This window comes from Streptomyces sp. MI02-7b (genome assembly GCF_033793585.1).
Lineage (GTDB): Bacteria > Actinomycetota > Actinomycetes > Streptomycetales > Streptomycetaceae > Actinacidiphila.
In genome coordinates, this window is the sequence record NZ_JARAWX010000013.1 from 1 (window position 1) to 56961 (window position 56961).

The 56961-nt window shown below is 73.5% G+C and carries 51 protein-coding genes and 1 rRNA gene; 40 read left to right on the top strand and 12 right to left on the bottom strand.

Annotated elements, in window-relative coordinates; all coding sequences use genetic code 11:
- The 3 genes from rrf to PV364_RS21760 form a co-directional block, all read left to right on the top strand.
- Positions 1-109 (top strand): 5S ribosomal RNA (gene rrf, locus PV364_RS21750); the annotation flags it as partial.
- 280 nt (positions 110-389) lie between these two features.
- Positions 390-1415, top strand: coding sequence for a hypothetical protein (locus PV364_RS21755; RefSeq protein WP_319661824.1), 1026 nt, complete (start codon positions 390-392; stop codon positions 1413-1415).
- Positions 1416-1438: 23 nt separating this feature from the next.
- Positions 1439-2320: a hypothetical protein gene (locus PV364_RS21760; RefSeq protein WP_319662044.1), complete on the top strand. Its 882-nt coding sequence runs from the start codon at positions 1439-1441 to the stop codon at positions 2318-2320.
- Positions 2321-2396: 76 nt separating this feature from the next.
- On the opposite strand, the gene PV364_RS21765 is transcribed toward PV364_RS21760, so the two are convergent.
- Complete coding sequence (locus PV364_RS21765; protein WP_319661825.1) at positions 2397-3683, bottom strand: DUF1015 domain-containing protein; 1287 nt, start codon at positions 3681-3683, stop codon at positions 2397-2399.
- Positions 3684-3755: 72 nt separating this feature from the next.
- Between PV364_RS21765 and PV364_RS21770 the strand changes: the two genes are divergently transcribed.
- Entirely contained in the window at positions 3756-4787 is a 1032-nt protein-coding gene (locus tag PV364_RS21770) for an HAD-IIA family hydrolase (RefSeq protein ID WP_319661826.1), read from the top strand.
- A 24-nt stretch (positions 4788-4811) separates the two neighbouring features.
- Here PV364_RS21770 and PV364_RS21775 read toward each other — a convergent pair whose 3' ends face one another.
- Positions 4812-5159: a sterol-binding protein gene (locus tag PV364_RS21775; RefSeq protein ID WP_319661827.1), complete on the bottom strand. Its 348-nt coding sequence runs from the start codon at positions 5157-5159 to the stop codon at positions 4812-4814.
- 148 nt (positions 5160-5307) lie between these two features.
- Between PV364_RS21775 and PV364_RS21780 the strand changes: the two genes are divergently transcribed.
- From PV364_RS21780 to PV364_RS21805, 6 genes are all read left to right on the top strand, one after another.
- On the top strand, positions 5308-6501 hold the full coding sequence (locus tag PV364_RS21780; protein WP_319661828.1) for a histone: 1194 nt from the start codon (positions 5308-5310) through the stop codon (positions 6499-6501).
- Positions 6494-6748 carry a hypothetical protein gene (locus PV364_RS21785; RefSeq protein WP_401976826.1) on the top strand — a complete coding sequence of 85 codons (255 nt, stop codon included), beginning with the start codon at positions 6494-6496 and terminating at the stop codon, positions 6746-6748. The genes PV364_RS21780 and PV364_RS21785 overlap by 8 nt, the downstream gene beginning before the upstream one ends.
- A gap of 7 nt (positions 6749-6755) precedes the next feature.
- Entirely contained in the window at positions 6756-7562 is an 807-nt protein-coding gene (locus PV364_RS21790) for a TlyA family RNA methyltransferase (protein WP_319661829.1), read from the top strand.
- Positions 7559-8479: an NAD kinase gene (locus PV364_RS21795; protein ID WP_319661830.1), complete on the top strand. Its 921-nt coding sequence runs from the start codon at positions 7559-7561 to the stop codon at positions 8477-8479. The genes PV364_RS21790 and PV364_RS21795 overlap by 4 nt, the downstream gene beginning before the upstream one ends.
- Positions 8480-8517: 38 nt before the next feature.
- Positions 8518-10260, top strand: a complete 1743-nt coding sequence (recN, locus tag PV364_RS21800) for a DNA repair protein RecN (RefSeq protein ID WP_319661831.1) — start codon at positions 8518-8520, stop codon at positions 10258-10260.
- Between the two features lie 822 nt (positions 10261-11082).
- Positions 11083-12219, top strand: coding sequence for a glycosyltransferase family 4 protein (locus PV364_RS21805; protein WP_319661832.1), 1137 nt, complete (start codon positions 11083-11085; stop codon positions 12217-12219).
- A gap of 27 nt (positions 12220-12246) precedes the next feature.
- Here PV364_RS21805 and PV364_RS21810 read toward each other — a convergent pair whose 3' ends face one another.
- The gene (locus PV364_RS21810; RefSeq protein ID WP_319661833.1) at positions 12247-14055 is read right to left on the bottom strand and encodes a glycoside hydrolase family 15 protein; all 1809 of its coding nucleotides are present in this window, start codon (positions 14053-14055) and stop codon (positions 12247-12249) included.
- 406 nt (positions 14056-14461) lie between these two features.
- Here PV364_RS21810 and PV364_RS21815 point away from each other — a divergent pair, with 406 nt between their 5' ends.
- From PV364_RS21815 to PV364_RS21865, 11 genes are all read left to right on the top strand, one after another.
- On the top strand, positions 14462-16108 hold the full coding sequence (locus PV364_RS21815; protein WP_319662046.1) for a CTP synthase: 1647 nt from the start codon (positions 14462-14464) through the stop codon (positions 16106-16108).
- A 66-nt stretch (positions 16109-16174) separates the two neighbouring features.
- The gene (locus PV364_RS21820) at positions 16175-16798 is read left to right on the top strand and encodes an NUDIX hydrolase (protein ID WP_319661834.1); all 624 of its coding nucleotides are present in this window, start codon (positions 16175-16177) and stop codon (positions 16796-16798) included.
- 204 nt (positions 16799-17002) lie between these two features.
- Complete coding sequence (locus PV364_RS21825; RefSeq protein WP_319661835.1) at positions 17003-19288, top strand: tetratricopeptide repeat protein; 2286 nt, start codon at positions 17003-17005, stop codon at positions 19286-19288.
- Positions 19289-19544: 256 nt separating this feature from the next.
- Entirely contained in the window at positions 19545-20660 is a 1116-nt protein-coding gene (gene ald, locus PV364_RS21830) for an alanine dehydrogenase (RefSeq protein ID WP_319662048.1), read from the top strand.
- A gap of 404 nt (positions 20661-21064) precedes the next feature.
- Positions 21065-22099, top strand: a complete 1035-nt coding sequence (locus PV364_RS21835; protein ID WP_401976820.1) for a ParA family protein — start codon at positions 21065-21067, stop codon at positions 22097-22099.
- Entirely contained in the window at positions 22084-22743 is a 660-nt protein-coding gene (locus tag PV364_RS21840) for a hypothetical protein (RefSeq protein WP_319661837.1), read from the top strand. The genes PV364_RS21835 and PV364_RS21840 overlap by 16 nt, the downstream gene beginning before the upstream one ends.
- 60 nt (positions 22744-22803) lie before the next feature.
- Entirely contained in the window at positions 22804-24027 is a 1224-nt protein-coding gene (locus tag PV364_RS21845) for a segregation and condensation protein A (protein WP_319661838.1), read from the top strand.
- Complete coding sequence (gene scpB / locus PV364_RS21850; RefSeq protein WP_319661839.1) at positions 24020-24679, top strand: SMC-Scp complex subunit ScpB; 660 nt, start codon at positions 24020-24022, stop codon at positions 24677-24679. The genes PV364_RS21845 and scpB overlap by 8 nt, the downstream gene beginning before the upstream one ends.
- Complete coding sequence (locus PV364_RS21855; protein ID WP_319661840.1) at positions 24679-25740, top strand: pseudouridine synthase; 1062 nt, start codon at positions 24679-24681, stop codon at positions 25738-25740. Before scpB ends, PV364_RS21855 begins: the two co-directional genes overlap by 1 nt.
- A gap of 100 nt (positions 25741-25840) precedes the next feature.
- Positions 25841-26623, top strand: coding sequence for a DNA polymerase beta superfamily protein (locus PV364_RS21860; RefSeq protein WP_319661841.1), 783 nt, complete (start codon positions 25841-25843; stop codon positions 26621-26623).
- 20 nt (positions 26624-26643) lie between these two features.
- Entirely contained in the window at positions 26644-27633 is a 990-nt protein-coding gene (locus PV364_RS21865) for an ADP-ribosylglycohydrolase family protein (RefSeq protein ID WP_319662049.1), read from the top strand.
- Here PV364_RS21865 and PV364_RS21870 read toward each other — a convergent pair.
- Both PV364_RS21870 and PV364_RS21880 read right to left on the bottom strand, forming a co-directional pair.
- Positions 27592-28302, bottom strand: coding sequence for a DNA polymerase beta superfamily protein (locus PV364_RS21870; protein WP_319662050.1), 711 nt, complete (start codon positions 28300-28302; stop codon positions 27592-27594). The genes PV364_RS21865 and PV364_RS21870 overlap by 42 nt on opposite strands.
- A 317-nt stretch (positions 28303-28619) precedes the next feature.
- Positions 28620-28982 carry a DUF952 domain-containing protein gene (locus PV364_RS21880; RefSeq protein WP_319661842.1) on the bottom strand — a complete coding sequence of 121 codons (363 nt, stop codon included), beginning with the start codon at positions 28980-28982 and terminating at the stop codon, positions 28620-28622.
- Between the two features lie 110 nt (positions 28983-29092).
- On the opposite strand from PV364_RS21880, the gene aroH reads away from it, so the two are divergent.
- The 5 genes from aroH to der all read left to right on the top strand — a co-directional run bounded on the left by aroH (position 29093) and on the right by der (position 33550).
- Entirely contained in the window at positions 29093-29455 is a 363-nt protein-coding gene (gene aroH / locus PV364_RS21885) for a chorismate mutase (RefSeq protein WP_319661843.1), read from the top strand.
- Positions 29452-30537 carry a prephenate dehydrogenase gene (locus PV364_RS21890; RefSeq protein ID WP_319661844.1) on the top strand — a complete coding sequence of 362 codons (1086 nt, stop codon included), beginning with the start codon at positions 29452-29454 and terminating at the stop codon, positions 30535-30537. Before aroH ends, PV364_RS21890 begins: the two co-directional genes overlap by 4 nt.
- Positions 30538-30671: 134 nt before the next feature.
- A complete protein-coding gene (gene cmk / locus PV364_RS21895; protein ID WP_319661845.1) occupies positions 30672-31361 on the top strand; it encodes a (d)CMP kinase in 690 nt (229 codons plus the stop codon).
- Positions 31358-32017 (top strand): lysophospholipid acyltransferase family protein, encoded by a 660-nt coding sequence (locus tag PV364_RS21900; protein ID WP_319661846.1) that lies wholly within the window; start codon positions 31358-31360, stop codon positions 32015-32017. The genes cmk and PV364_RS21900 overlap by 4 nt, the downstream gene beginning before the upstream one ends.
- Positions 32018-32092: 75 nt before the next feature.
- Positions 32093-33550 (top strand): ribosome biogenesis GTPase Der, encoded by a 1458-nt coding sequence (gene der, locus PV364_RS21905; RefSeq protein WP_319661847.1) that lies wholly within the window; start codon positions 32093-32095, stop codon positions 33548-33550.
- Between the two features lie 22 nt (positions 33551-33572).
- Here the strand turns inward: der and PV364_RS21910 are convergent, their stop codons facing one another.
- Positions 33573-33824, bottom strand: coding sequence for a hypothetical protein (locus PV364_RS21910; RefSeq protein ID WP_319661849.1), 252 nt, complete (start codon positions 33822-33824; stop codon positions 33573-33575).
- Positions 33825-34001: 177 nt separating this feature from the next.
- Positions 34002-34775, bottom strand: a complete 774-nt coding sequence (locus tag PV364_RS21915) for a hypothetical protein (protein WP_319661850.1) — start codon at positions 34773-34775, stop codon at positions 34002-34004.
- Positions 34776-35316: 541 nt separating this feature from the next.
- On the opposite strand from PV364_RS21915, the gene PV364_RS21920 reads away from it, so the two are divergent.
- The 3 genes from PV364_RS21920 (at position 35317) to PV364_RS21930 (ending at position 37219) form a co-directional block, all read left to right on the top strand.
- Complete coding sequence (locus tag PV364_RS21920; RefSeq protein WP_319661851.1) at positions 35317-35940, top strand: transglycosylase family protein; 624 nt, start codon at positions 35317-35319, stop codon at positions 35938-35940.
- Positions 35941-36054: 114 nt separating this feature from the next.
- Positions 36055-36594, top strand: coding sequence for a transglycosylase family protein (locus PV364_RS21925; protein WP_319661852.1), 540 nt, complete (start codon positions 36055-36057; stop codon positions 36592-36594).
- 88 nt (positions 36595-36682) lie between these two features.
- Positions 36683-37219 (top strand): glycosyltransferase, encoded by a 537-nt coding sequence (locus tag PV364_RS21930; RefSeq protein WP_415924587.1) that lies wholly within the window; start codon positions 36683-36685, stop codon positions 37217-37219.
- Here PV364_RS21930 and ctaD read toward each other — a convergent pair.
- Positions 37125-38792 (bottom strand): cytochrome c oxidase subunit I, encoded by a 1668-nt coding sequence (ctaD, locus tag PV364_RS21935; protein ID WP_319661854.1) that lies wholly within the window; start codon positions 38790-38792, stop codon positions 37125-37127. The two genes, PV364_RS21930 and ctaD, sit on opposite strands and share 95 nt — an antisense overlap.
- A gap of 229 nt (positions 38793-39021) precedes the next feature.
- Here ctaD and PV364_RS21940 point away from each other — a divergent pair, with 229 nt between their 5' ends.
- The 3 genes from PV364_RS21940 (at position 39022) to PV364_RS21950 (ending at position 40774) form a co-directional block, all read left to right on the top strand.
- On the top strand, positions 39022-39936 hold the full coding sequence (locus PV364_RS21940; RefSeq protein ID WP_319661855.1) for a bifunctional DNA primase/polymerase: 915 nt from the start codon (positions 39022-39024) through the stop codon (positions 39934-39936).
- A 4-nt stretch (positions 39937-39940) separates the two neighbouring features.
- Positions 39941-40330 carry a DUF779 domain-containing protein gene (locus PV364_RS21945; RefSeq protein ID WP_319661856.1) on the top strand — a complete coding sequence of 130 codons (390 nt, stop codon included), beginning with the start codon at positions 39941-39943 and terminating at the stop codon, positions 40328-40330.
- Between the two features lie 219 nt (positions 40331-40549).
- Complete coding sequence (locus PV364_RS21950; protein WP_319661857.1) at positions 40550-40774, top strand: I78 family peptidase inhibitor; 225 nt, start codon at positions 40550-40552, stop codon at positions 40772-40774.
- Between the two features lie 113 nt (positions 40775-40887).
- Here the strand turns inward: PV364_RS21950 and PV364_RS21955 are convergent, their stop codons facing one another.
- The gene (locus PV364_RS21955) at positions 40888-41892 is read right to left on the bottom strand and encodes a phosphatase PAP2 family protein (protein ID WP_401976806.1); all 1005 of its coding nucleotides are present in this window, start codon (positions 41890-41892) and stop codon (positions 40888-40890) included.
- 503 nt (positions 41893-42395) lie between these two features.
- On the opposite strand from PV364_RS21955, the gene PV364_RS21960 reads away from it, so the two are divergent.
- Together PV364_RS21960 and PV364_RS21965 are read left to right on the top strand one after the other, a co-directional pair.
- Entirely contained in the window at positions 42396-44027 is a 1632-nt protein-coding gene (locus tag PV364_RS21960) for an MFS transporter (RefSeq protein ID WP_319661860.1), read from the top strand.
- Between the two features lie 80 nt (positions 44028-44107).
- Positions 44108-45292: an acyl-CoA dehydrogenase family protein gene (locus tag PV364_RS21965; RefSeq protein WP_319661861.1), complete on the top strand. Its 1185-nt coding sequence runs from the start codon at positions 44108-44110 to the stop codon at positions 45290-45292.
- Positions 45293-45338: 46 nt separating this feature from the next.
- Here the strand turns inward: PV364_RS21965 and PV364_RS21970 are convergent, their stop codons facing one another.
- Positions 45339-45788: a cell division protein SepF gene (locus PV364_RS21970; protein WP_319661862.1), complete on the bottom strand. Its 450-nt coding sequence runs from the start codon at positions 45786-45788 to the stop codon at positions 45339-45341.
- Between the two features lie 294 nt (positions 45789-46082).
- On the opposite strand from PV364_RS21970, the gene PV364_RS21975 reads away from it, so the two are divergent.
- The 5 genes from PV364_RS21975 to PV364_RS21995 all read left to right on the top strand — a co-directional run bounded on the left by PV364_RS21975 (position 46083) and on the right by PV364_RS21995 (position 53126).
- Positions 46083-47249: a DUF5685 family protein gene (locus PV364_RS21975; RefSeq protein WP_319661863.1), complete on the top strand. Its 1167-nt coding sequence runs from the start codon at positions 46083-46085 to the stop codon at positions 47247-47249.
- Between the two features lie 348 nt (positions 47250-47597).
- Positions 47598-49532, top strand: a complete 1935-nt coding sequence (locus PV364_RS21980; protein ID WP_319661864.1) for an FAD/NAD(P)-binding protein — start codon at positions 47598-47600, stop codon at positions 49530-49532.
- Between the two features lie 91 nt (positions 49533-49623).
- On the top strand, positions 49624-50637 hold the full coding sequence (locus PV364_RS21985; protein ID WP_319661865.1) for an LLM class flavin-dependent oxidoreductase: 1014 nt from the start codon (positions 49624-49626) through the stop codon (positions 50635-50637).
- Positions 50638-50999: 362 nt separating this feature from the next.
- Positions 51000-52061, top strand: coding sequence for a S1 family peptidase (locus tag PV364_RS21990; RefSeq protein ID WP_319661866.1), 1062 nt, complete (start codon positions 51000-51002; stop codon positions 52059-52061).
- Positions 52062-52208: 147 nt separating this feature from the next.
- Positions 52209-53126, top strand: coding sequence for a S1 family peptidase (locus PV364_RS21995; RefSeq protein WP_319661867.1), 918 nt, complete (start codon positions 52209-52211; stop codon positions 53124-53126).
- A 35-nt stretch (positions 53127-53161) separates the two neighbouring features.
- On the opposite strand, the gene PV364_RS22000 is transcribed toward PV364_RS21995, so the two are convergent.
- Positions 53162-54310 (bottom strand): winged helix DNA-binding domain-containing protein, encoded by a 1149-nt coding sequence (locus PV364_RS22000; RefSeq protein ID WP_319661868.1) that lies wholly within the window; start codon positions 54308-54310, stop codon positions 53162-53164.
- A gap of 61 nt (positions 54311-54371) precedes the next feature.
- On the opposite strand from PV364_RS22000, the gene PV364_RS22005 reads away from it, so the two are divergent.
- The gene (locus PV364_RS22005) at positions 54372-55352 is read left to right on the top strand and encodes a YafY family protein (RefSeq protein WP_319661869.1); all 981 of its coding nucleotides are present in this window, start codon (positions 54372-54374) and stop codon (positions 55350-55352) included.
- A 1-nt stretch (position 55353) separates the two neighbouring features.
- Here the strand turns inward: PV364_RS22005 and PV364_RS22010 are convergent, their stop codons facing one another.
- Positions 55354-56901 carry an alpha/beta hydrolase gene (locus PV364_RS22010; RefSeq protein WP_319661870.1) on the bottom strand — a complete coding sequence of 516 codons (1548 nt, stop codon included), beginning with the start codon at positions 56899-56901 and terminating at the stop codon, positions 55354-55356.
- Positions 56902-56961 lie beyond the last annotated feature (60 nt).

A 56961-nucleotide genomic window follows, 5' to 3' on the forward strand; every position in this document is an offset into this window, starting at 1 on the left:
TCATAGCGTTAGGGAAACGCCCGGTTACATTTCGAACCCGGAAGCTAAGCCTTTCAGCGCCGATGGTACTGCAGGGGGGACCCTGTGGGAGAGTAGGACACCGCCGAACAATCTTTCTGGACCCTCGGTCCTGGCCAAAGCGCTGGGGCCGGGGGTCCTTTTGTTTTTCACGCCAGTGCGCAGTCCGCGGACGGTACGCGAGACTGGCACTACAGCAGTACGAACGACAGGAGTCATGTCGATGTCCAACACGCCCGAGGAAAGGCCGGATCGGCCGGAGCGGCGCGCGCCGCGTCAGGGCGGCGACCGGGGTGGTTTCCGCAGCAGCGGTCCCCGCCGCGAAGGCGACCGAGCCGGCGGCGGTTTCCGTCGCGACGATCGCCCCCGTTATGACCGGCCCCGTGAGGACCGGCGGGACGATCGAGGTGGCTTCCGTCGCGACGACCGTCCTGGTGGCGATCGTCCCCGTGAGGACCGTCCGCGTCAGGACCGTCCCGGTGGCGATCGCGGTGGGTTCCGCCGTGAGGACCGTCCGCGTCAGGACCGTCCCGGTGGTGACCGTGGTGGGTTCCGTCGTGACGACCGTCGTGACGAGCGTCCGCGCTTCGACCGTCCCCGTGACGATCGCCCGCGTGACGATCGTCCGCGTCAGGACCGTCCCGGTGGCGATCGCGGTGGGTTCCGTCGTGACGACCGTCGTGACGAGCGTCCGCGCTACGACCGTCCCCGTGAGGACCGTCCCGGTGGCGATCGTGGTGGGTTCCGTCGTGACGACCGTCGTGACGAGCGTCCGCGCTTCGACCGTCCCCGTGACGATCGCCCGCGTGAGGACCGTCCCGGTGGTGACCGTGGTGGGTTCCGTCGTGACGACCGTCGTGACGAGCGTCCGCGCTACGACCGTCCTCGTGAGGACCGTCCCGGTGGCGATCGTGGTGGGTTCCGTCGTGACGACCGTCGTGACGAGCGTCCGCGCTTCGACCGTCCCCGTGACGATCGCCCGCGTGAGGACCGTCCGCGTCAGGACCGTCCCGGTGGTGACCGTGGTGGGTTCCGTCGTGACGACCGTCGTGACGAGCGTCCGCGCTACGATCGCCCCCGTGACGATCGCCCCCGCGAGGACCGTCCCCGAGACGACCGCGGTGGGTTCCGTCGTGACGACCGTCGTGACGAGCGTCCGCGCTACGACCGTCCCCGTGAGGACCGTCCGCGTCAGGACCGTCCCGGTGACGACCGTGGTGGGTTCCGCCGTGACGACCGTCGCGACGACCGACCGCGTGGTCCGCGCAGGGACGACGACCGCGGTGGCCGGCGTCCGTATGTGCAGGGGCGTGGCCGCTTCGCGGACACGCGGGGCCGTGACGACCGCCGTGAGGAGCGGGAGCCGATCAAGCGGCTGCCGATCCCGGAGGACGTGACGGGCCAGGAGATCGACCCGAGCGTGCGGCAGGAGCTCATGAGCCTGCCGAAGACGCTGGCGGAGGACGTGGCGCGCAACCTCGTGATGGTGGCCCGGCTGCTGGACGAGGACCCGGACGCGGCTTACGGGTACTCCCGTGTCGCGCTGCGGCTCGCGTCGCGCGTCGCCGCCGTCCGTGAGGCGGCCGGTTTCGCGTCGTACGCCACGGAGCGGTACTCCGAGGCGCTGGCCGAGTTCCGGACCTGCCGCCGGATGACGGGCACGGTCGACCTGTGGCCGGTCATGGCGGACTGCGAGCGAGGCATGGGCCGTCCGGAGCGCGCGCTGGAGATGGCGGGCGCCCCGGAGGTGCACAAGCTGGACCGCGCCGGCCAGGTGGAGATGCGCCTGGTGGCGGCCGGGGCCCGGCGCGACATGGGCCAGAACGAGGCCGCGGTCGTCACGCTGCAGAGCTCCGAGCTGGCGTCGAACGCCGTTCACCCGTGGACCGCCCGGCTGCGTTACGCGTACGCCGACGCGCTGCTCGCCGTCGACCGTGAGGACGAGGCGCGCGAGTGGTTCGCCAAGGCGGTGGAGGCCGACCACACCGGCAGCACGGACGCCTCCGACCGACTGGCGCAGCTGGACGGCGTGGCCTTCGTCGACGTCCTGGACGACGAGGACGACGACGCGGTCGTCCCCGGCGACGACACGGTGGAGCCGTCCGGCGCGGACGCGGAACACGAGGACGAGGACGACGAGGACGACGAGGACGAGGACGACGAGCCGGAGGCGAAGGCCACGGCGGACGAGCGCCCCGCCGCCCCGGTGGAGGAGCCCGAGGTCGACCTGACCGACGAGGCCGATCCGTCGGCCTTCCTCGAGAACCCGTTCAAGGAGCCCTCGCGCGACACCGAGGACTGACCCGCGGCGCTCCGCGGACAGCGAACGAAGAGGGCGGCACCCGCATCACGCGGGTGCCGCCCTTCGGCGTTCCGCGTCAGGCCGGTGTGCCCTCCGGCTCCAGGCTGCGCAGGACCAGGCCGGAAGCCGGCTTGGGCCCGAACGACGTCGACTTGCGCGGCATCGTGACGCCCTGGCGGGCGAGTTCGTGGACGACGCTCTCCTGCACCGGGTGGATGAGCACGGCGGTGCCGCCCAGCCGCCGCGCGTGCGCCACGGCCGCCTCCGTGTCGTGGATGTACTGGATGTGCTCGGGGGAGTCGGGGACCTCCCAGACGCGGTCCAGCAACAGGCTGTGCAGCACGGTCGCGTCGAGCCGCCGCCATGCCTCGGGGCGGTCGTGCGGGACGGCCAGCGCGGTCAGGTCCGGATCGGGCCGGTCCAGCAGGTGGAAGCCGTTGTCGCCGCTCAGGACGAAGGCGTTGCCCTCGGCCGTGGCGTCCTCGAGGGCGGCCAGGGCCTGGGGGAGCGGGCCCGGCAGTTCGCGGACCCGGAAGGCCTTGCGGGCGGCTTCCAGGGCGAGGGCGGGGGGCAGTTGGGGCAGTACGCGGTGGATCGCGCGGACCCGCAGCGGGTAGCGGGCGCTGTCGACGAGCAGGACGAGGCCGTAGTCCCAGGGGCTCGGGCCGTGGTGCTCGGACTGGAGCCTCAGGTAGGTGGCCCAGCGGTGGTGGCCGTCGGCGATGAGTGCCTGGTGGCGCGACAGGTCGGCGCCGACGGCCGCGATGGCGTCGGCGTCGGTGATCGCCCACAGGCGGTGCCGGATGCCGTCCTCGGTGGTCGTGGCGAGCAGCGGGGCTTCCTGGACGGTGCGTTCGACGATCCGGCCGGCGGGTCCGTCCTCGCCGCGGTACGACAGCAGCAGCGGTTCGAGGTTCGCGGCGGTGGCGCGCATGAGGGCGGCGCGGTCGGCGACCGGTCCGGGCATGACGTCCTCGTGGGGGAGGACGATGCGCTCCTCGGGCGGGGTCAGCCGCAGGGCGCCGATGAGTCCCCGTTGCAGGTGGTCGCCGTCGTGCTGCTCGTAGACGTACAGCGCGGGGGCGGGGTCCAGGGCGAGGACGCCGTCCTTCTGCCACTGGGACAGCGCGGAGGCCGCCTTGAGGTGCCGGCCGTCCGGGGGCTCGGCGCTGGGGAGGATGAGCCGCACGACATTGTGCGGGTCGGCTGTCTCGAGGTGCCGCTGTCCCTCGGGCCGGACGACGACGTCGTACGGTGGCGAGGTGACCGCGGCCAGGCTGCCGACCCGCTCGGGGACGTAGCGGAGCGCGCGGAACGGCGCGAGCCGCAAACCACCCGGTGCAGCGGGTCCGGAAATGCTCATCCGGGAATGCTACGCGGGTCATGCCCGCGGGGAGTGCCGAGTGATCGACAACATACGAGGAGCGACAGCCCGATGACGACTCACCGGACCGTGCCGGACGGCAGTGAACAGCCTTTGGACCAGGCGTACGACACGGCGCTGCTCGATCTCGACGGGGTCGTGTACGCCGGCGGCGACGCCATCGCGCACGCGGTCGACTCGCTCGGCATGGCGCGCGGGCACGGTATGCACCTGGCGTACGTCACCAACAACGCGGCCCGCACCCCGCAGGCCGTCGCGGAGCACCTGACCCGGCTGGGCGTGCCCGCGGAGGCGTCGGAGGTCATCACCTCGGCGCAGGCGGTCGCCCGGCTGATCGCCGACCAGGTGCCCACCGGGGCGCGGGTGCTGGCGGTCGGTGGGGAGGGGCTGGTGGAGGCGCTGCGCGAGCGCGGACTGCGGCCGGTGGACTCCGCCGACGACGACCCCGCGGCGGTCGTCCAGGGCTACTCGCCCAAGGTCGGCTGGGAGCAGCTCGCGGAAGCCGCGTACGCGGTCAACCGGGGCGTGCCCTGGTTCGCGTCCAACACCGACCTGACGATTCCGACCGCGCGCGGCACGGCGCCCGGCAACGGCGCGCTCGTGGAGGTCGTGCGGATCGCGACCGGCGCGACGCCGCAGATCGCCGGCAAGCCGCTGCCCCCGATGCACCGCGAGACCGTCATCCGGACGGGCGCCGAGCGGCCCCTGGTGGTGGGGGACCGGCTCGACACCGACATCGAGGGCGCGCACGCGGGTGGCGTCGACTCCCTGCTGGTCCTGACCGGGGTCACCACCGCGGCGCAGTTGCTCGCCGCGCCTCCGCAGCACCGGCCGACGTACGTGGACGCGGATCTGCGCGGGCTGCTCACGCCGCAGCCCGAGGTGGAGGCGGCCGGCGGCGAGGGGGCGTACCGCTGCGGTGGCTGGACGGCGCTGGCGGGCGAGGGCGCGCTCCTGCTGGACGGGCAGGGCGAACCCATGGACGGGCTGCGCGCGCTGTGCGCGGCGGCCTGGACGGCGGCAGGTGGCGGTACCTGCACTCTGGACGCGGAGAAGGCCCTGGCCCGGCTGGGCCTGAGCTAGCCGGGCCGGGCGCCGGGAGGGCGGCTAGAGGAGCTTGCGCAGCCGCAGGAGGTCGCGCAGGGCCGCCTCCAGCTTCACCCGGCCGCTGCCCCACGCCTTCGCGAAGTGCAGCCTGCCGTCGACGAGCGCGACCAGGTCGTCACCGGCCATGGTGAGCCGTATCTGCGCGCGCTCGTCCGGCGTGCCGGGCACGGTGACGACATCCTGGATGCGGCCGCCGGAGAGCCGGCCGACGAAGGTGATGTCGAGGTCGGTGATGCGGCAGCTCAGCGAGCGGTCGAGGGCGGCCGCGCTGCGCACGTCGCCCTCCGCCCTTGCGAGGTTCTCCGACAGCCGGTCGAGTGCGCTGCGGCACTCCTCGATGGTCGCCATCGGTTGTGCGTCTCCCGTTCGGATGCTGACGTGTGCTGATCGACGGTACCGCAGCGGACCCTTGGCGAGGCGCGGGCCGCTACGGGGTAGCGTCATGACCAACGAGAAGCACGGAGACCGGTGAACCCGAAGGTGAGGAGTGAGGGCGATGCGGGACGCGCTGCGGACCTGCCTGCAGATTGCGGGCGGCCTGACCGAGGCCACCCGGCGACGGGCGGTCGGGGCGGCGAGAGAGCTGCTGGACCAGGCGGGGATAGACGTCGAGGAAGTCCAGCGTTCGATCGGCCGGCGCATCCCGGCGGAGGTCCAGACGCTCGCCGATGAGCTGATGACGGCTGGGCGCGCCAACCGGGACCTGCTCGTCGGGCTCATCCGCGAGGAGATCGACAAGGCGATGACCCGGGTCAGCCGCCTCGCGGACGACGTCACCCGGGTCGGGGTCGTCCTGGAGGCGCTGGAGCGGCGCATCCGCAACCTGGAGGGCGACGGGCGGGCCAGGACGGCCGCCGGCGCCTCCGACACGGCTGCCACGTCTGACGCGGACGGTATGGACGACGACATGGACGGCGTGGAGGCCGAACCGGGGCTGTACGTGCCGCCGCAGCCGCCCGTCGAGCACGTGCCGGTCGAGGGGGAGGAAGGGCCGGCCACGGCCGCCACTCCCACCGCGCGCAAGAACGCCGCCCCCGCGACGCCTCCGGCCTCCCCCAAGGAGGCGGCCGCGCCGTCCAGGACCCCCGTCGCCGCGCCCACCGCGCGCAAGAACGCCGCCCCCGGGGCGGTGCCCGCCGCGCCGAAGAAGGCGACCCCGGCATCGGCCGCGGCTCCGGCGAAGAAGGCGGCTCCGGCGGCGAAGAAGGCCCCGGCCAAGAAGGCGGCTCCCGCCAAGAAGACTGCTGCCGCCACCAAGGCCGCGTCCGCCACCAAGGCGACACCGGCCAGGGCGACACCCACCAAGGCGACACCGGCCAAGAAGACCCCCTCCGCTCGCAAGGCCGCGCCCGCGGCCCCGACCGCCCCGGCGAAGAAGACCGCCGCCAAGAAGGCCGCGCCCGCGGCCAAGACGGCCTCGGCGCCCACCGCGCGCAAGAGCGCCGCCTCAGGGGCGGTGCCCGCCGCGCCGAAGTCCGCGACCCCGGCATCGGCCGCGGCTGCCGCGAAGAAGGCGGCTCCGGCGGCGAAGAAGGCCCCGGCCAAGAAGGCCGCCACCACGGCGAAGACGGCCCCCGTCAAGAGCGCGGCGAAGAAGACCGCCACCGCGAACCCGGCGGCCAAGAAGACCGCCGCCAGGAAGACCGCGGCGAAGAAGGCCACCGGGACGCGGGAGGCGGGCCGTGACTGAGACGGGAGCGGTACAGGTGACGCCTGAGGCGACAGCCCAGGGGGCACCGGAGGCGGCGCCGGGGCCGGAGGGGCCCCAGCCGCTGGGGGTCGTGGTGGAGGCGACGGGGAATACCGAGGTGGACGGCGTGCTTGTCCGCCTGGGGGACGCCGACGCGCTCCCCACCGAGGACCACATCGAGGTGTACGAGGATGTACACCGAGGGCTGCGTGACGCCCTCACGAGACTCGACGACAACAGGAGCTGAACCTCACGTGGCACGACGCCGACTCGACGCCGAGCTGGTGCGCCGGAACCTCGCCCGCTCACGGGAGCACGCCGGGCAGCTGATCGCCGCCGGCCGGGTGACCGTGGGCGGGACGACCGCGACCAAGTCCGCCACGCAGGTGGAGACCAGCGCGGCGGTGGTCGTGGCCGAGGACGGCTCGGACCCGGACTACGTCTCCCGAGGCGGGCACAAGCTCGCCGGGGCACTGGCGGCCTTCGTGCCGCTGGGACTGGCCGTGGAGGGGCGCCGGGCGCTGGACGCCGGCGCGTCGACCGGCGGCTTCACGGACGTACTGCTCCGCAACGGCGCCGCGCACGTCGTGGCGGTGGACGTCGGCTACGGCCAGCTCGCGTGGTCGCTGCAGAGCGATGAACGCGTCACCGTCAAGGACCGTACCAACGTACGCGAGTTGACGCTCGAGCAGATCGACGGCCGGCCGGCCGACATCGTCGTCGGCGACCTGTCCTTCATTCCGCTCGGGCTCGTCCTTCCCGCTCTCGTCCGCTGCTCCGCGCCCGACGCGGACCTTGTCCTCATGGTCAAGCCGCAGTTCGAGGTCGGGAAGGAACGGCTGGGCAGCGGCGGTGTCGTGCGCAGCTCCCAGTTGCGCGCCGAAGCCGTACGCCAGGTCGCCGGACAGGCGGCCGAACTTGGACTGGGGGTGCTGGGCGTGACCGCGAGCCCGTTGCCGGGACCGTCGGGGAATGTGGAGTACTTTCTGTGGCTGCGCGCCGGGGCACCCGAGCTGGACCCGGCCGACGTCGACCGCGCCGTGGCGGAGGGGCCCCGTTGAGCGAGACACTTCAGGCGCAGGAGCGCACCGTCCTCCTGCTGGCGCACACCGGCCGGCCGGCCGCCATCCGCAGTGCGGAGCGGGTCGTCCAGGGACTGCGGCGATGCGGCATCGGCGTGCGGGTGCTGGCCGAGGAGGCCGAGGACCTCACCCTGCCGGACAGCGACGCGGTGCAGCGGGTGCAGGAGATCGGCCCGGAGACCGTCGAGGACTGCGAGTTGATCATCGTGCTCGGCGGTGACGGCACCCTGCTGCGCGGCGCGGAGTTCGCCCGGGCCTCGGGCGTGCCGATGCTCGGCGTCAATCTGGGCCGCGTCGGCTTCCTCGCGGAGGCGGAGCGGGACGACCTGGACAAGGTCGTCGACCGGGTCGTCACGCGCGACTACGAGGTCGAGGAACGCATGACGATCGACGTCCTGGTCCGCAACGACGGCCGTGTCGTGCACACCGACTGGGCGCTCAACGAGGCGTCGGTGGAGAAGCAGGCGCGCGAGCGGCTGCTGGAGGTCGTCACGGAGGTGGACGGCCGTCCGGTCTCCCGGTTCGGCGGCGACGGAGTGGTCATGGCGACCCCGACCGGATCGACGGCGTACGCCTTCTCCGCAGGCGGCCCGGTGGTCTGGCCGGAGGTCGAGGCGCTGCTCATGGTGCCGATCAGCGCGCACGCGCTGTTCGCCAAGCCGCTGGTCACCTCGCCGAGGTCGGTGCTCGCAGTCGAGGTGCAGCCCAAGACGCCGCACGGGGTCCTGTGGTGCGACGGACGACGGTCGGTCGACCTGCCCGCGGGAGCGCGCGTCGAGGTGCGGCGGGGTGCCGTACCGGTGCGGCTGGCGCGGCTGCACCACGCCTCGTTCACCGACCGGCTGGTCGCGAAGTTCGCCCTTCCGGTCGCGGGCTGGCGGGGCGCGGCGCACTGAGGAGTGAGGCCCGTCGCGCGGCGGGCCGCAAACCTCGTATGGTCGTATCCGTGTTGGAGGAAATGCGGATCAGGTCGCTGGGAGTCATCGAGGACGCCGTGGTGGAGTTGTCACCCGGCTTCACCGCGGTGACCGGCGAGACCGGCGCGGGCAAGACCATGGTCGTCACGAGTCTCGGGCTGCTCCTGGGCGGCCGCGCCGACCCGGGTTTGGTCCGGATCGGCACGAAATCGGCGTCCGTCGAGGGGCGGATCACGCTGAGTGCCGACGCGCCCGCCGCCGTGCGGGCCGAGGAGGCCGGTGCCGAGCTGGACGACGGTGCGCTGCTCATCAGCCGTACGGTCTCGGCGGAGGGCCGCTCCAGGGCGTACGTGGGCGGCCGCTCGGTGCCCGTGGGGCTGCTGGGCGAGCTGGCGGACGAGCTGGTGGCCGTGCACGGTCAGACCGACCAGCAGGGGCTGCTGCGGCCCGCGCGCCAGCGCGAGGCCCTGGACCGGTACGCGGGGGACGCCGTCGCCGTGCCGCTGGCCAAGTACGGCGCCGCCTACCGCCGGCTGCGCGAGGTCGCCGGCGAGCTGGACGAGCTGACCACCCGGGCCCGGGAACGGGCCCAGGAGGCGGACCTGCTGCGCTTCGGCCTGGACGAGGTCGCCGACGCGGAGCCGCTGCCGGGCGAGGACAACGAGCTGGCCGCCGAGGCGGAGCGGCTGGGCCATGCCGAGGCGCTCGCCTCGGCCGCCAGCCAGGCCCACGCCGCCCTGGCGGGCAACCCGGAGGACCCCGAGGGCGTCGACGCGGGGATGCTCGTCGCGGGCGCCCAGCGCGCCCTGGACGCCGTGCGCTCGCACGACCCGGAGCTCGCCGCGCTGTCCGACCGGATCGGCGAGATCGGCATCCTCCTCGGCGATGTGGCCGGCGATCTGGCCGGGTACGCGGACAACCTGGACGCCGACCCGCGGCGACTGGCCGCGGTCGAGGACCGGCGCGCCGTCCTCGCGCACCTGACGCGCAAGTACGGCGAGAACATCGACGCCGTCCTGGCGTGGGCGGCCACCGGCGGCGCGCGCCTGGGCGAGCTGGAGGGCGACGACGACCGGATCACGGAGCTGACCGTCGAGCGCGACGCCCTGCGGGCCGAGCTCGGCGACCTCGCGCAGGCGCTCAGCGACGCCCGCGCGGAGGCGGCGGACCGTTTCGCCGGGGCCGTGACCACGGAGCTCGCGCAGCTCGCCATGCCGCACGCCCGTGTCTCGGTCGCCCTGCGGCAGACCGAGGACCCCGAGGGCGTGCTGGTGGGCGGGCGCCCGGTCGCCTTCGGCGCGACCGGCGCGGACGAGGTGGAACTGCAGCTCGCGCCGCACCCCGGCGCACCGCCCCGGCCGATCTCCAAGGGCGCCTCCGGCGGTGAGCTCTCCCGCGTGATGCTCGCGGTCGAGGTGGTCTTCGCGGGGTCCGACCCCGTGCCCACCTACCTCTTCGACGAGGTCGACGCGGGTGTCGGCGGCAAGGCGGCCGTCGAGGTCGGCCGGCGCCTGGCCAAGCTGGCGCGGACCGCGCAGGTCGTGGTCGTCACGCACCTGCCGCAGGTGGCGGCCTTCGCCGACCGCCAACTGCTGGTCGAGAAGACCAACGACGGCTCCGTGACCCGCAGCGGTGTGCGCGTGCTGGAGGGCGAGGAGCGGGTGCGCGAGCTGTCGCGCATGCTCGCCGGTCTTGAGGACTCCGAGCTGGGACGCGCCCACGCGGAGGAACTGCTCGCGGCGGCCCGCGAGGCCCGCTGAGGCGGCCGCGTCCGCGGCGGTACCGGGCCGGGGGGTGTTCGCCCGGCCCGGTCCCGCGGGTGCGCTGCTTGCGGCGACCGGCAGCGGGCCGAGCCCGTGGGTCCGGTGTCTCCGGCAGGCCCGGCGCTTCTCGCCGTCGCACTATGGGGCTCCAGTGGCCCCGGCTCCCGGCGATTGCGGGGAGGCGCGTTGTGCGGCCTGTGTCCCGTCCCACGACGGCTGAGGGCCGGGTGCCTGTCCGCGCGGTCGGGGCGGGGCCCGTCGCCCGGAGTCCGGGGTGTCGGGCGTTCCGATGCCGCTCCGCAGGCGCGCGCTCGTTCCGGACCGGGCGTCGGCCGGGTACGTCCCGCTGCGGCCCCGCTCACGCGGAAGGCGGGCCGACTGGACGGCAATGCCCGCCGGCGGCGCTGTGGGGCGGATGTGTGCGAGTCGGGGCTGGTTGTGCGGACCGGGTTGGATCGGCGGTTCTGACGGCGGGCGGGGCGTGCGCGGTGTGCCGGCGGGCGCCGTGGGGCGGATGTGGGTGGGCCGGGGCCGGTCGTGCGGACCGGGTTGGATCGGCACGGCTCTGACCGTGGGCAAGGTGTGTGGCGCACCGTAGGGTGCTGGTCCGCGGCGCCGCGACGCCCGGCGTACGCACCGGGTGCGGGCCGGGCGGGCGCGGGTTGGAGCACGCTGACGCACTCGTAAGGGTGGTCCCGCGTACGTGCGACCGGGCGCGCGCCGCGCAGCGCTCCCTGGATGGCGTATTGGCCTGGCATCCTGGAGGGCAGCACACTGCAATCCCCTTCGCCCGATGCCGAGTCAGGAGTCCGACCGCGCGTGAGCAGTACTCCGAGCCCCCCGCACGGGCAGCTGCACGCCGTCCATGTGCTGGGTGAGACCGGGAGGGCCCATGTGGCCTCGGTCGCGGGCGGGTTGGCGGCGCGTGGGGTGCAGGTGACGGTCTGCGGGCCGGGCGCGGCGGAGGAGCGGTACGGATTCGCCGCGGCCGGGGCGCGGTTCGCTCCGGTGGAGATCACCCGCCGATCCGTGCCGCGCGCGGACGCGGCGGTGGTGACGGCTCTGCGGGCGGCCTGCGCCGGGGCGGATGTCGTGCACGCGCACGGCCTGCGGGCCGGCCTGCTGGCCACCGTGGCGCTGGGTGGGCGGCGCACCCCGCTGGTGGTCACCTGGCACGGCGCGGTCTTCGCGGAGGGCGCCCGCAAACCGCTGCTGCGGTTGCTGGAACGGCGCGTGGCGCGGGCCGCGTCCGTGGTGCTGGGCGCGTCCTCGGACCTGGTGGACAGGGCCCGCGCGGTCGGCGCCCGGGACGCCCGGCTGGCGCCCATCGGTGTGCCGCTGCCGCCCAGGACCGCCGCGACGCCCGAGGCGGTCGCCGAGGCGGAACGGCGCCGCCAGAAGGCGCGGGACGAATTCGGCGCCGGGGAGCGGCCGTTGCTGCTCGCGGTCGGCCGCCTGGAGCCGCACAAGGGGTACGACCGGTTGCTGGACGCGGCCCACGGCTGGACGCGGCTGCACCCGCAGCCGCTGCTGGTGGTCGCGGGTGAGGGATCGCTGCGGCCGGAGCTCCAGGAACGCATCGACACCGAGCGGCTGCCGGTGCTGCTGCTGGGCCTGCGTGACGACGTGCCCGAACTGCTGGCCGCCGCCGACGCGGTGGTGCTGCCCTCCCGCTGGGAGGCCCGCTCGGTCATCGCCCAGGAGGCCCTGCACGCGGGGGTCCCGCTGGTCGCGACGAACGTCGGCGGCACCCCTGAACTCGTGGGCGACGCCGCCGAACTGGTTCCCTACGGCGACCCGAAGCGGCTCGCCGACACCGTGGTGCGCCTGCTCGGCGATCCGGCGCGGCGGGCCGAACTGGCCGCCGCCGGCCCCGCGCAGGCGGGCACCTGGCCGACCGAGGATGACACGGTCGCCCAAGTGCTCAGCATCTACGACGAGTTGTCCTCGCGCTGATCGCCGCCCGGGGGGCCTGGCGGCTGTTCAGCCGCCGTACGCGCCGCTCGCGGTCAGCCGCAGCGCGGTGTCGATCAGCGGGACATGGCTGAACGCCTGCGGGAAGTTGCCGACCTGACGCTGCAGGCGCGGGTCCCACTCCTCCGCCAGCAGGCCGAGGTCGTTGCGCAGGGCCAGCAGCCGCTCGAACAGCCGGCGCGCTTCATCGACCCGGCCGATCATGGCGAGGTCGTCGGCGAGCCAGAACGAGCAGGCGAGGAAGGCGCCCTCGTCGCCGGGGAGGCCGTCGAGGTTCTCACCGCCGGGCGGGGCGTCGGTCGGGTAGCGCAGCACGAAGCCGTCCTCGGTGGACAGCTCCCGCTGGATCGCCTCGATGGTGCCGATGACGCGCTTGTCGTCCGGCGGCAGGAAGCCGACCTGCGGGATGAGCAGCAGCGACGCGTCGAGCTCGCGCGAGCCGTAGGACTGCGTGAAGGTGTTGCGCTCCTTGTCGTAACCCTTCTCGCACACGTCCCGGTGGATCTCGTCGCGCAGGTCGCGCCAGCGCTCCAGCGGGCCGTCGACCTCGCCGGACTCGATGAGCTTGACGGTGCGGTCGACGGCGACCCAGGCCATGACCTTGGAGTGAACGAAGTGCCGGCGCGGGCCGCGGACCTCCCAGATGCCCTCGTCCGGCTCGTCCCAGTGGTCCTCGAGGTAGTGGATGAGCCGGAGCTGGAGCAGCGAGGCGTAGTCGTTGCGGGCCAGGCCGGTCATGTGGGCCAGGTGGAGCGCCTCGGTGACCTCGCCGTAGACGTCGAGCTGCAGCTGGTGGGCGGCGCCGTTGCCGACCCGGACCGGGGTCGAGCCCTCGTAGCCGGGCAGCCAGTCCAGCTCGGTCTCGCCGAGCTCGCGCTCGCCGGCGATGCCGTACATGATCTGCAGGTTCTCCGGGTCGCCGGCGACCGCGCGCAGCAGCCACTCGCGCCAGGCGCGGGCCTCGTCCCGGTAGCCGGTGCGCAGCAGGGACGACAGGGTGATCGCCGCGTCGCGCAGCCAGGTGAAGCGGTAGTCCCAGTTGCGGACGCCGCCGATGTCCTCTGGCAGCGAGGTCGTCGGCGCGGCCACGATGCCGCCGGTGGGCCCGTACGTCAGCGCCTTGAGCGTGATCAGGGAGCGGACCACGGCGTCCCGGTAGGGCCCGTGGTAGGTGCACTGGGCGACCCACTCGCGCCAGAAGTCCTCGGTAGCCTCCAGCGAGGACTCGGGGTCGGCGAGCGGGGGCGGCTCCTTGTGCGAGGGCTGCCAGCTGATCGTGAAGGCGACGCGGTCGCCGGGGGCCACGGTGAAGTCGGCGTACGTGGTGAGGTGCTCGCCGTAGGTCTCGACATCGGTGTCGATCCAGACCGAGTCCGGGCCGGCGACGCCGACGGTGCGGTCCCCGACCTTGTGCACCCACGGCGTGACCCAGCCGTAGCTGAAGCGCATGCGCAGTGCCGAGCGCATCGGCACGCGGCCGCTCACGCCCTCGACGATCCGGATCAACTGAGGGGCGCCGTCACGCGGCGGCATGAAATCGATCACACGGACCGTTCCGCGCGGGGTGTCCCACTCCGATTCCAGCACCAGGGAGTCGCCCCGGTAATGGCGCCGGGTGGCGGCCGGCGGCTGCGCACCGTGCGGGAAGGCGGGGCCGAGCCGCCAGTAGCCGTGCTCCTCGGTGCCGAGCAGGCCCGCGAAGATCGCGGGGGAGTCGAAGCGGGGCAGACACAGCCAATCGACCGTGCCGTCCCGGCACACCAGGGCGGCGGTCTGCATATCGCCGATGAGTGCGTAATCCTCGATACGCCCGGCCACGTAGGTCTCCAGTCGAACGACGGCGGCGCCCCTAGGGACTGGGGCGGTATTTGCGGTCTGTGGATCTTTCGACGAGCTCTTTCCCGGGAGCAGGCGGGGTGGTGCCGTGCCGGTTCACTCGCATCGAATCGATGTGTCCGAGCAGGATACGACGACAACGCGGGCGGTGCGGAAGCCCCGACTCAGCCTGCTGGGCCGGTCGGGTGCATTTTGTCGTACCAATGTCCCGCGACCTCCCCTTTTCACCAGAGAGCCGCCCTCCGCGGCTGGTGCGCGTCACTGATACCCTGGTAGCCCGTGGGCCGGTGGCCTGAACCACTGAACCGCCGCGACGACACCACCCCTCTTCACCGCCATGGTGCCGTCCCGACCACCACCTCGCGACCACGGGAGCCCCCTCTTGGCACTGCCGCCCAAATCCACGACGACCAAGCACCTCTTCGTCACCGGGGGTGTCGCCTCCTCGCTCGGCAAGGGCCTGACGGCCTCCAGCCTGGGAGCGCTGCTCAAGGCCCGGGGCCTGCGGGTCACCATGCAGAAGCTCGACCCGTACCTCAACGTGGACCCGGGCACGATGAACCCCTTCCAGCACGGTGAGGTGTTCGTCACGGACGACGGCGCCGAGACCGATCTGGACATCGGCCACTACGAGCGCTTCCTGGACGTGAACCTCGCGGGCTCGGCCAACGTCACCACCGGCCAGGTCTACTCCTCGGTGATCGCCAAGGAGCGCCGCGGCGAGTACCTCGGCGACACCGTGCAGGTCATCCCGCACATCACCAACGAGATCAAGTCCCGTATCCGGCGCATGGCGACCGAGGACGTGGACGTGGTCATCACCGAGGTCGGCGGCACCGTCGGCGACATCGAGTCGCTGCCCTTCCTGGAGTCCGTCCGCCAGGTCCGGCACGAGGTGGGCCGGGACAACGTCTTCGTGGTGCACATCTCGCTGCTGCCGTACATCGGCCCCTCCGGCGAGCTGAAGACCAAGCCGACGCAGCACTCGGTGGCCGCGCTGCGCAGCATCGGCATCCAGCCCGACGCGATCGTGCTGCGCGCCGACCGTGACGTGCCGACCTCCATCAAGCGCAAGATCTCGCTGATGTGCGACGTGGACGAGGAGGCGGTGGTCGCCGCCATCGACGCCCCGTCGATCTACGACATCCCCAAGGTGCTGCACACCGAGGGCCTGGACGCCTACGTCGTCCGCAGGCTGAACCTGCCGTTCCGTGATGTGGACTGGACGCAGTGGGACGACCTGCTCAAGCGGGTCCACGAGCCCGAGCACGACCTGAAGGTCGCGCTGGTCGGCAAGTACATCGACCTGCCCGACGCGTACCTGTCGGTGACCGAGGCGCTGCGCGCCGGCGGCTTCGCCAACAACGCCAAGGTCAACATCAAGTGGGTCACCTCCGACGACTGCAAGACCCCGGCCGGCGCCGCGCGCCAGCTCGGTGACGTCGACGCGATCTGCGTGCCCGGCGGCTTCGGCGACCGCGGCGTGGAGGGCAAGGTCTCGGCGATCACCTACGCCCGGGAGAACGGCATCCCGCTGCTGGGCCTGTGCCTGGGCCTGCAGTGCGTGGTCATCGAGGCGGCCCGCAGCCTCGCCGGCATCAAGGACGCCAACTCCACCGAGTTCGACCCGGCCACCGCCCACCCGGTGATCTCCACCATGGCCGAGCAGCTCGACATCGTCGCGGGCCAGGGCGACCTGGGCGGCACCATGCGGCTCGGCCTGTACCCGGCCAAGCTCGCCGAGGGCTCCATCGTCCGCGAGGTGTACGGCGGCGAGCCCTACGTCGAGGAGCGCCACCGGCACCGGTACGAGGTCAACAACTCCTACCGGGGCGAGCTGGAGAAGAAGGCCGGTCTGCAGTTCTCCGGCACCTCGCCGGACAACAAGCTGGTCGAGTACGTCGAGTACCCGCGCGAGGTGCACCCCTACCTGGTCGCCACCCAGGCGCACCCCGAACTCAAGTCCCGGCCGACCCGTCCGCACCCCCTGTTCGCGGGTCTGATCGCGGCCGCCGTCAAGCGCCGCCAGGGCTGATCGGTACGGTGGCCGTGGTGGGCCGGAAGCCCGGCCCGCCACGGCACTGCGTACGAAGGGCACAGCATGCTGCAGGACACCCCTGAGGAGTGGCGGACCACGGCCACCACCACCCCTTTCACCGGGAACAAGACCGGTGTCCGCACCGACGAGGTCGTCATGCCCGACGGCGGCGTCGCCAAGCGCGACTACCAGGTCCACCCGGGCTCGGTGGCCGTGCTGGCCCTGGACGACGAGGACCGGGTGCTGGTCCTCAAGCAGTACCGGCACCCCGTACGGATGAAACTGTGGGAGATCCCCGCCGGACTGCTGGACATCCCCGGTGAGAACCCGCTGCACGCCGCACAGCGCGAACTGTACGAAGAGGCGCACGCCAAGGCCGAGGACTGGCGGGTGCTGATCGACGTCTACCCCTCGGCCGGCGGCTCCGACGAGGCGGTGCGCGTCTTCCTCGCCCGAGGTCTGTCCGAGGTGGAGGGCGAGCGCTACGAGGTGTCGGAGGAAGAGGCCGACATGGAGCTGGCCCGGGTCGCGCTGACCGACCTCGTGCGGGGCGCGCTCGCCGGCCGTCTGCACAACAACAGCCTGGTGACAGGCGTGCTGGCGGTTCATGCGGCACGTGCCGGAGACGGTCTGGACGCGCTGCGGCCCGCGGACGCGGAGTGGCCCGCGCGACCGTACGCCGACTGACTCCGGCTGATCCCGGCCGACCCCGCCGGCGCCGGGCCGCCGCGCTGAGGAGCCCGGCCCGGCCCGGCGCGGCCGGGGCCCGGTAGGACCATCGGATCGTCCGGGAGGGTGATCATTGGTGCTTTCGGCCGCGTCGCGCCCGGGGGGCGGACCCGCCGGGTGAACTAGGCTCGTCCCGTTCTCATTCAGAACGGGAGTGGGCCCGTGGCGGATCACGTGCTGGACGCCGACGCATCGGTGGCGGCTTGCGACGACGGCCTCCGGGAGCCGCCGGTACAGACCCCCGCCCCCGGCACGCTGCCGCCCGACGTGCCCCATTTCGTCGGCCGCCGCCGTGAGCTCGAGGAGCTGCGGGCCGACATCGACCGGCCGGGCCTCGCGACGCTGCGCGGGCGCAGCCCCGACGGGAGCCGGGTGCTGCTGGTGGCCGGGCGGCCCGGCTCCGGACGCACCTCCCTGGCGCTGCGTCTGGCCCACGACGTCGCCGACCACTACCCCGACGGGCAGTTCTTCGTCCGGCTCAGCGACAACGAGGGCGAACCCGTGCCCCCCGGTCAGTCCGCGCGGGCGCTGCTGCGGGCGCTGGGGGTCGGCGCGGAGCCGGGAGCGGAAGGCGCGGAACTGTCCGCGGCGCTGCGCACCGCGCTGGCCGCGCGCCGGGCGGTGCTGGTGCTGGACGACGTGGTCGACCCGCGGCAGCTGCTCGACCTGCTCCCCAAGGGCTCCGGCAACCTGTTCGTCGCCACCTCGGAGGGGCCGCTGCCCGGTGTGCCCGACGTACGGCCGTGCACCCTGGGCGGACTCGACCCGGCCGCCTGCGTGGACCTGCTCGCCCAGGCCGTGGGACGGGTCCGGGTCACCAACGACCCCAAGGCCGCCGAGGCGCTGGCCCACGAGTGCGGCGGACATCCCGCGGCGCTCCGCCTGATCGGCGCCTGGCTCGCCACCCAGCCGCGCACCTCCGTCGCCGACGCGACCCGCCGCCTGCACGACATCCGGGCGGATTCCCCGGCCCAGGCCCCCGCTCCGGCGGCCGCCCGCGAGTCGGCACCGGTCGCCCCGACCACCGGTGACGGGGTGCTGCGCGAGGACGTCGGCCGCCGCGGGACCGCGGACGCCCTGCCGGTCGACAAGCGGTCCCGGGTGGTGCCGCGCACCACCCCCGCCCCCTCGGCGGACCCCGCTCCCACCGCGGCCCCCGCCCCCGCCGCACCGCGCGCCACCGCCCCGCCGGAGCTGCTGCGCGCCTTCCGTTTCGTGTACGGGGCGCTCGCCCCCGCCGTCGCCCGGATGCTGCGGCTGCTCGCACTGGCCCCCACGGGCCTGGTGGACGCCCAGACCGCCTCGGCGCTCGCGGGCTGCTCCGTGGGCGAGGCCGAAGGGACGCTGGAGAACCTGGCCGGCTGCGGGCTGCTGCACGCGGAGCCGGTCGCGGACCCGCTGCCCCGGCAGTACCGGGTGCCGGGCTGGCTGACCCCGTCCCTGCACGAGCTGCTGCGCGGCACCGACAAACCCGCCGAGACCCAGCTCGCCCGCGCCCGGATGCTGGAGCGTACCGTACGGCTGCTGCACGCCTGCCGGCTGGGCCTGGAGGGCGCCGACATGGAAGCGGACGGGCTGCCGAAGTCGCTGCGCTTCGCGGACCGCCCGGCCGCGGCCGGGTGGCTGCGCGACCGGCTGCCGGTCCTGCTGGCCGCCGCGCGGCTGGCCGTCGCCGACGGCGAACTGGACACCCTGGCCCGGCGGCTGATGGCCGCGCTCGTGCGCGCGCTGGCCGCCGACCCGGGCGGCGGGGAGAACGCCGCGGAGCGCTACCAGCTGCACCACCTCGTCCTGGACGTCGCCCAGCGGCGCGGACTGCACCGCGAGAAGGCCGCGGCGCTGCTCAACATCGGCGACCTCGACGTGGAGGGCGCCCGTCCGCTCGACGCCCTCGACCGCTACCGCGCCGCGCTCGTCGCCGCCCGCGAGGGTTTCGACGGGGACGCCGAGGGCCGTGCCCTGGAGGCGATCGCCGGCACCTACCTGGAGCTGGACGACCCGCAGCGCGCGTCCGACTGGTACGGCAGGGCCCTCGCCCTGCGCCAGGCGCGCGGCGAGCTGATCCACGCGGCCCGGCTGCACGGCCGGCTCGGCGCGCTGCAGACGTACGCCGGCCGGTACGGGCACGCGCTGCGCGAGTGGCGGGCCGCGGTGGCCGCGTACCGGCGGCTGAAGGACCTGCCGGCCCAGGCCCGCGCACTGACGGAGGTGGCCCGGGTCCAGGAGTACGCGGGCCACCCCGAGGACGCGCTGCGGACCTGCCGGGACGCCCTGTACTGGGCCCGGCAGGCGGGGGAGCGGCGGCTGGAGGGCGCGGTGCTGCTGCGGATGGCCGACACCCTCGACCGGCTGGGCGATCGTGCGGGTGCGCGGCTGCAGCGGGCGGCCGCCCGGCGGCTGCTCCCGGCCTCCGAGATCCCCCGGAGCCCGGAGGCCGAGGAGGGCTGACGCCGAGGGGAAAGGCCTGACCGGCCGCTACCTACGAAACTGCCAATGCCTTCGAAGAAAGTAGTCACTTTGTAAGGCTGGACAGCGAGTCTTCCTTCACTACACTTGGTCACACCGCGAACATCGCGGCCAGGTCCGACGTACCCTGACATCGGCCGGTTCCGGCTGGATTCAGCTGCTTTCGACCGGCATGACGGGTGTCGGAGACCTGTGCACTGGCAAACCCGACGCTCCCCACACAAGGACCGTGATCGACGTGAAGGTCGGCATCCCCCGCGAGGTCAAGAACAACGAGTTCCGCGTGGCCATCACCCCCGCCGGCGTGCACGAGCTCGTCCGAGGCGGCCACCAGGTCTTCGTCGAGCTGGACGCCGGCCTCGGCTCGTCCATCCCGAACCAGGAGTACGTGGCCGCCGGTGCCACGATCCTCCCCACCGCCGACGAGGTGTGGGCGACCGCCGACCTGCTGTTGAAGGTCAAGGAGCCGATCGCGGAGGAGTACCACCGGCTCCGCAAGGACCAGACGCTCTTCACCTACCTGCACCTGGCCGCCTCCCGCGAGTGCACCGACGCCCTCCTGGAGTCCGGCACCACCGCGATCGCGTACGAGACCGTCGAACTGGCCAACCGCCAGCTGCCGCTGCTCGCTCCGATGTCCGAGGTGGCCGGCCGGCTCGCCCCGCAGGTCGGCGCGTACCACCTGATGCGCTCGGCCGGCGGCCGCGGCGTGCTGCCCGGCGGCGTCCCGGGCGTGGCCCCGGCGAAGGCCGTGGTCATCGGCGGCGGGGTCTCCGGCTGGAACGCCGCGCAGATCGCCATCGGCATGGGCTTCCACGTCACCCTGCTCGACCGCGACATCAACAAGCTGCGCGAGGCGGACAAGGTGTTCGGCACCAAGGTGCAGACCATCGTCTCCAACGCCTTCGAGCTGGAGAAGGCGGTCCTGGAGGCGGACCTGGTGGTGGGCGCCGTGCTCATCCCGGGCGCCAAGGCCCCCAAGCTGGTCACCAACGAGCTGGTCTCCCGGATGAAGCCGGGCTCCGTGCTCGTCGACATCGCCATCGACCAGGGCGGCTGCTTCGAGGACTCGCGTCCCACCACGCACGCCGAGCCGACCTTCACGGTGCACGACTCGGTCTTCTACTGCGTCGCCAACATGCCCGGCGCGGTCCCCAACACCTCGACGTACGCGCTCACCAACGCGACGCTCCCGTACATCGTGGAGCTGGCCAACCGCGGCTGGCGCGAGGCGCTGCGCCGGGACGCCGCGCTCGCCAAGGGCCTCAACACCCATGAGGGACAGGTCGTTTACGGCCCGGTCGCCGAGGCGCACGGCATGGAGTCAGTGGACCTGGCGTCGCTGCTCGCGTGATCGTCGGCTCAGTCGACTGATCGACTTTTTGGTCCGGCGTCAACGCGCCGCCCCTCCGGTACTCACGGCCGGGCCTTGGGAGTTCAAGGCCCGGCCGTTCGCGTGGAACCGTACGGTTTCACCGATTCGTCCCTCGGCGAAACATCCGCGACGAGCCCGTTACACCCTTGACAGCGGCGCGTTCGGTTGCCGACACATCGTGCCGTGTCCGGTGGATTGTGTTGCTGTGAACCACCGACACGCCATAGAGTCGCCAACCGTCGGCATGCTGCAACGCTGACCTATTGAGAAGTTTCCTGGTCACCAAGGAGGTAAGACGACTTGTGAATGAGTCGACATTTGCTCCCGGGGGTGGTCAGCCAGGAACGACCGTTCAGGCCGAGGGCTCCTCAAGGCTCGAGGCGGTGGGCTCCGTGGCCGTCCGCACCTTCGAGGCGCGCCGGCCCGGACAAGGCAACGAGGCACACACCCCGAATCCCATGGCGCACTACGAAGAAGAGCTGCAGGACGGTCAGTTCTACGACCCCGACGCCGAGTACGAGCCCGACCCGGAGTACGCGGCCACCCTCGCGCCCGACGCGGCCCGTCAGCGGCGGGAGCGCGTCGGCCCCACCGGCCGTCCGCTGCCGTACTTCCCGATCCCCGGCCCGCTGAACGACCACGGCCCGGCGAAGATCATCGCCATGTGCAACCAGAAGGGCGGCGTCGGCAAGACCACGTCGACCATCAACCTCGGTGCCGCACTGGCCGAGTACGGCCGCCGTGTGCTGCTGGTCGACTTCGACCCGCAGGGCGCGCTCTCCGTCGGACTCGGCGTCAACCCGATGGAACTGGACGTCACGGTCTACAACCTGCTGATGGAGCGCGGGCTCTCGGCCGACGAGGTGCTGCTGAAGACCGCGGTGCCCGGCATGGACCTGCTGCCCAGCAACATCGACCTGTCCGCCGCCGAGGTGCAGTTGGTCAGCGAGGTGGCCCGCGAGTCCTCGCTGCAGCGCGCCCTCAAGCCGCTGCTGCCGGACTACGACTACGTCATCATCGACTGCCAGCCGTCGCTGGGTCTGCTGACCGTCAACGCGCTGACCGCCGCGCACCAGGTGATCGTGCCGCTGGAGTGCGAGTTCTTCGCCCTGCGCGGTGTCGCGCTGCTCACCGAGACCATCGAGAAGGTCAGGGAGCGGCTCAACCCCGAGCTGGAGCTGGACGGCATCCTCGCCACGATGTACGACTCGCGGACCGTGCACAGCCGCGAGGTCCTGGCGCGCGTCGTCGAGGCCTTCGACGACCACGTCTACCACACCGTGATCGGGCGGACCGTGCGCTTCCCGGAGACCACGGTCGCCGGTGAGCCGATCACCACGTACGCGTCCAACTCGGTGGGCGCGGCCGCCTATCGCCAGCTCGCCAGGGAGGTGCTCGCCCGGTGTCACGCCGAGTGAGTCTCCCGGGGGCCGACGAACTGTTCCGGACCACCGGGGGGCGGGGGCTCCAGCCCTCGACGCCGCGGCAGCACGCCAACGGTGAGACTCCCGGCGACAGCGCGGACCGCCCCCTGAGGCCCGTCCCGGCCCCCGCGGGACCGTCCGCGGCCGAGGAACCGGAAGGCGCCGAGGAGGCGCCGGTACAGGAATCCGCGGCCCCCGCCGAGGAAGCCGAGCACACCGGCCGGGACAGCGGGACCGCCCCGGCCGCGCGGCCCGTCCCGGAACAGGCCTCCCCGGCCGGCCAGCCGGGCCGCCGCACCCTCCAGCCGCCCGCGGGGTCCCCCGGGGCGGCGGCCTCCTCCGCGGCCGTCCCGGCCGTCCCGCAGCCCGTGCAGCCGGCCCAGCAGCAGCCGCGCCGCAAGTCCGGGCGCGCGCCCCGGCGGCCCAGCGGCCGCGAGCGCCACGACGAGAAGATCACGGTCTACGTCTCCGCCGAGGAACTGATGGACCTCGAACACGCCCGCCTGGTCCTGCGCGGCGAGCACGGCCTCGCCGTGGACCGGGGCCGCATCGTCCGCGAGGCCGTCGCGGTCGTCCTCGCCGACCTGGAGTCCCGCGGCGACGCGAGCATCCTCGTCCGCCGCCTCCGAGGCCGCTGACACCTCCGGCGCGATACGGTGCCGTCCTCCGCACGGCCCCGCAGCACGACCTGGACCCGAATGCCCTCCGACGACTCCGCCAGCTCCTCCCGCTCCCGCCGCCTCCTGGGCCGCGGTCCCGGTACCGCGCCGCCCCCGGACGCGGAGCCACCGGCTCCGGTGACCCCGGTGACCCCGGCGGCCGCCGACGGCGCCGCCGCAGTCGTCCCGCCCGGCATCGAGGGCACCGCCCCCGTCGCGCCCGCGACCGAGCCGCCGTTGGAGCCCGCGGACCGCGCGGAACCCGCCGCGCCCCTCCCGGCGCCCGCCCAGGCCCCCGACGACGCCCCTGAAGCCCCTTCCGCCGCGCCGGCACCGTCCGAGCCCGTCGTGGCTCCCCAGGCCCCTCACGAGGCCCTCAGCGGCCCGCCGGGGCCCGCGGCCCCGGAGCGGGAGCCGGAGCGCACCCCCGAGGCGCCCGCCGGGGAGGGGGACGGGAAGTTCACCGTGCGGCTGGCGAACTTCGAGGGGCCCTTCGACCTGCTGCTGCAACTGATCTCGAAGCACAAGCTGGATGTGACCGAGGTCGCGCTGTCGAAGGTCACGGACGAGTTCATGGCGCACATCCGCGCCATGGGGCCGGACTGGGACCTGGACCAGACGACGGAGTTCCTGGTCGTGGCCGCGACGCTGCTGGACCTGAAGGCGGCCCGCCTGCTGCCCGCCGCGGAGGTGGAGGACGAGGAGGACCTGGCGCTGCTGGAGGCGCGGGACCTGCTGTTCGCGCGGCTGCTGCAGTACCGGGCGTACAAGCAGATCGCGGCGATCTTCGCGGACCGCCTGGAGGCGGAGTCGCTGCACCATCCCCGGACCGTCGGGCTGGAGCCGCACCACGCGGAACTGCTGCCCGAGGTGGTGCTGAGCATCGGCTTGGAGCGCTTCGCGCAGCTCGCCGTCAAGGCGATGCAGCCCAAGCCGAAGCCGCAGGTGTACGTGGACCACATCCACGCGCCGCTGGTGAGTGTCCGGGAGCAGGCCGAGCACGTGATCGCCGTACTGCGCGAGCGCGGGGAGGCCAGCTTCCGCGAGCTGACCTTCGACGCGCCGGACACGCTGACGGTCGTCGCCCGCTTCCTGGCGCTGCTGGAGCTGTACCGCGAGAAGGCGGTCGCACTGGACCAGGAGGAGGCCCTGGGGGACCTCCGGGTCCGCTGGACGGGCGGCGAGAGCGCACCGGAGCAGCCGCTCGTCACCGATGAATTCGACCAGGACCCCGCGGCGAGGAAGGACGGGAAGGATGACTGACGAATCCGCGGAGGAGGCCGTCCCCGGGGAGCGGACCGGGGAGGCGCCCGCCGGGCTGCTCTCGCCGGCCGACCTGGAGCTGCGCCCCGCGCTGGAGGCGGTCCTGATGGTCGTGGACGAGCCGGCCACCGAGGAGACCCTCGCCAAGGTGCTGGACCGCCCGCGCCGCGAGGTCGCCACCGCGTTGCGCGAGCTGGCCGAGGAGTACACGGAGCAGAACCGCGGCTTCGACCTGCGGCTGGTCGCCGGCGGCTGGCGTTTCTACACCCGTCCCGCCTTCGCGCCGGCCGTGGAGAAGTTCGTCCTGGACGGCCAGCAGGCCCGGCTGACGCAGGCCGCGCTGGAGACCCTGGCGGTCGTCGCCTACCGCCAGCCGGTGTCCCGTTCGCGGGTCTCGGCGGTGCGCGGCGTCAACTGCGACGGCGTGATGCGCACCCTGCTCCAGCGGGGTCTGGTCGAAGAGTGTGGGACGGAACCCGAGACAGGTGCGATCCTGTACAGGACGACGAACTACTTCCTGGAGCGAATGGGCCTGCGCGGCCTGGACGAGTTGCCCGAGCTCGCGCCCTTCCTCCCGGAGGCTGACGCCGTCGAGGCGGACTCCCTGGAGGGCGTCCCCTCATTCGACCCGGACTCGACGACGGAAACTTGATGCGAAGCAGTAGCGGCAGCGGCAGGAACAGCGGTGGCAACCGGAACAACCGGGGCGCCGGTGGTGGCACGCCCGGGTCGAGGTCCGGGGGTGGGCGCGACGACCAGCAGAAGCGCGCGGGCCGGCCCCGTCCGGAGGAGCGCCGCTACGACGTCGGCGGCGGTGCTCCCGGCGAGGCCGGGAAGGGCAGGGGCGGCAGGCCCGGCGGGGCCTCGGGCAAGCCCCGCAAGTCCGTTCCGGCGCGCCCGCGGGAGCTCGACGCGCAGATCGAGGAGCGGAACCGGGCGCGGCACGACAAGCCCAAGCTGAACCTGCCCAAGACCTTCCCCGGCGCCGAGCAGGAGGGCGAGCGGCTGCAGAAGGTGCTGGCCCGGGCGGGCATGGGCTCGCGTCGTGCGTGCGAGGAGCTGATCGAGCAGCGACGGGTCGAGGTCAACGGCACGATCGTCACCGAGCAGGGCCTGCGCGTCGACCCGGAGAAGGACGAGGTGCGCGTCGACGGGCTGACCGTGGCCACGCAGTCGTACCTGTTCTTCGCGCTCAACAAGCCCGCCGGCGTCGTCTCCACGATGGAGGACCCGGACGGCCGCCAGTGCCTCGGCGACTACGTGACCAACCGCGAGACGCGGCTGTTCCACGTCGGCCGTCTCGACACCGAGACCGAGGGCATCATCCTGCTCACCAACCACGGTGAGCTGGCCCACCGCCTCACCCACCCCCGGTACGGCGTGCAGAAGACCTACCTCGCCGCGATCAGCGGGGTGCTGCCGCGCGACATCGGCAAGCAGCTGAAGAACGGCATCGAGCTGGAGGACGGCTACGCCCGCGCCGACAACTTCCGCGTCGTGCAGCAGACCGGCAAGAACTACCTCGTCGAGGTGACCCTGCACGAGGGCCGCAAGCACATCGTGCGCCGGATGCTGGCCGAGGCGGGATTCCCGGTGGACAAGCTCGTGCGGACCAGCTTCGGCCCGATCGCGCTCGGCGACCAGAAGTCCGGCTGGCTGCGGCGGCTGACCAACACCGAGGTCGGCATGCTCATGCGCGAGGTCGATCTCTGATCCCGCCGCCGCCCCTGCCGGGGTGCCGCCGGATCTTCTGATCGACTTCTCATCCCATAAATACTTTCCCGCAGGCCCCGCCTCCGGGAAGGATGGGGCGATGACCATCCACGCCGAGCGGCTGCGCGAGGCCGGGCTGCCCGAACTCACCCCGGTGCTCGCCCGGCAGGGGCACCAGCTGCTGTTCGCCACCGTCTCCGGGGCGCACCTGTACGGGTTCCCCTCCGACGACTCGGACGTGGACGTGCGCGGCGTCCACCTCCTGCCGCTGGCCGAGTTCATAGGGCTGCGGGAGGGGGAGGAGACGCAGAGCCGCATGTGGGAGCAGGACGGGCTCGAACTCGACCTGGTCACCCACGACCTGCTGAAGTTCGCGCGCCTGATGCTGCGCCGCAACGGCTACGTCCTGGAGCAGCTGCTGTCCCCGCTGGTGGTGCACACCAGCGGGGTCCACGCCCAACTGGTCGACCTCGCGCCCGGCGTCGTCACCAGCCGGCACGCCCACCACTACCGCGGCTTCGGCCGCACGCAGTGGGCGCTGTACGAGAAGACCGGCGAACTCAAACCGCTGCTCTACACCTTCCGCGTCCTGCTCACCGGCATCCACCTCATGCGCACCGGCGCCGTCGAGGCCCATCTGCCGACCCTGCTGGACCAGCTCACCGCCCCGGAGTACGTCCGCGACCTCATCCGGGACAAGGCCCACGCCGAGCACGGCCTCGCCATGGACCTCGACCCGCGCCGGGTGCGTGCCGACGTCGAGGACCTCCAGGCCACCCTGGAGGACGCCGAGCGGGCCTCCCGGCTGCCCGCGGAGCCGACCGCGACCGCGTACGACGCGCTGCACGACCTCGTGGTGCGCACCCGGCTGGCGGCGGCGTGAGGCGGCCGGCCGCCGGGGCGATGGCCGGACTCGCCATCGGCGACGCGATGGGCTTCCCGACCGAGTTCAACGACGTCCCCGCGATCCTCGCCAAGTGCGGGCCGTGGCGCTCCATGGAGCTGCCCCGCCCGGCCTTCGTCACCGACGACACGCAGATGACGCTCGCCTTCGGGCGCGGTCTGCGCACGGCGACGGACCGCGGCCGGCTCACCCCGTCCCGGCTCGCCCGGCCGGTGCGGGAGGAGTACGTCGACTGGTACCACTCGCCCGACAACAACCGCGCCCCCGGCCGCACCTGCCTGGTCGCCTGCGAGAAGCTGAACCACCAGGACCGGCGGTGGCAGGAGGCCAGCCAGACCGGCTCCAAGGGCTGCGGGGCCAACATGCGTGTCGCCCCCGCGGGTCTCGTCCCCGGACTCACGCCGGACGAGCGGGCCGGTGCCGCCCAGTTGCAGGCCGCGCTGACCCACGGGCACCCCACCGCGCTGGCGGCGAGCGACCTGACCGCGTACGCCGTGCACGTGCTCGCCCAGGGCGCGACGCCCGGCGAACTGCCCGCGCTGCTGCGGGAGTACGCGTGCGCGAGCCGCGGGACGTACCAGGAGTGGTGGCTCGGCGACCTGTGGCGGTTCGCGCACGACCACAGCCCCGCCGACTTCGCCCGCCGCGGCTGGGACGAGTGCCTGAAGGTCCTGGACCGCCTGGACGCGGCGCTCGCGGCGCCGGACCCGGAGGCCGACCCGTGCCTGGCCACGGGGGCGGGCTGGATCGCCGAGGAGGCCCTGGCGACCGGGCTGCTGTGCTTCCTGCTCTTCCCGCAGGAGCCGCTGACGGCGGTCCGCCGGGCCGCGTGCACCTCGGGGGACTCGGACTCGATCGCGTGCCTCACGGGGGCGTTCGCGGGCGCCCACCTGGGCCTGGCGGCGTGGCCGCAGGAGTGGGTGGCGCGGATCGAGTACCGCGAGGAGCTAATGGCCCTCGGCGACCTCTGGGACGGCGGCAGCGGCTGACGCCCGGCGGACGCGGACGAGGAAGTCCTCGACGCGCGCTCGGTCGGGCTCGGCCGGGAGCGGGGTGCGCGCCGCCGCGGCGGCCGCCTCCTCGTGGAGGCGGTGCATCCAGGACTCGGCCTCCGGCCAGGGGACCTCACCGCGCTTGACCGCCAGCAGGCGGGTCCGCAGGTCCCCGACGTCGACGCGCAGTTCGCCGGTGCGCAGCAGGTCGCGCGCGGAGACCAGCAGCCGCAGCAGGTGCATCACGTGCTTCCAGCGCGGCGCGCCGTGGTTGCGCAGGTCCGCCTCCAGCTTGGCGCGCTGGCCCAGGGCGTAGCGGGTGAAGGTCTCGTGGACCTGCCGGGACAGGAAGGCGCCGCGCAGCTCCAGCAGTTCGCGCCCGGTCGCGTCGGCGTGCTCGACGAGCGGGGAGTGCAGGCACTCCAGGATGTTGGGGTTGGCACGCAGCGCCAGTTCGCAGAAGCGCTCCAGCTCCCAGGAGAACTGCTCCGGCGCGGGACCGTCGACGTGCGTCGGGGGCTTGGCGAAGCGCCAGAACAGCGCGGTGGGCGCGACGAAGACCCCTCGGCGGTCGGTGTCGCTGCCGTCGGTGGCCAGGCCGAAGGCCCGGGAGCCCATGACGCAGGCGTAGACGGTGTGGTGGCGTACGAGGTCGTGGTCGCGCATGGGGCGCGATCGTACGCGTCGGGCGAGCCGGACCTCACCCGCTTTCACGGTGACCGGCCGCGGCTCCAGCGGCCGCGGCGCGGGCCCGGCGGCCACCGATGCGTCGGCGACCTTGAATCCGCTCCCGTGGCAGGGGCAGTTGATCGTGCCCCCGGAGACGTCCTTCACCACGCAGCCTGGTGCGTGCAGACCGCGGAGAACGCCTTGACCCGCCGGCGGCCGGCTGCGTCACCACGATCTTCCGGTCGGCGAGGACCGTGCCGCCGCCGACGGGCACCGCGGAGGTACGGACACGGCGTATTCGGATAAAACGGAGCCTATGACCACACCGCGAGCGCCACCGCGCGGCCGTCCCCGTCCCGGCGCACCTCCAGCATCCCGACCACGGCGCTGCGGTTGACGCGCCCGTACACGTGCGGGAAGCGCGTCTCCTCGGGGACGCCGGGCGGCGGCACCGGTTCGGCCTCCTCCCACAGCACGCGGGCCTCCAGCGCCTGCTCGTCGATCAGCAGCACCATCAGCGGGCCCGGCGTGTTCCGGTAGAAGGCGTCGGCGACCGCGAGCGCCACGTCCTCGTCGGGCGAGCAGTGGACGAAACCGTCCTCGGCGAGCGACGAGGGGGCGTACGGCCGGTCCGGGTCGCGCAGCCAGTCGTCCAGGGGAACGAGGTGGTAGATCATGCCCAAGTTGTACCGCGCCCGTCTCGCGGGACGGGCGTGTCCACCACGTCCGGGCCTCCCCGACTACGCTGACCAGGTACGTGCGGGTCGAGGACACAGGGAGCAGGGACGTGGCGGTACGAGCGGTCCGCGGAGCCGTCCAGCTGGAGCGGGACGACGCGGAGCACATGCACGGACAGGTGGCGGAGCTGCTCACCGCGATCCTGGAACGCAACGACATCGCGGTGGACGACCTGATCAGCGTCTGGTTCACGGCCACCCCCGACCTGCACAGCGACTTCCCGGCGGTCGCCGCGCGCAAGCTCGGCATCACCGACGTGCCGCTGATCTGCTCGCAGGAACTCGACATCACCGGCGCGATGCCCCGCGTCGTGCGGATCCTCGCGCACGTCGAGAGCGACCTCGCCAAGGGGGAGATCTCCCACGTCTACCTCGGCGCCGCCGCCGCCCTGCGCAAGGACATCGCCCAGTGAGGACCGCCCTCGTCATCGGCACCGGCCTCATCGGCACCTCCGCCGCGCTCGCGCTGGCCGCGCGCGGCGTGGAGGTGCACCTGGAGGACCACGACCCGCGCGCCGCCCGTACCGCGGCCGCCCTCGGCGCCGGCACCGACGAGCCGCCCGCCGGACCGGTCGACCTGGCGATCGTCGCCGTGCCGCCGGCCCATGTGGCCACGACCGTCGCCGAGGCGCAGCGCCGCGGGCTGGCCCGCGGCTATCTCGACGTCGCCAGCGTCAAGGCCGGGCCGCGGCGCGACCTGGAGGCCCTCGGCTGCGACCTGACCTCGTACATCGGCACCCACCCGATGTCCGGCCGCGAGCGCTCCGGCCCGCTCGCCGCCACCGCGGACCTCTTCGAGGGCCGCCCCTGGGTGCTCACCCCGACCCCGCGGACCGACACCGAGGTCCTCAACCTGGCCCTGGAACTGGTCGCGCTGTGCCGCGCGGTGCCGGTGGTCATGGACGCCGAGGCGCACGACCGCGCCGTCGCGCTCGTCTCGCACACCCCGCACCTGGTGTCCAACATGGTCGCCGCGCGCCTCCAGAACGCCGAGGACAGCGCGGTGCGGCTGTGCGGCCAGGGCATCCGCGACGTCACGCGCATCGCCGGGTCCGAGCCCGGCATGTGGATCGACATCCTCTCGGCCAACCCCGGGCCGGTCGCCGACGTCCTCGCCGAGATCGCCGCCGACCTGACCGACACCGTGGAGTCGCTGCGGGCCCTGCAGTCCGCCGACGACGCCAAGCGCCGGGCCGGCGCCGGCGGCATCGAGGACCTGCTGCGCCGCGGCAACGCCGGTCAGGCCAAGGTCCCCGGCAAGCACGGCTCCGCCCCCAAGGCCTACGAGGTCGTCGCCGTCCTCATCGGCGACCAGCCGGGCGAGCTGGCCCGTCTCTTCGCCGACGCCGGGCGCGCGGGCGTCAACATCGAGGACGTCCGCATCGAGCACTCCACCGGCCAGCAGGCCGGCCTCGTCCAGCTCATGGTCGAGCCCGCGGCCGCCGCCCGGTTGTCCGCCGCGCTCCGCGAGAAGGGCTGGAACCTGCGGGCCTGAGCCCGGCCCCGGCGGGAGGTCCGGGTGGCCGTGGCGCAAACGTGGTACGGAGCCGAATGGGTGGCCCGGTAACCTTGTGGGGATGGCGTTCGCCAGCAGCACAAGGCTCCACGTACAAGGAAGGTCTCCCGACTGTGTCGAATCCGGTGATCGTCGCGATCGACGGCCCCTCGGGCACTGGCAAGTCCAGCACTTCGAAGGCGGTCGCGGCCAGGCTCGGGCTGAGCTACCTCGACACCGGTGCCCAGTACCGGGCGATGACCTGGTGGATGCTGAGCAACGGCGTGGACGTGGACGACGCGGCGGCGGTGGCCACGGCCGCCGAGAAGCCCGTGATCATCTCCGGGACGGACCCGTCCGGGCCGACGATCACCGTGGACGGCGAGGACGCGTCGGGCCCGATCCGCACGCAGGAGGTCACCGGCGCGGTGAGCTCCGTGAGCGCGGTGCCGGAGGTGCGGGCGCGGCTGGTGGAGCTGCAGCGCTCGGCGGCCTCGGGCGCGCCGGCCGGCATCGTCGTCGAGGGCCGGGACATCGGCACCACGGTGCTGCCGGACGCCACGCTCAAGATCTTCCTCACCGCGTCGCCGGAGGCCCGCGCCGCCCGCCGCGGCGGCGAGCTGACGGCCGCCGGCAACGGCGCGGTGGACCTCGCGGCCACCCAGGCCGCCCTCGTCCGCCGGGACGCGGCCGACTCCGGCCGCAAGACCTCCCCGCTGGCGAAGGCGGAGGACGCCGTCGAGGTCGACACCAGTGACCTCACCCTCGACCAGGTGATCGACCGCATCGTCGCCCTGATCGGGGAGAAGCGGGACGCTTCGTGAGCGGCACGTCCGGGATCCCGGGGCCGAAGGGGGTGGCCGTCGGCCGCCGCCTCGGCATCGGGATCATCAATGGCCTGTGGCGTCCCCGGGTGCTCGGTGCCTGGCAGGTGCCCGCCTCGGGCCCGGTGATCCTCGCCGTGAACCACGCGCACTACGTCGACGGCCCGGTACTCATGGGCACCTCGCCGCGACCGGTGCACTTCCTGATCAAGAAAGAGGCGTTCGTCGGGCCGCTGGACCCGTTCCTGCGCGGGATCGGCCAGCTCCCGGTGGACCGGCACAGCACCGACCGCACCGCCGTCACGGCCGCCCTGGGCGTGCTGGAGCGCGGCGGGGTGCTCGGGATCTTCCCGGAGGGCACCCGGGGCGAGGGCGACTTCGCCGAGCTGCGCGCGGGCCTGGCCTACTTCGCGGTGCGCTCCGGCGCGCCCATAGTGCCGGTCGCGGTGCTCGGCACGACCCGGCCGGGTCGGCTGATCCGCGGCCTGCCGCCGCTGCGCGGCAAGGTGGACATCGTCTTCGGCGAGCCCTTCGAGGCCGGGGACGGCAGCGGACGCCGCACCCGCACCGCGCTGGACGAGGCCACCGTGCGCATCCAGAAGCACCTGACCGCCCACTTGGACCACGCCCGGCGCAGCACGGGACGCGTGTCGTAGCGCCGCCCTGATCCACACTGGGGCAGACGGCCCTTGCCGGGCCCCGCACATTTGACGATCGACGGAGAAGCTTTCATGGACATCGAGAACGAGTACGGCGACGTCGGCGCGCTCGGCGACGCCGAGTACGCCGAGTTCATGGAGCTCGCCGCCGAGGAGGGTTTCGACCTCGACGACGTCGCCGGTGACCTCGCGGCGGCGGGCCACGGCCCGCTGCCGGTGCTGGCCGTCGTCGGCCGCCCGAATGTCGGCAAGTCGACCCTGGTGAACCGGATCATCGGGCGCCGTGAGGCGGTCGTCGAGGACCGCCCCGGCGTCACCCGCGACCGCGTGACCTACGAGGCCACCTGGAACGGCCGCCGCTTCAAGGTCGTCGACACCGGCGGCTGGGAGCAGGACGTGCTCGGCATCGACGCGTCCGTGGCGGCGCAGGCCGAGTTCGCGATCGAGGCCGCCGACGCGGTGGTCTTCGTCGTGGACTCCACGGTCGGCGCCACCGACACCGACGAGGCCGTCGTCAAGCTGCTGCGCCGGGCCGGCAAGCCGGTGGTGCTGTGCGCCAACAAGGTCGACGGCCCCTCCGGCGAGGCCGACGCGGCGCTGCTGTGGAACCTGGGCCTCGGCGAGCCGTTCGCCGTCTCCTCGCTGCACGGCCGGGGCACCGGCGACCTGCTGGACGCCATCTTGGAGGCCCTGCCCGAGGCGCCGATGCAGACCTTCGGGAACCTGGTGGGCGGCCCGCGCCGGGTCGCGCTCATCGGCCGCCCGAACGTCGGCAAGTCCTCCCTGCTCAACAAGGTGGCGGGCGAGGAGCGCGTCGTCGTCAACGAGATGGCCGGCACCACCCGCGACCCGGTCGACGAGCTGATCGAGCTCGGCGGCAAGACCTGGAAGTTCGTGGACACCGCCGGTATCCGCCGCAGGGTCCACCTCCAGGAGGGCGCGGACTACTACGCCTCGCTGCGCACCGCGGCCGCGCTGGAGAAGGCCGAGGTCGCGGTCGTCCTCATCGACGCCAGCGAGACGCTGGCCGAGCAGGACACCCGGATCATCTCGCTGGCCGTCGAGGCCGGCCGCGCCATCGTCATCGCCTACAACAAGTGGGACCTGATGGACGAGGAGCGCCGCTACTACCTGGAGCGGGAGATCGAGAAGGATCTCGTGCAGATCCAGTGGGCGCCGCGGGTGAACGTCTCCGCCCAGACCGGGCGGCACATGGAGAAGCTCGTCCCCGCCATCGAGACCGCCCTCGCGGGCTGGGAGACCCGGGTACCCACCGGCCGCCTCAACGCCTTCCTGGGCGAACTGGTCGCCGCCCACCCGCACCCGATCCGGGGCGGCAAGCAGCCGCGCATCCTCTTCGGCACCCAGGCCGGCACCAAGCCCCCGCGGTTCGTGCTCTTCGCCTCGGGCTTCCTGGAGGCCGGCTACCGCCGCTTCGTCGAGCGGCGGTTGCGTGAGGAGTACGGCTTCGAGGGGACGCCGATCCAGGTGTCGGTCCGGGTCCGCGAGAAGCGCGGCCGCAAGAAGTGACGCCCGACCTCGGGGGCCTGCCTCACAGGCCCCCGAGGCGGTTGTTCGCCGCGCCCGGGGGCAGGGCCGCCGGCCCCGTCAGATGGGTGCGGTGCCGCCCTGCCCGGTAGGCGGCGGACGACGGCAGGTGCCGCGGGCCGAAGCCGTTGAACTGCAGTTCCTCCTCGCCCGTGCGGTCACCGGGGAGGGTGCGGAACAGCCTGCGGTACTCGGAGTAGAGCGCGTCGTAAATCGGCGTGCCCTCGCTCGTGGACGCGTCCTGCGCGGTGCGCATGGGGGGGATCGGGCTGCGGTACGGGGCTCGTGAGGAAGCGTCAAAGGTGTGCACGTCGTGCCAACGATCAGGAAATGTCGCGGGATGCGGTTCGTACGGATGAATTACGCATTTACACCCGCACAGGCCAAAGGCGCGTACGGACTTCCGTACGCGCCTTGACGGGGGCCGGTCGGCTCAGGTGCCGGAGAGGGGCATCGTCGCCGCGACGAGCATCCTGTGCGCGCACGCCCGTTCCAGCGCCTCGCGCAGCAGGTCCTCGCGGGGCTGCTGGCCGATCGTGCCGTGCGGGGCGGCGTAGACGTACACCTCGTTGGACTTGTTGACGGCCGCGCGCCAGCCCTCGCTCACCGCGAGCGGCTGGTGCGCCTGCCACCACGCGCCGGCCGTGCCGGGCTGGAGGATCGCGTGCAGCTGGCCCATGGCGAGCAGTACGGACCAGCCGTGCAGCGGGGCGGGCGGGGTGGTGAGGTCACCGACGGGCGTGAAGCCCTGCTCGATCAGGATCGGCAGGAAGTCGTCGCCGGGGCCGTTCTCGCCGGGCCGGGCGATCGGGCCGGTGGGCTCGATGACCAGGGCCGGACAGACCTGGTCCTTGACCAGGATCAGGCCGCAGGTGATGCCGAGCACCGCCTGGCGCGGCGTGCCGCCGGCCTCCGCGGGCCGGGGCGCCTCGCTCCCGGAGATGCTCTGCACGGCGCCCTGCAGTTGCTCCTCCGAGACCGGGACGACCTGGGAGGGGATGCAGGTGGCGTGCGCGAAGGCGAGCACCGCGGTCTCCTCGCCGACGAAGAGCACGGTGCTGGTGCGCTCCGTCGAGGTGTCGCCGGGCGTGCGGCAGGAGGTGCAGTCATACGTGCCCGGCGCGCTGTCGCCGGCCAGCAGGCGAGCCGCCTCCTCATCGCCGATCTCGGCTCGTACCTCGTCGCTGACGTCGAGCATGGGCGGCACGAAAGCCTCCTTGGAATGTACGGCTACGGGCTCCTCTGCCGGGCCTCGCCCGGCACACAGTGACAACGGCCGATCTGTGGCGGGAGTCACGGCTTTGTTTGCTCGCACTCCTCTTGCTGCGTGCACAGGGTGAACGGCCGTGCGGAGCCGGTCACTCCATGTCCAACGATGGCCCTTCCCGGGCCCCGTGCGTATGTGAAAGGCATCACACGGCGCATATTCCCTGTGATGACATGAACGGACAAAGGACGATCAATCGGGTGTCCTGAATGCGGTCTTACTCCAGGTAACCGTCAACTGGCCTGCGGCGAAGGGGATTTGTTTGGCGGCAGGGGGTTGCGCTGCCTAGATTTGCCCGCCGTGTGCAGAGAGCACCACCCGGGAAAGCTCGCACGGAGGGTGACGGCGGATCAGCAAGCCGCCGTCGAGCGAGCGAGGGGGACGGGGCGCCGCGTCCAATGCGCGGGGCTGTTGTCCGCCGAGGGCCCGCACGACACGTGCGGCGCCATGGGGGAACCCCGGGTCCGTGGAGAGGGATTCCATGGCCGTAAACGCCAAGTACCGACAGACCGCACTGCTCGCCGGCGCCGCCGCGCTGACCCCGCTGGCCCTCCTGGCCGCCGCGGGGCCCGCCAAGGCCGCCGACAGCGGGGTCTGGGACCGCATCGCGAGCTGCGAGAGCGGCGGGAACTGGCACATCAACACCGGCAACGGGTACTACGGAGGGCTGCAGTTCTCCGCGGGTACCTGGCGCGCCTACGGCGGCACCGCCTACGCGGCGACCGCGGCAGGGGCGAGCCGGGAGCAGCAGATAGCCGTCGCCACCAAGGTGCAGCGGTCGCAGGGCTGGGGAGCCTGGCCGACCTGTTCCGCCCGTGCGGGGGCGTACGGCAGCGCGCCGGGCGGCGGTTCGGCCCCCGCGGCACGCAGGGCCCCGGCGGCCCCCAAGGCCGCCGCGACGCCCGGGCACTCCGCCCCGCGCCACAGCGATCGAGGGCACCGGCGGGCCGAGGGGCACGGCAACTACCGTGTCCGGCCCGGTGACACGCTCAGCCGCATCGCGGCCGACCACGGCACCAGCTGGAAGAAGCTGTACGCGGTCAACGCCTCGGTGATCGGCGCCGATCCGAACCTGATCTACCCCGGTCAGCGGCTCTCCGTCTGAGGCCGCGGAACCGTCCGCACCGCGCCCGCCCGGTCGTGCTCCGACCGGGTGGGCGTCGTGCCCACCGGGCGCGGCGGGCGGCGGCCCCCGCCGTGCGGTCCTAGCGTGCCCCCCATGTGCCCCACGCCCCCCACGTCCCCCCGTCACCGAGCGGCCGCCGGAGCGGGCGCCCGCGGCCTCGTGGTCTTACTGCTCGTCCTGTGGTCCGCCCTGGTGTCCGGACGGGCTTTCGGGTATCCGGTCGCGCACGCCCCGGTCTGGCAGGACCTGGCCCAGTGCGAGTCGGGCGGCCGCTGGGACACCAACAGCGGCAACGGCTTCTACGGCGGCCTGCAGATCTACCAGCCCACCTGGGTCTCCTTCGGCGGGCTGGACTTCGCCGACCGGGCCGACCTGGCCTCCGCCGACGAGCAGATCACCGTCGCCGAGGCGATCCTGCGCAGCCAGGGCTGGCCGGCCTGGCCGACCTGCTCGCGCCGGCTGGGCCTGTACGGCCGCGCCCACGCCGTCCAGCCCGGCGACACCCTGCAGAGCGTCGCCGAGCGCTTCTCCGTCGCCGGCGGCGCCGCGGAGCTGATCCGCCTCAACGAGGGGACCGTCGCCCCGGACCCGCTGGCCCCGCTCGCCCCGGGGACGCTGGTCCGCCTGCCCTAGCCCGGTGTTCGCGGGCAACTGCCCTGCCGGCCGCCGGCAAGGGGGAACGCGAGGTGCCGCGTCGGCGCCCGGCGGGTTCGTCGAAGCCATGCGGGTCGGCCTGCCCGTGGCCGGCGCCGACTGCCCGCTCGGCCCGGGGGAGGTCGTCGCGCACGGGACGGACGGCCTGCTGGTGCCGCCCGGCGACACCGACGCCATGGCGGCGGCGCCGCTCCGGCTGATCAACGACGACGAGACCCCCAAGCGCATGGGCCGCGCCGCCCTGCTCAAGGGCGCCCACCACGAGCCGCGGCGCGTAGCCGGCGTGTACACCGACCTCCTCCAGGGCTTGCTGGACCGCCGGTCCGGGGCCGCGGGCCGGGTACGGGGCGTGGGGCGGCACGCCGGCGGAACGGCGCTCGCCACCGCCTACGCGGGCAAGGACGCCGCCAAGGCCGCGCTGCGGAGCTTCCCCTCGCCGCCGAAGGCGGGGAAGCGGGCGGAGGGGGCAGCGGGACGGGCGACGCAGCCCAGGACGCCAGGCGTCCCGGTCACCGCGCGTCCGACCGCGCCGCCTGCTCCGACACCGTCGGGTGGTGCAGGTCGAAGGCGGGGGACTCGGAGCGGATCCGGGGGAGCGCCGTGAAGTTGTGCCGCGGCGGCGGGCAGGAGGTCGCCCACTCCAGGGAGCGGCCGAAGCCCCACGGATCGTCCTCCTCCACCTTCGTGCCGTGCCGCGCGGTGACCCAGACGTTGCAGAGGAACGGCAGCGTGGAGATGCCCAGCAGGAACGCCCCGATCGTCGAGACCGTGTTGAGCGCGGTGAAGCCGTCCGCCGCCAGGTAGTCCGCGTACCGCCGGGGCATCCCCGCCACCCCCAGCCAGTGCTGGACCAGGAAGGTGGTGTGGAAGCCCACGAACAGCGTCCAGAAGTGGATCCGCCCCAGCCGCTCGTCGAGCATCTTGCCGGTGAACTTGGGCCACCAGAAGGAGAAGCCGGCGAACATCGCGAACACCACGGTCCCGAAGACCACGTAGTGGAAATGCGCGACGACGAAGTACGAGTCGCTGACCTGGAAGTCCAGCGGCGGCGAGGCGAGGATCACCCCCGTCAGCCCGCCGAACAGGAAGCTCACGAGGAAGCCCACCGCCCACAGCATCGGCGTCTCGAAGGAGAGCGAGCCGCCGAGCATCGTGCCGATCCAGTTGAAGAACTTCACGCCGGTCGGCACCGCGATCAGGAACGAGGTGAAGGAGAAGAACGGCAGCAGCACCGCGCCCGTGACGAACATGTGGTGCGCCCACACCACCATCGACAGACCGGTGATGGCCATCGTCGCCCCGACCAGGGTGGCGTAGCCGAAGACCGGCTTGCGCGAGAAGACCGGCAGGATCTCGGTGATGATGCCGAAGAACGGCAGCGCGATGATGTAGACCTCCGGGTGCCCGAAGAACCAGAACAGGTGCTGCCACAGCAGCGCCCCGCCGTTCGCGGGCTCGAAGACCAGTGACCCGAAACGCCGGTCCGCCTCCAGGACGAGCAGCGAGGCCGCCAGCACCGGGAAGGCCATCAGCACCAGCACCGAGGTGAAGAGCACGTTCCAGGTGAAGATCGGCATCCGGAACATCGTCATGCCCGGCGCCCGCATCCCGACGATGGTCGCCACGAAGTTGACGGCGCCGAGGATCGTCCCGAAGCCCGCCAGGGCCAGCCCCATGATCCACATGTCGGCGCCGACCCCCGGCGAGCGGGTCAGGCTGTTCAGCGGCGCGTAGGCGAACCACCCGAACGACGCGCCACCGGTCGGCGTGAGCAGTCCGCCCAGCACGATCAGCCCGCCGAACAGGAACAGCCAGTACGACAGCATGTTCAGCCGGGGGAAGGCGACGTCCGGGGAGCCGATCTGCAGCGGCATGATCTCGTTCGCGAATCCGGCGAAGGTCGGGGTCGCGAAGAGCAGCAGCATGATCGTGCCGTGCATCGTGAACAACTGGTTGAACTGGTCGTTCATCATCAACTGGAGCCCCGGGCGGGCGAGTTCGGCGCGCATCAGCATGGCCATGGCGCCCGCCGCGAGGAAGAAGCAGAACGAGGTGATCAGATAGAGGTGCCCGATCTTCTTGTGGTCGGTGGTGGTCAGCCAGTCCACCGCCAGGCGTCCCGGCCGCCGTGGCGTCCGCACCCGCTCGTCGGTGGTCGGCGCCGCGTACGTTCCCATCCGCGCGCTCCCTCGTGATCGGAGTTGCTGCCGGTGTGTGCACCGTAGCCCGGGGTAAGCGACGGGAGGGCGCGCCTCGCCCATCGGACCGACCGGCCGACGGGGCGTGCCGGGACCGGTGGGTGACCGCTTCGGACCGTTCCGGGCGGCTCGCCGGCACCGTTGAGCGCGAGGTCGAACGAAAGTACGATAAAGGTGTCATGCCGTAGCGCAGCGAGGGGGGCACCCCGTGACGCACCCGGACTTCCACCGCGCGCTCGCCTGCGCGCTCGCGGCCGCCCGGCGCGGCTTCCCGGTCATCCCGCTGTCCCGTACCAAGCTGCCCGCCGTGCGGTCGCCGCACCGCGGTGAGACCGGCGGCGGGATGTGCCGCGGCCAGTGCGGGCGGTTCGGGCACGGGGTGCACGACGCCTCCACCGACCCCGTGCGGATCGGAGAGCTGTTCGCGGCGGCGCCCTGGGCCTCGGGGTACGGGATCGCCTGCGGCCGTCCGCCGCACTACCTGATCGGCCTGGACCTGGACCGCAAGGGCGGTGCCGACGGCCTCGCCGACCTGGTGGACCTGGCGGCGCGGCAGGGCTTCGCGGTGCCGTGGACGCGTACGGTGCTCACCCCGAGCGGGGGACGGCACCTGTGGCTCACCGGCCCGGCGGAGGTCGTCGTCCCGAATTCGGTGAGCCGGCTCGGCCGCGGCATCGACGTGCGCGGCAGCGGCGGCTACCTGGTGGGGCCGGGCTCGGTGACCGTCGCCGGCCGCTACCGCTGGGACCCGCCGACCGCGTCCATGCCCCCCGCCGCCGTGCCGCGGCGGCTGCTGCGGCTGCTCATGACGCCGTCACCGAAGCCGTGGGCGGCGCGTGCCGGGGCGGCCAGGGCGGGGAGGGCCCGCGGGGCGGGCGCGGACACCGCGGGCCCGCTGATCCGCTTCGTCCTCGGCTCGCTGGAGGGCGAGCGCAACGAGCGGCTGTTCTGGGCCGCCTGCCGGGCCTTCGAGAACGGCCACGGCGAGGACGTGGCCGCCGAGATGGTCGGCGCCGCCGTCCGTACCGGTCTGTCCGAGCGCGAGGCGGCCGCCACGGTGGGCTCCGCGCGCAGACATGTCCTGCGGGGGTCTGGCGGCCCGGGCGTCGCGGGAGCACGCTGACGTCATGACCTCCACCGTATCGAGTACCGGCCGGGTCGGGATCACCGAGGACGCCGCGGGTCTGCTGCGGCGCCTGGCGGACGAGCACGGCCCGTTGATGTTCCATCAGTCCGGCGGCTGCTGCGACGGCAGTTCGCCGATGTGCTATCCGCAGGGGGAGTTCCTCACCGGGGACTCCGACGTGCACCTGGGCGACCTCGGTGTCCCCGGCATCGATCCGGTGCCGGTGTGGATGTCGCGGGACCAGTTCGCGTACTGGAGCCACACGCATCTGACGATCGATGTGGTGCCGGGGCGCGGCAGCGGCTTCTCGCTCGAGGCGCCGACCGGCAACCGGTTTCTCATTAGGTCGCGGTTGCTGACCGACGATGAGCTGGCGGCTCTGGGGATGTGATGTGAGGGAAGTGTGAGGGTCGTTTCCGCTAATTCCGGGACCCCCTGACGCGGTGATATCGGCGACCGATGGCGTGAATTCGAGGGGGGATTGGAAAACCGGGTGCCGGGCGCATGAACGGTGCACGCCAAACGCGTCTCGGTATTCTGTGACAGAAGTGTGACGATGGCGCGTCGGCGTGTCTTCCGTCACGGCTCGTATGCGCCTACGGTGGCTCACATGGCTACCGACCCGGGCGGCACGCCCCCCGCATCGCATCCCCAGGACCCGCCGGACGCCTATGTCGGCCTCACGGCGGACGAGGCCGAGCGCCGTGCCACGGAGCGTGGCTGGACCACCGTCCGCTCCCTCCCGCCGGGCGCGATCATCACCATGGAGTACCGCGCCGGGCGGCTGAACTTCACCGTCGACGGCGGCCGGGTGACCCGCTGCTGGTCCGGCTGACGCGCTCCCGGCCCCCGCCCTGCGCCGACGGCCCCGGCACCCCTGGGAGGGGGTGCCGGGGCCGTCGGCGTACGTACGCGGTTGTGCCGGGTGCGTACCGGCCGCCCCCGGGATCAGCCCGTGGTGCCGCGGCCGCGCCCCGCGCCGCTCTGCCCGAGCGGGCCCGGCCGTGCGGCGCGCTCGGCCGGCGGCCGGCGGCTGCCGGCCGGGGTGACCGGGCTGCGCTCGTGGCGGGTGGTGTGCGGACGGGCCGCGTGGTGGGGAACGCCCGGTGCCGCGTTCGGCGTGCGGCCGCTGACCACCAGGCTGTCCCGGTCCGCCTCGGAGTCCTCAGCGACCTGCGGGGCCGCCATGGCCGGGCTGGCCGGCCGGACAGTGGCGGCCAGCACGGCGGCGCCCCGCCGGCGGGCCCAGACGGTCCTGATCCACTGCTCGGAGGAGGCCATCAGGGGCTCGAACCAGGGCAGTGCCAGCAGGATCAGCAGGCCGGCCGCCCAGCCGAGCAGCACGTCGCTGACCCAGTGGGTGCCCAGGTAGATGGTGGTCATGCCGACGCCCAGGGCCAGCAGCGCCGCGATGACCGAGGTCACCCGGCGGACCCACGGGGTGGTGGCCAGGTAGGCGAGAACGCCCCAGGTCACGACGGCGTTGGCGGTGTGGCCGGAAGGAAATATATCGCCGCCGGCGAAGAGCTCGGCGGATCCGGCGGTGGTCGCGTAGTGCGGGCCGAGCCTGCCCAGCCCGTACTTCACGGATCCCACGGTGACGTTCAGCAGCAGCAGCGAGGTGCCGAGCACCAGCAGCGGGTGCAGGGTGCGCTGGCGCCAACCGCGCCAGCCCAGCCAGACCGCCACGATCACGGCGGTGGGGCCGCGCTGGCCCAGGACGACGAAGTAGTCGAGGAAGGCGTGGATCTGCGGCCACTGCTTGTACGGCCGGAACATCATGACCTGCCAGTCCAAGGTCACGAGCTTGGACGTGGTCAGCACGGCTACGACGATGGCCACATACGCCACCAGCGTGGAACCGAACAGCAGTCCGCGTGTTCGGCTCATGCGCGGGAGCGCCTGGGCTGTCTCGGGCTTCACCGGACGGTGAAGCTTGTCATCGGTACGCACTCAATCGACGTTACAGCGTGTGATGGGTGAGTTCGGCCTGAAGAGCCCCTTCGTAATGACGATGTGATGTGGACTGCGTCTCAGTACACCCATTGGAGGTACTCCGGCGGGGTGCATTGAGCCAAATGCGCGAACTCCTGGATTTCGCGTTTGGAAGGCGGTCCGCCCGATCATGGAAAATCTCGCGTTCGATTTTCTCGGCATCGGTTTATCAATGATTATCCGATGCTTTACCCATGAGTTGTCATGGTGTTCGCCCGCCGTTCATGATCACATTCGGTGACCGGATGGCTCCGGCGTGGATGGCAGGACATGTCCGGCAGGTCCGCCGTGCGGGATTCGGGCGTGACGGGGACCACGTCCGAACGTGCCCCGCACCCTCCACCGGCCGCCGGGTCTCGCGTAGTGTGTCGATTTCACTCGCCCCGTCGCTGGGTTCCCCCGGGACCGTTCCCCATGTCCTGCCCGGCCGCACCGCGAGCGCACCGCTGGGAGGTACGTACATGACAGGGACGACCTCGGCCGGCGTCCCCGGTCCGGCCGCCGTCCCCCGGCGCCACAGGCCGGTCAGCCGCTGGACCGTCCTCATCGTCCTCTGCATCAGCCTGCTGCTCGTCGCGCTCGACGCGACCGTGCTGCACGTCGCCGTCCCCGCCGTGAGCGAGGATCTGCGCCCCAGTGCGATAGCGCTGCTGTGGATCGTCGACGCCTATCCCCTCGTCGCCGCGTCCCTGCTGATCCTCTTCGGCACCCTCGGCGACCGGGTCGGCAGACGCCGCATCCTGCTGCTGGGGTACGCGATCTTCGCGATCGCCTCCGCGGTGGCGGCCTTCGCCCCCACCCCGGAGATCCTGATCGGGGCCCGGGCGCTGCTCGGTGTCGGCGGCGCCATGATCATGCCGGCCACGCTGTCGATCCTGCGGCAGGTCTTCCCTGACCGCCGGGAGCGGGCGGTGGCCATCGGTGTGTGGAGCGCCGTCGCGGCCGTCGGTGCGGCGGTCGGTCCGGTCCTCGGCGGTTTCCTCGTCGAGAACTTCTGGTGGGGCTCGGTCTTCCTGATCAACATCCCCCTGATGGTGGTCATCCTCCCGGTCGCCCGCTGGCTGCTGCCGGAGTCCCGCGGCGAGCAGGACGGCCCGTGGGACGTGGTCGGCGCGCTGATGGCGGCCTTCGGCGTGCTCGGCGCGATCCTCGGCGTGAAGCGGCTCGGCGGCGGGGCCGCGGTGTACGAGCCCTCCGTGCTGGTGCCGCTGCTGGGCGGCTGCCTGCTGCTGGTGGTCTTCGTACGGCGGCAGAACCGGCGCGAGCACCCGCTGATCGACATAGGGATGTTCCGCCGCCCGGCCTTCGGCACCTCCGTGGGATGCATCGTCCTCGCGCTGCTCGCCCTGGTCGGCCTGGAGCTCATCGCCGTCCAGTACCTGCAGCTCGTCCTCGGCCTCAGCCCCCTGGAGACCGGGCTGCGGCTGCTGCCGCTGACCTTCGCCGCCATGGGCGCCGGGCTGCTCGGCTCCCGGGTGCTCGCCCGCTCCGGCCCGCGGGCCATGGTCGCGGGTGGCTTCGTGCTCACCGCGGGCGCCGTGCTGGGGCTCACCCTCATGGGTCAGCACGACCGGCCCTGGGTGTTGACGAGCTGCTTCGTGCTGCTCGGCTTCGGGCTGGAGACCACCTTGTTCGCGGCGTACGAGTCGATGCTGAGCGAGGCCCCTGCCGAGCAGGCCGGCGGCGCCGCCGCGATCGGGGAGACCTCGTACCAGCTCGGGGCGGGCCTCGGCATCGCCCTGCTCGGCAGTGTCATGAACGCCGCCTACGCGCCGGACGTCGCCCGGACCCCCGGGGTGCCCGCCGGCGCGGGGGTCGCGGCCGGCAAGTCGCTCGGCGAGGCCTACGAGGTCTCCGACCGCCTCGGCGGGACCGCGGGCGCCTCGCTGCGGCACGCGGCCCGGCACGCCTTCGTGCACGGCATGCACATCACCCTCGTCGTCAGCGCCGGACTGCTCCTGCTGGGGGCGGTGGCCGCGCTGCGGCTGCCGCGCCGCATGGAGTGCACCGCCCGGCAGGCGTCGCCCTCCGCGCCCGCCGGGGTCCCCGCCCCGCGCGAGCACGCGATGGCCAGGGTGGAGGCCTCCCGCTGAGCCGGGAGCGGGGTCTTTACCCGGCACCGCCGCGCAAGTAGCTTCGGGCGTGAAGCACCGTGATCACCGGAGGGACGACGATGTCCGCTGGAAAGCCGCCGTTCGACCCGTACGACCCGCTGGGTCTCGACGACCTGCTCGGCGACGAGGACCGCGCCGTGCGGGACACCGTGCGCGCCTGGGCCGCCGACCGTGTGCTGCCGCACGTGGCGCAGTGGTACGAGCGCGGCGAACTGCCGGTGATCCGTGAACTGGCCCGTGAGCTCGGCTCGATCGGCGCGCTCGGGATGTCGCTGACCGGTTACGGCTGCGCCGGCGCGAGCGCCGTCCAGTACGGCCTGGCCTGCCTGGAACTGGAGGCGGCCGACTCCGGCATCCGCTCCCTGGTCTCGGTCCAGGGCTCGCTGGCGATGTACGCCATCCACCGCTTCGGCTCCGAGGAGCAGAAGCAGCGATGGCTGCCCCGCATGGCGGCGGGCGAGGTGATCGGCTGCTTCGGCCTCACCGAACCCGACCACGGCTCCGACCCGGCCGGCATGCGCACGTACGCCAAGCGCGACGGCTCCGACTGGATCCTGAGCGGCCGCAAGATGTGGATCACCAACGGCTCGGTCGCCGGGGTCGCCGTCGTCTGGGCCCGCACCGACGAGGGCATCCGCGGCTTCGCCGTCCCCACCGACACCCCCGGCTTCTCGGCGCCGGAGATCACCCACAAGTGGTCGCTGCGTGCCTCGGTCACCAGCGAACTGGTGATGGACGACGTCCGGCTGCCCGCCGACGCGGTGCTCCCGGAGGTCACCGGTCTGCGGGGGCCGCTCAGCTGCCTCAACCACGCCCGGTACGGCATCGTCTGGGGCGCGATGGGTGCCGCCCGCAGCAGTTTCGAGGCGGCACTGGAGTACGCGCGGACGCGCGAGCAGTTCGGGCGCCCCATCGGCGGCTTCCAGCTGACCCAGGCCAAGCTCGCCGACATGGCGGTCGAACTGCACAAGGGCATCCTGCTCGCGCACCACCTGGGCCGCCGGATGGACGCGGGCACGCTGCGGCCCGAGCAGGTCAGCTTCGGCAAGCTCAACAACGTCCGCGAGGCGATCGAGATCTGCCGCACGGCCCGCACGATCCTGGGCGCGAACGGGATCTCGCTGGAGTACCCCGTGATGCGGCACGCCACCAACCTGGAGTCGGTGCTCACCTACGAGGGCACGGTGGAGATGCACCAACTCGTGCTGGGCAAGGCGCTCACGGGCCTCGACGCCTTCCGGTGACGGGCCCGGCGGCCGGCTCCGGGGGCGGGGGCACCCCGGAGCGGCCTCAGCTCTGGTTGAAGAAGCCGTCGCCGCCGTGCTTGCTGTCGGCGTTGACGACCAGGTAGTCGGGCGGGGTCAGCAGGAAGACCCGGTTGGCCACGCGGTCGATGGAACCGCGCAGGCCGAAGGTGAGGCCGGCCGCGAAGTCCACGACGCGCTTGGCGTCGGCGGAGTCCATGGCCGTGAGGTTGACGATGACCGGGACGCCCTCCCGGAAGAGCTCGCCGATGCCGCGGGCGTCCCGGAAGCCGTCCGGGGTGACCGTGGCGATGCGGCGCCCCTGCTCCTGCGCCGACTCCGAGGCCACGCGCACACGGGGGTCGGTGACCCAGGAGTCGCTCGGGGACGCCTCGGCGCCCTCGCCGTAGTCGGCGTACTCCTCGTCGTAGTACTCCTCGCCGCCGTTGTCGTCGACGAGGCCCAGCCAGGCGCTCGCGCGTCGTACCGAACCCATGGACGCCTCCTCTCTCACACACGGTCAGTCTGCCGTCCGCATCCCTATCGTCGTCCATGATGCGGAGGATGCGCCAAGTGGATACCCGGCAGGGTGGGGATTCGTGACATACCTGGTGCATTAATCTGCCCGGAAGTACCCGGTTGACGCAGGCGATACGGGCATCTGACGGATCATCGGAAAGTTTGCCGCCCGTGAGGGTGACAGCGCACGGCCGGATAGCCGATCGGCTGACGTATAACATGACCAGCCGATGAGGTAGTCCATCGCAGCACAGGACGTGTGGGGGAAGCGATGTTCGGAATCGTCAGGCCGTGCCGGCATCGGCTGCCGGAGACTCTGCGCACCTCTTGGGTGGCCCATCTGTGCGGGCTCTGCCTCGCCCTGCGGGACGAGCACGGGCAACTGGCCCGCGCCGCCACCAATTACGACGCCCTGATCATCTCGGTGCTGGTCGAGGCGCAGACGGCGGGCGCGGCCGGCGCGAACGGCACGGGGAGGACCGGCGCGGTCTCCCGCAGGACCGCCGGGCCGTGCCCGCTGCGGGCGATGCGGACCGCGCCGGTCGCCAAGGGGGAGGGCGCGCGACTGGCCGCGGCGGTGTCCCTGGTGCTGGCCTCGGCGAAGATGCGCGACCACGTGGCCGACGGCGACGGACTGCTGGCGCGGCGCCCGATGGCCGCGGCGGCGCGTACGGTGGCGCGGCGCTGGGACCGCGCCGGTGCCGCGACCGGATCGGCGCTCGGCTTCGACACCGCGGTGCTGGTGGACGCCGTGGACCGGCAGACCGCCATCGAGGCGGCGGCGGGTGCCGGCACCCCGCTGCTGACCGTCACCGAGCCCACCGAGACCGCGACGGCGGCGGCCTTCGGTCACACCGCGGTGCTGGCCGGCCGGCCGGACAACCGCGCGCCGCTGGAGGAGGCGGGCCGTCTCTTCGGCCGGCTGGCCCATCTGCTGGACGCGGTGGAGGACCTGGACGCGGACGCCGCCGCGGGCGTCTGGAACCCGCTGGCGGCCACCGGCACCGGCCTGGACGAGGCCCGGCGGCTGTGCGACGACGCCGTGCACGGCGTACGACTGGCGCTGCGGGACGCGGAGTTCACCGACGGCCGGCTCACCCATGAACTGCTGGCGCACGAACTGCGCCGCTCGGTGGAGCGCGCCTTCGGCGCGACGTGCGCGCACCAGTCCCCGGGCCCGGGGCAGCCGGCGTCGCCCTGGCTCACGCCCGGACCCCCGCACCGGCCCGGCCCGGGACGCGGGTTGCTCGCCGGGTGCGCGGTGTGGTCGGCACTGTGCTGCACGTGCCAGATCTGCTGCCGGGACCACTACGAGGACCCCTGGTCGGGCAAGCGGCGTGAGGGCTGGTGCTCCAGCTGCGACTGCTCGGGATGCGGTGACTGCTGCGATTGCTGCGACTGCTGTGACGGTTGTGACTGCTGCGGGTGCGACTGCTGAACCGGCGAGGGAGGGAGAGCGCGAAGGCCTGAGAAGCCGTCAGGGCAACCGCCGGCAACGACATGCGGGGCGGAACCAGCAGGTCAGCGGCAACAGGAGGCCGACCACACCCGACCGAAGTCGATGTGGCCCCGGATGACCAGCCGGCATGTGCGCATGGTCACAGTGGAACAGTTGTGCGTCGGGCCCGTCAACCGGACCGGGCGGGCTGCCCGGCATGTGGACGGGCTTGACACGGTCCGCCGCGCCGGGCTTAGCCTCGTGGCGGGCCTGGGGCCCCCGCGTTGAGGGACGCGGCCGCGTGAAGGCATCACCGTGTTTCTTCGAGCGTGTCCACGGAGCCCGCGCATGCCTGACGACCCCTCCGCTTCTCTCCCCTCGCCCTCCGCCTCTTCGCCCTCCGTCTCGCGCCGGTCGGTCGTCATCGTCGGCGCCGGCCCGCGCGGCACCGGGCTGCTGGAGCGGATCGCCGCCAACGCCGCCCAGTTGTACGACGGCGCGCCGGTCGACCTGCACCTGGTCGACCCGTTCCCGCCGGGCGGCGGCCGCATCTGGCGGCGCGAGCAGTCCCCGCTGCTGTGGATGAACTCCATGGCCGAGGACGTCACGATGTTCACCGACGAGACCGTCGAGGCCGCGGGGCCGATCCGCCCCGGGCCCTCGCTCGCCGAGTGGTCCGCCGGGATCCGCGGCGGGGAGATCGCGGCCACCGGCCTGGACGCGCACCTGCGCGCCGAGACGGCTGCACTGACGCCCCGCAGCTTTCCCAGCCGGCGGCTGCAGAGCGCCTATCTGGCCTGGGTCCTCCAGCGGGCCGCCGCCGCGCTGCCGCCGGGGATCACCCTGCACATCCATCCGCACCGCGCGGTGCGGGTCACCGGTCCGCGCGACGGCCGGCAGAGCGTCCGGCTGGAAGGCCGCGACCGGCCCCTGCCCGCGGACCTCGTCGTGCTCGCCCTCGGCCACCTCGACGCGGACCCCGACACCGGGCAGCGGGCCCTGGCCGCCTTCGCCGCGGAGCACGGACTGACCTACCTGCCGCCGGAGTTCACCGCCGACAGCGACCTGAGCGTGCTGCCGCCCGGCGAACCCGTCCTCGTGCGCGGACTCGGACTGGCCTTCGTCGACCTGATGGTGCTGCTCACCGAGGGGCGCGGCGGACGCTACGAGGAGGACGGCGGCGGCGGGCTGACGTACCGCCCCTCGGGGCGCGAGCCCGTGCTGCACGTCGGGTCGCGGCGCGGTGTGCCGTACCACTCCAAGATCGGCTACATATGGGAAGGCGAACCCCCGCCGCTGCCGCGCTTCTTCGGTCCCGCGCAGATCGACGAGGTGCTGGCCGGTCCCGGCCGTCCGGACTTCCGGCGCGACGTGTGGCCGTCGGTCGCCAAGGAGCTCGGATTCGCCCACTACCACCGGCTGTTCGCCACCCGCCCCGAGCGCACCACCATGAGCTGGACGGACTTCGAGGAGAAGTACGCCGCCGCCGGACCCGGCGGCGCGGACCTGCTGGCCCTGACCGTGTCGGCCGTTCCCGACCCGGCGGACCGCCTGGACCTCGACGCCCTCGACACCCCGCTCTCCGGGATCCGCTTCGACGGTCCGGAGGAACTCCAGGAAGCGCTGCGCGCCCGCATCGAGGCCGACCTCGACCGCCGCCACGACCCCGCGCACAGTCCGGACCTCGCGGTCTTCCTCGGACTGCTGTCGGTGTACGGGCAGATGCTGCGGCTCGGGGACGTCGGGCCGTGGTGGCACGGCTTCTTCAGCTTCCTGGCCTCCGGGCCTCCCGCCCCCCGGCTGCGGCAACTGCTCGCGCTGTCACGGGCCGGGGTGGTCCGCTTCCTCGGCGCGGACACCGGGATCGCCGCCGACCCGGTGCGCGGGGTGTTCCGGGCGAGCAGCCCCAGCGTGCCCGGTGCGGTCACCGAGGCGCGGGCCCTGGTCGAGGCCCGGCTGCCGGAACCCACCCTGGAACGCACCCGCGACCCGCTGCTGCGCTCGCTGTACGCGGGCGATGACGCGGGCGCCGACGGGGACGACGGCGCGGGCGCCACCGCCACTCCGGCCGGGCTGCTGGCGGTCACCGCCGCCGACGGGCGGATCGTCGACCGCTCCGGCCGCCCGCACCCCCGGCGCTTCGCCCTCGGACCGCACACCGACGCCCGTGCCTCGGGCGCCTTCACCCGGCCGCGCACCAACGGGCCGGCGTTCCGGCAGAACGACGCCACCGCCCGTGCGCTGCTGTCCTTCCTGCGCGGCACGGCCTGTCCCGGCGCGTAGGACCCGGTCCGCCCGCACCCCTCGCGCGTCCCCCCGTTGCCCCCCCGCGCGCGTTCGCCGTATCCGTCCACCGACCGGAGGCACCGACCCCATGCCCGCCCCCACCCGCCCGCTGCACCTGGCCGCCGCCGTCGACGGCCGGGGGCAGGACGCCTTAGTGCCCGCCCCCGTGGACCTGGCCCGGCTCGCCGAGCGCGGCGCGCTGGACTTCGTGACCCTCGACGCGGGTCCCGCCTGTTGCGCCGCGCTCGCCGCACTGGCCCGGGTCGCCCCGGCCACGGACCGCATCGGGCTGGTGCCGGCCGTCTGCGCCGCCCCTGCCGAGCCCCGCCACATCTCGGCGGCGGTCGCCGCGCTGGACCGGATCAGCGGCGGCCGGGCCGGATGGATGGCGGGGGTCGCCGAGGACGGGTCCGGCGGCCGGGCCGCCGGACGGAGACCGGCGGCGGGTCCGGCGGCGGCACGGTGGCGGGAGGCGGGGGAGGCGGCCGCCGCCGTCGTCCGGCTCTGGGACGACGGCGGCGGGGAGGAGGCCGGCGCCACGGACCGGTGCGCCGGCCACGAGACCTTGCCGCATCCCGATGTGCGGGGTGCCCCCTTGGGGGCGCAGGGCCACCCGGTCACCGTCGTCCGCGCCGTCGCACCGGAGGCGGTGGAGACCGCCGCGCGCCACGCCGACGTGGCCATCGTCCGCGCCGCCGACCGGTGGTCGGCCGCGGCGGCCGGGGAGGACCTGCGCGCCCGTGCGGCCGCGTGCGGCCGTGACCCGGACCGGCTGCTGGTGCTCGCCGAGGTGGCCGTGGACCTCGGCAACGCCGAACCGCCCGCACGGTTCGGCGCCGAGCCCGTCCTCGTCCGGGATCCCCGGCACGGTCCGACCCACGCGGGCGGTCCCGGCGCCCTGGCCGATCTCATGGGCGCCTGGCACGTCGACGGCGCCGTCGACGGCTTCCACATCCGGCCGCTGAGCCCCGCCCGGGACCTCGAACGCCTCGTCAACGGCACGGTGCCGCTGCTCCAGCACCGCGGGCTGCTGCGCCGCTTCCACCCGGGCGTCACGCTGCGCGAGCACCTGGGCCTGCCCCGGCCGGCCGGACGGCGCTGAGGCGCACCTCCGGCGGCGCGGCGCGGTTTTCACCCGCCTCCTTCCCGCCTCCTTCCGCCCCGTTCCCGCCACGCGGCCGGGCGCCGCCCCGCGCGGCGGGTGCCGTCGAGGGGATCCGCGCCCACCAGGCGATACGGGACCGCGCGCCGCCGTGCCGCGGCCGGCCCGCCCCGCCAGGTCGCGGAGCCCCACGAGGGGCCGGCGGCCGAAACCTGCCCTTGTGTGCTTGTGCACGGCTCTTGAATACTCCCGAGTGCGCAGCTTGGCAGGGGCACGCCATCCCCCACGGTGGCGGAGTCCCGCTGCGCCTCACCGGCTCGCGCTACGCGGGTCAACTTCCGTTCCCCCACAGGAGGACAAGCGTGAGGATCAAGCGCACGACGCACACTCCCGCCCCCAGACGCGTACGGCTGATCGCCATCGCGTCCGGTCTGCTCGCGGCCACCGCGCTCACCCTGCCCGCCGCCCAGGCCGCACCGTCCCCCAAGGCCTCACCGGAGGCCGCCACGGCGCTCGCCGCGTCGCTGGGCACCGGCTCCACGGCCGGTTCGTACTACGACGCCAAGGCCAAGGCCATGGTCGTCAACGTCACCACCAGCAAGGCCGCCCAGGCCGTCAGCGCAGCAGGCGCCGTGCCCAAGCTCGTGGCGCACAGCACCGCGCAGCTGAACCAGGCCGGCAACGCGGCCCTGGCCGCGGACGTCGCGGGCACCTCGTGGGTCATCGACCCCAAGAGCAACCGCCTGGAGATCACCGCGGACAGCACGGTCAGCAGTGCCGAGCTCTCCAAGGTGCAGAAGGCCACCGCCCCCTACGGCGCGGCCGTCACCTTCCGGCGCACGGCGGGCACCTTCAAGCGGCTGATCGCCGGCGGCGACGCCATCTACGGCGGCGGCTACCGCTGCTCGCTCGGCTTCAACGTCCGCAGCGGCAGCACGAACTACTTCCTGACCGCCGGCCACTGCGGCGAGGTCGCCTCGACCTGGTACTCCAACTCGAGCCAGTCCTCGGTACTCGGCACCAACGTCAGCTACAGCTTCCCGACCAACGACTACGCGCTGGTCCGGTACACCAACACCTCCGTCGCCAAGGGCGGCACGGCCGGCAACACCGACATCACCAGCGCCGGCAACGCCTTCGTGGGCCAGGCCGTCCTGCGTGACGGTTCCACCACCGGCATCCACAGCGGTACGGTCACCGGCCTCAACGCCACCGTCAACTACGGCGGCGGCGACGTGGTCTACCAGATGATCCGCACCAACGTCTGCGCCGAGGGCGGCGACTCCGGCGGTGCCATGTACACCTCCGGCGGCATCGCGCTCGGTCTGACCTCGGGCGGCAGCGGCAACTGCTCCAGTGGCGGCACCACGTTCTTCCAGCCGGTCACCGAGGCCCTGAGCGCCTACGGCGTCAGCGTCTTCTGACCCGCCCGGGCACCACGCCCATCCTCTCGTCCCTGATGTGCCCGGCGGCCTCGGCCGCCGGGCACATCGCCGTATGGCCCTCTTGTCCGCAAGCCGTATGGTCGCAATACTCCGCGAGGCACCGCATAACCTCGTAGGGGGGAACAAATGAGGAACAAGGGGCGCAGGGACACCACTTCACGCCGCGGTACCGCCGGACGGGCGGGGCACCTCGCCGCGCCGCTCGGTGCGCTCGTCCTGCTCGTGGCCACCGCGCTCGCCCTGCCCACCGCGCAGGCGGCCCCCGGCGGCCGGGCCTCGCCCGCCCACCTCGCCGCGGCGGTCCGCGCGGCGGAGTCCGCCGACGTCCCCGGCAGCGCCTGGTCCGTCGACCCCGGCAGCGGCACCCTGGTCGTCCTGACCGACGCGACGGTCTCCCACGCCGGGCTCGACGCGCTGCGCCGCGCGGCCGGTCCGTACGACGGCGCCGTCCGCTTCGAACGCGCCGCCGGGGCCTTCCGCCACTTCGCCGCCGGGGGCGGCACCGCCGCCTACGGCGACGGCTTCCGCTGTTCGGTCGGCTTCAACGTCCGTTCCGGGGGCGCCTCCTACTTCCTGACGGCGGGTCACTGCGGTGCGGCCACGGACCGCTGGTACGCCGACGCCGCCCGGACCCGTCCGCTCGGGACCACCGTCGCCCACCGCTACCCGGGCGACGACTACGCCCTCGTGCGCTACGACTCGGCGAAGGGCCACCCCGGCAAGGTCGGCCGGCAGGACATCCGGAAGGCCGCCACGGCGTACGTGGGCGAAGCCGTCAGGCGCGCGGGCTCCACCACCGGCGTGCACAGCGGCACCGTCACCGGACTCGGCTTCACGGTCAACTACGGCGGCGGCGACATCGTGCGCGGGCTCATCCGCACCGACATATGCGCAGAACCCGGCGACTCCGGAGGCCCGTTGTACGACGGCACGAAGGCGCTCGGCCTGACGTCGGGCGGCAGCGGCGACTGCGCGAACGGCGGCACGACCTTCTACCAGCCGCTGCCCGAGGTGCTGAAGGCGTACCGGGTCGCCGTCTACTGACCGCCGACGGACGGGAGGTGCGCGCCCGGTGGCGCTCACGCCGTGAAGCGCACCTCCCGTCCCGTCTCCCGTCCCGTCGTCCCCGGCGCCGCGAACGCCAGCAGGCGCTCGCCCTCCGCGGCGAGCGCGTCGCGCGCCGCGCGGGGGAGGGGCGCGTACGGCAGGACGTGGAGCACGGCCGCGCCGCGCGAGGACTCGATGCGCCACAGTCCGTGGACGAAGCCGTCGTGGAGGAAGAAGCCGCGGTTGCTGCCGCTGCCGGGGAGGGTGGGGAGGGAGGCGCCGGCACGGGGGGCCGGCGGCATGATCCGCGAGCGGTCGGCGTGCGACAGCGCGATGTTGTCGTACTGCGGGAGGAAGCGGGCAGGTGCCGGGGTGCCGCGATCGGGGAAGGGCGCGCCGGGGACGTCGTACAACTCGGCGCCGTTCTCGTCGCGGTAGACCCGCAGACCGGGACGGAGCCGCTCGATCACCGCGCGCACACCCGTGAGCCCTGACCACACCGCGACGTCCTTGGCCGTCGCGGGACCGAACGCGGCGAGGTACCGCAGGACGGTCCGGTCCGGGGCGGCGCCCTCCGCGAAGTCGAAGGAGCGGCCGAGCCACTGCTCCGCCGGGGTCTGCAGGGCGGCGCCCGAGGTCCGCCACAGACCGCGCGGCGGCGGCTGGACCGTCGGCACGCGGGCGGTCACCGCCAGGCTCAGCGGGAGCCGTTCGCGCTCCGGCCACCGCTCCCGCAGACCGTCGCCGAGCCGGCTCGCCGGGAGCGGGCCGGCGGTCAGGAGCGCGCGGCCCGCCTCGGCGACCTCCGCGAGGTCGAGACCGGCCAGCTGCCGCCGGAACTGCCCGAGCAGCCGCCGCTCGAGGACGTCCTGGACCACCGGCCGCAGCACCATGCAGTCCTCGGCGGTCACCAGGTGGACGGTCCAGCGCAACAAGGACATGCGCACCGCGCGGCGGTCCGCCAGCATCCCCGACAGCTCGTCCGGCGCGAAGCCCGCGATCCGCGACCACAGCGCCACGTACGGGTCCTGCGGCTCCTGCGCCTGGAGACCCACCAGGTGCCCGACCACGTGTTCCGCGCTCACGTCCGCGCGCCGCAGCAGGAACTGGCGGGCCAGCAGCGAGCGGTTGAGGGTGCGGTGGTCCAGTGCGGTGCCCTCGGGAAGGGTCTGCGTCTCCATGACGGCACGGTATCCATCCATGCGGTCAGAAGCTGTCCGCGACGACTGCCAGACTGGAGCCGTGCTGGAAACCTCCGCCCGCTTGCTGCGGCTGCTCTCCCTGCTCCAGTCACGGCGCGACTGGACCGGCCCCGAACTGGCCGGGCGCCTCGAGGTCACCGCCAGGACGGTGCGCCGGGACGTGGAGCGCCTGCGCGCGCTCGGCTACCCCGTGCACGCCACCCCCGGTACCACCGGCGGCTACCGGCTGGGCGCGGGCGCCGCCCTGCCCCCGCTCCTGCTCGACGACGAGGAGGCGATCGCCGTCGCCCTGTGCCTGCGCACGGGCGCGGGCGGCAGCGTCGAGGGCATCGAGGAGACGTCGCTGCGGGCGCTGGCCAAGCTGGAGCAGGTGCTGCCCTCCCGGCTCCGGCACCGGGTCCAGGCCATGGGCGCGGTCGCCGTCTCACACCCGCCGGCGCCGGAGGGCACCGTGGCGTCCGACGTCCTGGCCCTGATCGGCGCGGCCTGCCGCGACCGCGAACGCCTCCGTTTCGACTACCTCACGCACGACGGCACCGCCGGCCGCCGCAGCGTCGAGCCGCACAGCCTCGTCCACCACGGCCGCCGCTGGTACCTGCTGGCCTGGGACACCGACCGCCAGGACTGGCGCACCTTCCGCGTCGACCGCATGGACCCCAAGGCGCCCACCGGTCCGCGCTTCGCGCCCCGCCGGCCGCCCATGGACGCCGCCTCCTGGGTCGCCCGGGGCGTCACCTCCCGCGCCTACCGGCACCAGGCGGTCGTGACCCTGCACGCCTCCGCCGAGTCCCTGGCCGACCGGGCATCCTGGGGCTTCGCCACCATCGAGGCCTCCGGCCCCGACCGCTGCCTGCTGCGCACGGGCGCGGAGTACCTGGACGTCCTCGCCCTCTACATCGGCACGCTCGGCGTCGATTTCGAGGTCCACGAACCCCCTGAGCTGGCGGCCCACCTCCGCGACGTCGCCGCCCGCCTGGCCCGGGGCGCGGGCGGGGCGGACGGGGCGGACGGGGACGCGTAGATCAGGGCGTGGGTCGGGGCGTGGGCAGGCCGAGGTGCCGGAGGACGGAGCCGGCGGCGCGGATGACGGCGGCGCGGGACTCCTCGGTGGGGTCGAGGGTCTCGAAGCCGTGGCGGCCGTGGGGCACGTCGACCACCTCGACGCGGGCGCCGCACTCCTCGGCGGCGGCGAGGAAGCCCGCGACCGTGCCGGCGATGTCCGGCGCCTCCCGCCCCGCGCGGGTCAGCACCACCGGCAGCGGACCGGCCGTGCGCAGCGCGGTCGCGGGGCGGAAACGGGGCTCCACCGCGCCCCAGTGCGGCACGGGCGCGAGCACGGGGTAGCTGGCCGCGACGCACCGCAGCCAGGCCGGCGGGGCGGCGAGCCAGTCCGCCGCGAGCAGTCCGCCCACGGAGAAGAACCACAGCGCGACGCGGTCGCCGTCGACCCGGGGGTCGGCGCGGACCAGGTCCACCGTCCCGGCGACGTCGTCCGCGGCGCGCGCGAAGTCGGCCATGCCGTGCAGCCGGTGGTCCACGGTCGCGCAGACCGCGCCCAGCCCGGCCAGGTACCGGCCGTAGCCGGTGAAGGAGGGCCAGTCGCGCGGTGTCGGCCGCGCGCCCGCGGGTACCGGCCCGCCGTGGACGAGGACCACCGCGGGCCGCGGCCCGTCGGCGTCCGGCAGATGGAGGTCGACCCGTCCGTGGCGCTCGCGGGGCCGTTCGGGCAGGTCCATCAGGAAGGGCCGCAGGTGGGGCGGGAGTTCGCCCGCCGTCCCCGCCGCGCCACCGAGCCGGCGCCCCTCGCCCGCCGAGGCCCGCAGCAGCGCGTCGGCCAGTTCGCCGGGGACGGAGAGCATCGGCCAGTGCCCGGTGGCGAGTTCGAAGAAGGTGACCCGCGGATCGACGAGCGCCCGCAGCCGCGGGTCGCCGAAGCCGACCAGCGCCTCGACCCTGGCGATGTCCGATCCGTTGGCCGTGCACAGGATTCCGGTCGACGGCACCTCGGCCGCCGCCCCGGACAGCCGCAGCGGCTGGGTGAGCGTGCCCGCGGGCTGCGGCGCGGCACGCCGGGTCAGCCGGGCCAGCGCCTCCTCCGGGACGCCGTCGAGACTGCCCCACCGCTGCCATCCGTCCTGGCCGGGCGGGGCGACGGGGCCGTCGTCCGCGGGCCGCCCCTGGGTGTGCCGCAGCCGCTCGTGGACCGCCGGATCGGGCACCAGCGAGAGCGCCTGGTCGCCGTCCCCCGGGATCCCCGCGTCCAGGTGGACGACGCGGGCGATCCGCGCAGGGCGACGGTCGGCGGCGCCGAGCACCGGGTGGATGCCGTAGCCGTGGCCGACGAGCACCACCCCGGACGCGTCGTCGTGGCCCGCCTCGTCGACGAACCGCAGCACGTCGCCGACATGCGTCTCCAGGTCCGTGCCCGGTCCCGCCGCGTCGCCGTCCCCGTCCATGCCGGTGAGCGTCACCGGATGCGCCCGCGCCCCCGACTCCCGCAGCCGCGCGGCCACGTCCTGCCAGATCCAGCCGCCCGTGTGGGCCTCGGACACCAGGATGAACACCGTCATGAACGCCTCCCGTACACCGTGGTCCGCGGACCCCGGCTCCGTACCGGGTCCCCGCGCTCG

Excerpts from the sequence above, each read along its gene's own strand:
- PV364_RS21755 (WP_319661824.1), top strand. The coding sequence starts at position 390 with ATGACCGGCCCCGTGAGGACCGGCGGGACGATCGAGGTGGCTTCCGTC.
- PV364_RS21765 (WP_319661825.1), bottom strand. The coding sequence starts at position 3,683 with ATGAGCATTTCCGGACCCGCTGCACCGGGTGGTTTGCGGCTCGCGCCG.
- PV364_RS21770 (WP_319661826.1), top strand. The coding sequence starts at position 3,756 with ATGACGACTCACCGGACCGTGCCGGACGGCAGTGAACAGCCTTTGGAC.
- PV364_RS21775 (WP_319661827.1), bottom strand. The coding sequence starts at position 5,159 with ATGGCGACCATCGAGGAGTGCCGCAGCGCACTCGACCGGCTGTCGGAG.
- PV364_RS21780 (WP_319661828.1), top strand. The coding sequence starts at position 5,308 with ATGCGGGACGCGCTGCGGACCTGCCTGCAGATTGCGGGCGGCCTGACC.
- recN (WP_319661831.1), top strand. The coding sequence starts at position 8,518 with ATGGTCGTATCCGTGTTGGAGGAAATGCGGATCAGGTCGCTGGGAGTC.
- PV364_RS21820 (WP_319661834.1), top strand. The coding sequence starts at position 16,175 with ATGCTGCAGGACACCCCTGAGGAGTGGCGGACCACGGCCACCACCACC.
- PV364_RS21845 (WP_319661838.1), top strand. The coding sequence starts at position 22,804 with ATGCCCTCCGACGACTCCGCCAGCTCCTCCCGCTCCCGCCGCCTCCTG.
- scpB (WP_319661839.1), top strand. The coding sequence starts at position 24,020 with ATGACTGACGAATCCGCGGAGGAGGCCGTCCCCGGGGAGCGGACCGGG.
- PV364_RS21855 (WP_319661840.1), top strand. The coding sequence starts at position 24,679 with ATGCGAAGCAGTAGCGGCAGCGGCAGGAACAGCGGTGGCAACCGGAAC.
- PV364_RS21860 (WP_319661841.1), top strand. The coding sequence starts at position 25,841 with ATGACCATCCACGCCGAGCGGCTGCGCGAGGCCGGGCTGCCCGAACTC.
- PV364_RS21865 (WP_319662049.1), top strand. The coding sequence starts at position 26,644 with ATGGCCGGACTCGCCATCGGCGACGCGATGGGCTTCCCGACCGAGTTC.
- PV364_RS21870 (WP_319662050.1), bottom strand. The coding sequence starts at position 28,302 with ATGCGCGACCACGACCTCGTACGCCACCACACCGTCTACGCCTGCGTC.
- PV364_RS21880 (WP_319661842.1), bottom strand. The coding sequence starts at position 28,982 with ATGATCTACCACCTCGTTCCCCTGGACGACTGGCTGCGCGACCCGGAC.
- der (WP_319661847.1), top strand. The coding sequence starts at position 32,093 with ATGGACATCGAGAACGAGTACGGCGACGTCGGCGCGCTCGGCGACGCC.
- PV364_RS21910 (WP_319661849.1), bottom strand. The coding sequence starts at position 33,824 with ATGCGCACCGCGCAGGACGCGTCCACGAGCGAGGGCACGCCGATTTAC.
- PV364_RS21920 (WP_319661851.1), top strand. The coding sequence starts at position 35,317 with ATGGCCGTAAACGCCAAGTACCGACAGACCGCACTGCTCGCCGGCGCC.
- PV364_RS21925 (WP_319661852.1), top strand. The coding sequence starts at position 36,055 with ATGTGCCCCACGCCCCCCACGTCCCCCCGTCACCGAGCGGCCGCCGGA.
- PV364_RS21930 (WP_415924587.1), top strand. The coding sequence starts at position 36,683 with ATGCGGGTCGGCCTGCCCGTGGCCGGCGCCGACTGCCCGCTCGGCCCG.
- ctaD (WP_319661854.1), bottom strand. The coding sequence starts at position 38,792 with ATGGGAACGTACGCGGCGCCGACCACCGACGAGCGGGTGCGGACGCCA.
- PV364_RS21945 (WP_319661856.1), top strand. The coding sequence starts at position 39,941 with ATGACCTCCACCGTATCGAGTACCGGCCGGGTCGGGATCACCGAGGAC.
- PV364_RS21950 (WP_319661857.1), top strand. The coding sequence starts at position 40,550 with ATGGCTACCGACCCGGGCGGCACGCCCCCCGCATCGCATCCCCAGGAC.
- PV364_RS21960 (WP_319661860.1), top strand. The coding sequence starts at position 42,396 with ATGACAGGGACGACCTCGGCCGGCGTCCCCGGTCCGGCCGCCGTCCCC.
- PV364_RS21965 (WP_319661861.1), top strand. The coding sequence starts at position 44,108 with ATGTCCGCTGGAAAGCCGCCGTTCGACCCGTACGACCCGCTGGGTCTC.
- PV364_RS21970 (WP_319661862.1), bottom strand. The coding sequence starts at position 45,788 with ATGGGTTCGGTACGACGCGCGAGCGCCTGGCTGGGCCTCGTCGACGAC.
- PV364_RS21975 (WP_319661863.1), top strand. The coding sequence starts at position 46,083 with ATGTTCGGAATCGTCAGGCCGTGCCGGCATCGGCTGCCGGAGACTCTG.
- PV364_RS21980 (WP_319661864.1), top strand. The coding sequence starts at position 47,598 with ATGCCTGACGACCCCTCCGCTTCTCTCCCCTCGCCCTCCGCCTCTTCG.
- PV364_RS21985 (WP_319661865.1), top strand. The coding sequence starts at position 49,624 with ATGCCCGCCCCCACCCGCCCGCTGCACCTGGCCGCCGCCGTCGACGGC.
- PV364_RS21995 (WP_319661867.1), top strand. The coding sequence starts at position 52,209 with ATGAGGAACAAGGGGCGCAGGGACACCACTTCACGCCGCGGTACCGCC.
- PV364_RS22000 (WP_319661868.1), bottom strand. The coding sequence starts at position 54,310 with ATGGAGACGCAGACCCTTCCCGAGGGCACCGCACTGGACCACCGCACC.
- PV364_RS22010 (WP_319661870.1), bottom strand. The coding sequence starts at position 56,901 with ATGACGGTGTTCATCCTGGTGTCCGAGGCCCACACGGGCGGCTGGATC.